This is a genomic window from Nonomuraea fastidiosa, from assembly GCF_042751225.1.
Taxonomy (GTDB): domain Bacteria; phylum Actinomycetota; class Actinomycetes; order Streptosporangiales; family Streptosporangiaceae; genus Nonomuraea; species Nonomuraea fastidiosa.
This window is the reverse complement of the sequence record NZ_CP170570.1, coordinates 2,628,549-2,686,219: the sequence shown is the minus strand read 5'-3', so window position 1 is coordinate 2,686,219 and position 57,671 is coordinate 2,628,549. Positions and strand designations below refer to the sequence as shown.

Sequence of the window (57,671 nt, the reverse complement as noted above, 5' to 3'; positions counted from 1 at the left end):
TCCAGCGCCGCCCGCAACGCGATCCCACCCGCCGTCGCCCGAGCGGCGGCGCTGCTAGGGGCGAGGAGACAGGACACCAGCACCGCCATCCCCACCGCCGCCGCCCGCGCCGCCGTTCCCGCAGGCCGTCCCCGCCGTTCAGGCCGTCGCCGCAAGGCCCGCCGTATCCGCAAGGCAGGCCGTCTTCGCCGGTCCGGCCGTGTCCATCGGTCCGGCCGTGTCCACAGGTCCTGCTGCCTACGCCGTACCGGCCGTCCGCGCCGTTCTTGCCGTCTCCGTTCCTGGTCCATGGCACATCCGCGCTCCCGATCCGAGCCGCGCCAGGGGCCGATGTGGCCGCCCTGCCCGCAGTTGTCTCCTCTGTGGCTTTTCTCGCTCTCTATGCCGACAAAACGCCATCGGGGTACGTACGCAATAGGGTGAAATTTCCACTGATAAAGGGCAGATCGCCGACCCTCCGAGCGACTTCATAGATCCTCGGTAAAGCCCGTCGTCCCCGCCTCCGCAGCACCTCGCAACTCCGGACAGGCCCCGCGAGACCGTCAACTTCAGCTTTATCCGATAAAACGGTCATTATCCGACGAAAAATCCGATGCCCGGCATGTTTCGTGTAGCCTAGGTTTCGGATTAATCGCCGGAAAGCGCGTGCGGGGGGATCCGCAGGTGCGTACGGCGACAACCCCCAGAAAGAGCGTGTTGGGGGGTGCGGGGGAGCGTGAGCGTTCAGGAACGGCTGCTGTACCAGGACCGGCAGCTGACCATCACCACGGCCGCGCCGCCGGGCCTGCCGCCCGTGCCGGCGGTCGCGCTGGTCGGCGAGATCGACGCGACCAACAGCCGCGCGGTGGCCGGCGCCCTGGAGAGCATCCGCCAGGGCACCTACATCGTGGTGGACACCGGAAAGCTGACCTTCGTCGACGTGTCGGGGCTGCGCGTGCTGGCGATGCCGACGGTGCCGCCGTCGGAGCGCTGGATCCGCCTCTACAACGTGACGCCCTACCAGCGCCGGCTGCTGCGGATGATGGGCTGGTTCTACCAGCCCAGGATCCACGTGCCTACGCAACAGCCCCAGGCACCCTGATCACCTACGCGACAGGGCTGACGGCCCCCGGCGGCCTGATCACCGCGGCCGAGGTGCCGAGCCCGCTCGGCCCGTGGAAGCGCGGCCGCGGCGCTTGATGGTGCCGCAGCAGCGAGGGCTCGTCGTAGCGGCGGCAGTTGTGGTGCCAGTTGAGTATCGCGGCCAGCCAGTTGCGCAGCTCCTCGAGGAAGCCGTCGAGGTCGCGCCGCGCCTCCTCGCCGAGGCCGAAGTCGTCGCAGACGATGGGCAGCTCGTTGGCCACGATGTGCTCGAACTGCCGCACCCGCGAGGCCATCAGGTCGTCCACGACGCCCAGCGCGGTCGGGTAGTCGCAGTCGAAGAAGTTCTGGACGACGAGGATCGCGTTGTGCACCTCGCCTTCGAACTCGATCTCCTTCTGGTACGAGAACACGTCGTTGACCAGCGTGCCCGCGTCCATCATGGCGTTGACCAGCGCCACCATCGGCCCGCTGGCATAGAACTCCTCGGGGATGTCCTCGGAGTGCCGCAGCCGGCTCAGGCTCATCGTGAGCTGCGAGCCGAACGTCGAGCGCCGCATCTCGACGTAGTCGACCGGGTCGGGAATGTGGTGGGCGATCTCGCCGGCCAGCTCCCACAGCCAGCTCTCGCACATCGCCTCCACCGCCTCCCGCAGCTTGCGCCTGTCCTCCCGCGGCATCGGCCCCGCCGTACGCGCCCAGATGTCGGCGAGCGACCGCTCCAGAGCGTTGGCGGGCGGCGGCGCGGGCGTGCCGTCGAGCGGCATGAACGCACCGAACCGCGCGACCGCGACCTTGGCGGCGGCCAGGTTGCGGGTGCGGCCGAAGACGACGGGGAAGTAGTCGTCGCCGTACGTGCCCCACGCCAGCCACGCCGAGGCCAGGTCCAGCTCCTCGGGTGTGGCGTCGGGGTGGATGCCGGCGGCGCACAGCGGCAGGTCGTAATCGACGAGCTTGGCCTCGTCCCAGACGGCGGGCCCGGCGACCCCGTGCGACGGCTCCAGGATGCCCATTTCGTGGCACCAGGTCACGAGGTTGCGCCGCGCCCGGTCGAGGTGGGGCGACAGGCGCAGCGGGAACGGCACGTACAGGTCGGGGATGCGCGACGGCCCGACCCGCTGGTACGGCACGTGCGTGAACGAGCGCACCCGCTTGGCACCCAGTAAATCGATCACCGACGACATGCCGAGCGGCCTGCTCGCCCCGGCCCGCTCGTTCATGTAGCGGCTTGAGCGCATGTGCCACTCGTGCCCGCCGGCCTGCCAGTCCTGCAGCCCCTTCACGTACGCCGCCACCCCGGCGGCGCTGAGCGGGTCGATGCCGTGCTCCACGAACAGCGGGCCCAGCTCGAAGACCGCGGTGTGCTCGAACTGCTGCAGCCGCGAGGTCAGCAGGTCGTTGACCGCGTTCGCGGCCTCCTGCGTGGAGCAGCCGAGGAACCTCTCCAGCACCAGCACCCCGTTGCTCAGCTCGCCCTCCTCGGCGACCTCGCGCTGGTAGGAGAACAGGTCGTTGCGCAGGTGCACGGCGTCGGAGAAGGCGTCCTTGAGCACCCGCAGCGGCAGGCTCTCCGCGATCTGAGCCGGCACCTCCGCGCCGACCGCGTGCTCCACGAGCCCGGCCGACCAGGGGGCGCCGCCGACCTTGCGCCGCATCTCGATGTACTCGACGGGGTTGGCGACCCGGCCGCGGTTGATGTTGGCCAGCTCCCACAGCGACTCGTTGAGCAGGTTGCGGGTGCTCCCGGCGAAGCGGGCCCGCCAGTCGAGCGACATGCTCGGCACCGTACGCGGCCACAGGTCGGCCAGGCCCGCCTCCACCGGGTTCTGCGGCTCGGGCACGCTCAGGTCCGCCCCCATCGGCATGAAGGCGGCCAGCCGCGCCAGGTACTCCTTGCCGCCCGCCAGGTCGCCGGTGCGCTTGAAGAACTCCAGGAAGTGGTCGTCGAAGAAGAACACCCACACGTACCAGTCGGTGATCAGGCCGAGCTCGGCCGCGTCGCAGTCGGGGTGGGTGTAGGCGCACATCAGCGGATAGTCGTGGGCGTCGAGGTCCGCCTCCTCCCAGACGCCCGAGCCTTCGAGCATGCCCATGTCGCGCGCCCACTGTTTGGAGTGCACGCGCGCCTCGTCCAGGTGCCGGTTGAGCCGGGCGGGATATGGCAGGTAGAAGTCCGGCAGTTCGAACGGCTGCGTCATGGTCGACTCCTTCGCGTCATCACGGGGCAGGGCGGCAAGCGGCCCCGCCCGCCAGGGGTGGCGGACGGGGCCGTGGAACGTTCTAACCGATGCGGCCGAGCTCGACGTCCTCCAGCACGCCCAGCGCGTCGGGCACCAGAACGGCGGCCGAGTAGTAGACGCTGACCAGGTAGGAGATGACGGCCTTCTCGTTGATCCCCATGAACCGCACCGACAGGCTGGGCTGGTATTCGTCGGGGATGCCGGTCTGGTGCAGGCCGACGACGCCCTGGTTCTCCTGGCCGGTGCGCATCAGCAGGAACGACGTGGTCCGCGCGTTGCTGATCGGGATCTTGTTGCACGGGAAGATCGGGACACCCCGCCAGGCCGGCACGCGGTGGCCGTTCACCTCGGTCGACTGCGGGTAGACGCCGCGCTTGCTGCACTCGCGGCCGAACGCGGCGATGGCCTGCGGGTGCGCGAGGAAGAACGAGGGCTCCTTCCACACCGTGGACAGCAGGTCGTCGAGGTCGTCAGGGGTGGGAGGGCCGGAGCGCGTGCGGATGCGCTGGCTGAAGTCGGCGTTGTGGAGCAGGCCGAAGTCGCGGTTGTTGATCAGCTCGTCCTCCTGGCGCTCGCGCAGGGCCTCGATGGTGAGGCGGAGCTGCTGATCGAGCTGGCTCATCGGCTGGTTGTAGAGGTCGGAGACGCGGCTGTGCACGCGCAGGACGGTCTGGGCGACGCTCAGCTCGTACTCGCGGGGGCTCGTCTCGTAGTCCACGAACGTGCCGGGCAGCTCGGCCTCGCCGACGTGGCCCGCCGACAGGTTGATCGCGGCCTCGCCGTAGTCGTTCTGGGCGCGCGAGCCGCTGGTGCGCCAGGTCTCGACGTGCTCGCGCAGGGCGGGTGAGCGCTCGGCGATCTGCTCGTAGTCCTGCCTGGAGAGCGTCAGGACGGTGGTCGTGGTCTTGGCGCGGGCGCTGAACTCGTACCTGCCGCCCTGGACGAGCGTCTGCTCGCCGAGGTAGTCGCCGTCGGCCAGCACGCCGAGGCTCTGCTCGTCGCCGTACGCGCCCCGCCCGATCTTCGCCACCCGCCCGTGCGCGATGAGCACCAGCCGGTCCACCTCGCCGCCCTCGGCGACGATCTCCTCGTCGGGTGCGATCTCGTGCTGGGTGAAGCGGTCGGCAAGCGCCTCAAGCACCTCCATGTCGTCGAAGCCGCGCAACATCGGCAGCTCCGTCAGCTCGGCCGGGATCACCCGCACGTCGGCGCCGGTGGTGCTGAAGGTGATCCGGCCATCACCCAGTGTGTACGTCAGTCGCCGGTTCACCCGGAACACGCCGCCGGAGCACTGGACCCACGGCAGCAGCCGCAGCAGCCAGCGCGTGGTGATCTCCTGCATCTGCGGCGGCGTCTTGGTCGTCGTCGCGAGCTGTCTGGCGGCGTCGGTACTGAGGCTGAGCTGCCCGTTGCCGTTGATGCCCCCGTTGCCGTTGGCGTTGGGCGCGGTCGAGTGGGTCGTTTCTGTCATCGTGCACCACCAATCTCTATGTGCGGACTAGCCGGGGTTGCGGGATGAACGGAGTTCGAGCGGAAGGGAGAACGTGAGCGTCTCCTCGGCCAGGGTCACCGGCTGGACGTCGGCGAACCCGCGGGCCGAGAGCCAGTCGAGTAATTCGCCGACCAGCGGCTCGGGCACGGACGCGCCGGAGCTGACGCCGACCGTGCGCACGCCGTCGAGCCAGCGCTCGTCGGCGTCGGCGGCCCGGTCGATCAGGTGGGCCGCGTCCGCGCCGGCGTTCAGCGCCACCTCGACGAGCCGCCGCGAGTTGGAGGAGTTGGCCGAGCCGACCACGACGACCAGCTCGCACTCGGGCGCGATCCTGGCGACCGCCTCCTGGCGGTTCTGGCTGGCGTAGCAGATGTCGTCGCTGGGCGGATCGACCAGGCCGGGGAAGCGGTCGCGCAGCCCGGCGACCGCCCGCATCGTCTCGTCCACGGCCAGCGTGGTCTGCGAGACCCAGCTCACCGGCTCCGAGCCGTCGAGCGCCAGCTCGTCCGGCCTGGCCGGGTCCATGACGTGGATGCGCCCCGGGGCCTCGCCCACCGTGCCCTCGACCTCTTCGTGCTCGGCGTGCCCGATGAGCACGATCTGGTGCCCGGCCTCGGCCATCCTGGCCGCCTCCTTGTGCACCTTGGTGACGAGCGGGCAGGTGGCGTCGATGGTGCGCAGGCCGCGCAGGCCCGCCGCCTCCTTCACCGCCGGGGCGACGCCGTGCGCGGAGAACACGACGAGCGCGCCCTCGGGCACCTCGTCCAGCTCCTCGACGAACACCGCGCCCCGCCTGGTCAGGTCGTCCACCACGAACGTGTTGTGCACGATCTGCTTGCGCACGTAGACCGGCGGTCCGAAGCGCCGCAGCGCCTCCTCGACGGTGACGATCGCGCGTTCGACGCCCGCGCAGTAGCCGCGCGGGGCCGCGAGCAGCACCCGTCCCATGTGGGGATCCCCTCACTTGCTGCGATGTGCGAGCTGGTCGGCCATCTCGGCGAGCACGCCGGCCGCCTCGGGCTTGATCTGCGCCTCGTCCAGCGCCGCCACGGCCTGGCGGACGCGGTCTTCGATCATGTTCTCGACCCTGGCCAGCGCGCCGGTGTCGATGAGGATGCGGCGCACCTCCTCGGCGCGCTCCTCGGTCAGCTCGGGGTTGCCGTGCCAGGTCCGCAGGTGGGCGAGCTGGGCGGGGGAGGCGTGCTGCACGGCGTGGGCGTACATCACGGTCTGCTTGCCCTCGCGCAGGTCGTCGAGCGCCGACTTGCCGGTCTCCTCGGCCGAGCCGAACGTGCCGAGCACGTCGTCGCGGAGCTGGAACGCCTCGCCGAGCGGCACCCCGAACCTGGAGTAGGCGTCGAGCAGGTCGGGCGGGGCGCCGGCCAGCGCGCCGCCGATCTGCAGCGGCCGCTCGACGGTGTATTTCGCGCTCTTGTAGCGGATCACGGTCAGCGCCTGCGCCTCGGTCGCACCCGCGCGGAGCTGGGCCAGCACGTCGAGGTACTGGCCGCTGATGACCTCGGTGCGCATGGCGTCGAACAGGTGGTGCGCGGCGCGCAGCCGGTCCGCCTCGACGCCGCACGACGACAGCAGCGCGTCGGACCAGGCCAGGCTCAGCGTGCCGAGCAGGATGCCGCCGGCCCTGCCGAACGCCTCCGCGCCCGGTCCCTTGTGCAGGGCCGACAGGCTGCGGTGCACGGTGGCCTGCCCGCGGCGCAGGTCGCTGCCGTCCATGATGTCGTCGTGGATCAGCAGGCCCGCGTGGCACAGCTCAAGCGCGGCGGCCGCGGTGATGATCTCTTCGCAGTCGTCGCCGCCCGCGCCGCGCCAGCCCCAGTAGCACAGCTGCGGCCGCACGCGTTTGCCGCCGCCGAGGATGAAGTCCGCCAGCAGTCCGTACGCCGCCTCGACGCCGGGGTCGGAGACCGGGTTGCCCCAGGCATCGAGGAACTCGCCGAGTCGCTTGTCGATGCGGGAACCAAGGGAGTGCTGCGGGAAGCTCACCGGCATACGCGCGGCCCTTCTGTCGTCCGTCACTACACCTAGTTACTCATCCGATACGGATTGTGTAAAGTATCTTTTGTGGCTCGGGTTTTCTTTTGCCACAGCAGTCACGCGGCCAGGGGATGTCATGAAGACGGTGCTGCCCCACGTGTCCACCCCCGACGACCTGCGGGCCCTGCCCTCCTGGCGGTTGCCGTCGCTGGCCCGCGAGATCCGTGACTTCCTCATCGAGAAGGTGAGCGCGCGGGGCGGCCATCTGGGCTCCAATCTCGGCGTCGTCGAGCTGACGATCGCGCTGCACCGGGTGTTCGACTCGCCGGACGATGCGATCATCTTCGACACCGGCCATCAGGCGTACGTCCACAAGATCCTCACCGGCCGCCGCGACGCCTTCGACGAGCTGCGCGTGCGCGGCGGGCTGAGCGGCTACCCGAGCAGGGCCGAGTCGCCGCACGACCACGTCGACGGCTCCCATTCCTCCACCGCGCTCGCCTACGCCGACGGCATGGCCAAGGCGCGCAGGCTGGCCGGCGACGGCGGCAGGCCGGTGGTCGCGGTGGTCGGCGACGGCGCGCTCACCGGCGGCGTGGCCTGGGAGGCGCTCAACAACCTCGGCGCCGACCGGAGCCTGCCGGTCGTCGTCGTGCTCAACGACAACGGCCGCTCCTACGCGCCCACCGTGGGCGGCTGCGCCGAGCATCTCTCCCGGCTGCGGGCCGAGCCCGGCGTCTCCGTGTTCGAGAGCCTCGGCCTGCGCTATCTCGGCCCGGTCGACGGCCACGACATCGCCGCCCTGGAGCAGGCGCTGCGCACGGCCCGCGAGCTGCGCGCGCCCGTCGTCGTCCACTGCGTCACCCGCAAGGGGCGCGGCTACGGCCCCGCCGTGCAGGACCTTGACGAGCACCTGCACTCCATCCCCGCCTCCGACCCGGCCACGGGACGGCCGCTGTCACCGGTGCGCGGCACGTGGACGCACGCCTTCTCCGACCACCTGTGCGCGCTGGGCGAGCGCCGCCGCGACCTGGTCGCGGTCACCGCGGCCATGCCGGGCCCCACGGGGCTCGCGGCGTTCGGGCGGCGCTTTCCCGGCCGCATGTTCGACGTCGGCGTGGCCGAGCAGCACGCCATGGCCTCGGCGGCCGGCATGGCGATGAGCGGGCTGCACCCGGTGGTCGCGATCTGCGCGGCGTTCCTCGGCCGGGCGGTCGATCAGGTGCTGATGGACATCGCGCTGCACCGGCTGCCGGTCACGATCGTGCTCGACAGGGCCGGGATCACCGGCCCCGACGGGCCGGGCCACCACGGCATGTGGGACCTCGCGACGCTGGCGATCGTGCCGGGGCTGCGGGTGGCCGCGCCGCGCGACACCGTACGCCTGGGCGAGCTGCTGGAGGAGGCGGTCGCCTGCGAGGGGCCCACCGCGCTGCGCTTCCCCAAGGCGCCGGTCGGCGCGGAGATCCCGCCGGTCGGCAGCGTCGGCGAGGTGGACGTGCTGGTCTCCGGAGGGCAGGACGTGATGCTGGTGGCGGTGGGCCCGATGGCCGGGCCGTGCCTGAGCGCGGCGGCCCTGCTCGCGGAGTCCGGCATCGGGGCGAGCGTGGTCGATCCGCGGTGGGTCATCCCGGTCTCCGATGACCTGCGCAAGGCGGTCGGCGGCAGCCGGCTGGTGGTGACCGTCGAGGACGGCGTCGCCGCCTCGGGGGTCGGCGCGCTGGTGCGCCAGGTGTGCGGGCCCGGCCAGGGCGTGCTCAACCTCGGGCTGCCGTGCGCGTTCATCGGCCAGGGCGGGCGCTCGGAGCTGCTGGCCGAGGCCGGGCTGACCGGCGAGGGCATCGCACGCGCCGCCGGCGACGCCCTGCACGCCCTCGACAGGATCTGATACGGCGGGTTCTGGGGGCGCCGGGCAGGGTCTGATGCGGCGCGTTCAGCGGGCGCCGGGCAGGGGCTCGTGGCCGGCCAGCTCGAAGGTCATGCCGTGGCTGCTCGACGTCGTGGTGATCGGCCGCCGGATCAGTTCGCTCGCGCGGTGCGCCACCTCCTGGAACTGGCGCTGCCGTTCCGGGGTGTCGGCGGCGGCCAGGCGTACGAAGCCCTTCTGTGCGAGCTCCTGAGCGAGCCACTGCGCCATGGTGGCGTAGAAGCGCGCCTCCTCGTCGGAGTCCAGCGGGGTGGGCCGCACGCTCTCCTGCGCCGGGCGGTGCAGGACGCGCGGCTCGAGGACGCTGTCGTCGGCGCGGGGCTCCAGGGGGTTGTCCATGCGCGCAGTCTAGGGCGGCCGCCCGGCGCGCGACGCTGTTTGGCGTTCTATGTGGGGGTATGCGGCCTTTGTTGCTCCGGCTTCGAGGAGACGAGCATGAAGGCAGTCACCTGGCACGGCAAGCGCGACGTACGGGTCGAGGAGGTGCCCGACCCGGCCATCAAGGAGCCCAACGACGCGATCATCAGGGTCACCAGCACCGGGATCTGCGGCTCTGACCTGCACCTGTACGAGGTGCTCGGCCCCTTCATGGCCGAGGGCGACGTCCTCGGGCACGAGCCCATGGGCGTGGTCGAGGAGGTCGGCTCCGCCATCACCACGCTCAAGCCCGGCGACCGCGTCGTCATCCCGTTCAACATCTCCTGCGGCCACTGCCACATGTGCGGCCTCGAGCTGTACGCGCAGTGCGAGACCACTCAGGTGCGCGACCAGGGCATGGGCGCCGCGCTGTACGGCTACACCAGGCTGTACGGCCAGGTGCCCGGCGGGCAGGCCGAGTACCTGCGGGTGCCCGAGGCCCAGTTCGGCCCCATCAAGGTCCCGGAGGGGCCGCCGGACGAGCGCTTCGTCTACCTGTCGGACGTGCTGCCCACCGCCTGGCAGGCCGTCGCGTGGGCCGACATCCCCGAGGGCGGCAGCGTCACCGTGTACGGCCTCGGCCCGATCGGCCAGATGTGCGCCCGCATCGCCCGCCACCTCGGCCACCGCGTGATCGGTGTGGACGGCGTCATCGCCCGCCTGGAGATGGCCCGCCGCCACGGCATCGAGGTCATCGACGCGAGCGAGGTCGCCGACGTGCCGGGCGAGGTCAGGGAGCGCACGTCGGGGCGCGGCACCGACTCCGTCATCGACGCGGTCGGCATGGAGGCGCACGGCTCGCCCGGCGCCAAGCTCGCCCAGACACTCACGGGGCTGCTGCCCGACGCGGTGGCCGCGCCGCTCATGGCCAACGCGGGCATCGACCGGCTGCACGCGCTCCACCAGGCCATCGACACCGTCAGGCGCGGCGGCGTCATCTCGATCATCGGCGTCTACGGTGGGATGACCGACCCGCTGCCGATGCTGCGCATGTTCGACAAGGGCATCACGCTGCGCATGGGGCAGGCGCACGTCAAGCGCTGGATCAGCCCGCTGATGCCGCTGCTCACCGGCGACGGCGACCCGCTGGGCGTGATGGACCTCGCCACCCACCGGCTCTCGCTCGACCAGGCGCCGCAGGCGTACGCGATGTTCCAGAAGAAGGCGAACGGCGCGGTGAAGATCCTGTTGCAGCCCTGAGCTCGGGTTTCGCCGCCCACGACCAGGGCAGCGGTGCTGCCATGAGAGTCGTAGTGGTGGGAGCCACGGGAAATGTGGGCACCAGCGTGGTGCGTGCCCTGAGCACGGACGACGACGTCACCTCCATCGTCGGGGTCGCCCGCCGGATGCCCGGCTGGCAGGCCGAACGCACCGAGTGGCGTCAGGCGGACGTGGCCACCGCCGACCTGACCAGGATCTTCGACGGCGCCGACGCGGTGGTGCACCTGGCCTGGCTGTTCCAGCCGACCAGGGACCCCGCCGTCACCTGGCGGGCGAACGTGCTGGGCAGCATGCGCGTCTTCCGCGCCGCCGCGGAGGCCGGGGTGCGGGCGCTGGTGCACGCCTCGTCGGTGGGCGCGTACTCGCCGGGGCCCAAGGACCGTCCCGTGGACGAGAGCTGGCCCACGCACGGCTGGCCGGGGGCGGCGTACGGGCGGGAGAAGGCGTACGTGGAGCGGGTGCTCGACGTCTTCGAGCACGATCACCCGGGCATCCGCGTGGTCCGCATGCGGCCCGGCTTCATCTTCCAGCGGGCGGCGGCCACCGAGCAGCGCCGGCTGTTCGCCGGACCTCTGGTGCCCAGGCGGCTGATCAGGGCGGGGCGGGTGCCGTTCGTGCCGGACATCCCCGGCTTGCGGCTACAGGTGCTGCACGCCGAAGACGCGGCGCAGGCGTACCGGCTGGCCGTGACCCAACCCGTGCGCGGGGCGTTCAACATCGCCGCCGAGCCCGTGCTCGACCCGCACGACCTGGCCGACATGCTGGGCACCCGCACGCTGAAGGTGTCGCCGCGGCTGGCCATGGCGGCGGTGACCGCGGGCTGGACCCTGCGGCTCTTCCCGGCCTCGCCGGGCCTGCTCGAGCTCGCGCTGCGCATCCCGCTGATGAAGACCGACCGGGCGCGCGACGTGCTCGGCTGGACGCCGCGGTACTCGTCGTACGAGGCGATGCAGGAGCTCTTCGAAGGGCTGCGCGAGGGCGCGGGCATGGACACCGGGCCGCTGGCCCCCGACAGTGGACCGGCGGGACGGGTGCGCGAGATGGCGTCCGGCATGGGCAAACGCCCCTGAGTCTCTGACTTTGTGTAAATTCCGGCGGTCTGGGAAATGAACGAACACAGGAGGTCCTGAAGCGCGGCCTGTGTCGGAATTGGCACGGAGGAGCGCATGCGCATGTCGTTCAGCCAGACCTTCACCTCCGAGGACATCAGCAGGCTGCGCCGCGAAGTCGCGAACACGCCATCGGCTGCGGGCTGCACGGCGTCCGGCTCGACGACTTCGTGCTCGCCGTCCACGAGAGCGTGGTCAACGCCGTGGAGCACGCGGGCGGCATCGGTCACCTGCGGCTGTGGACGGCCGACGGCGCGATCAGGGCCGAGATCAGCGATGGGGGCGCGGGCATCCCCGAGCCGTACGTGGACGGCGACAAACAGGCGTCCGGCAACGCGAGCACCGGACGCGGCCTGTACCTGATGCGCCGCCTGTGCGACACGGCCGACCTGCGCACCGGGCCTGAGGGCACCAGCGTGCTGCTCACCATGCGGTTACCGCCCGCCGCCGGACTCCCCGTACGCAGGGGCATGCGGCGGATCAGGGTCGCCGCCCCCGGGGACGGGCGCTCCGGCTGCTTCACCGCCTGATCGCGAACCCGTCCCGCGCGCGGCTGACCGGCACGGCCGCCGGGTAGGCTCGAAGGGACGGAGAGGATCACCACGTGAGCGGCGACATCCCAGCATCCGGCATCATCGCTCCCGTCCGGCGTCTCGGCCGGCGGGAGTTCGATTTCGAGCGCCAGGTCGCGATCATGGCCATCGTCAACAGGACGCCCAACTCCTTCCACGACCAGGGCCGCACCTTCGCGCTCGACCAGGCGGTCGCGGCGGCCACCAAGGCCGTGGACGAAGGGGCCGACTGGGTCGACATCGGCGGCTTCGCCTTCAGCGCCGCCCAGGCCCCGATCAGCGCGGCCGAGGAGATCGACCGGGTGGCGCCCGTCATCGCCGAGGTCAGGGCCGCCACCGACGCCGTGATCTCGGTCGACACCCACCGCCCAGAGGTCGCCGAGGCGGCCATCGCGGCCGGCGCCGACGTCATCAACGACACCAACGGCCTGCGCGAACCGGGCATCGCCGAGGTCGCGGCGGCCACCGGCGCCGCCGTGGTCGTCACCCACAGCCTGGGCGGGCCCGGCCGGCGGGTGCTCCGGCCCAGTTACGGCGACGTCGTCACCGAGGTGGCCGACTACCTGCGCGAACGGGTCGAGTACGCGCTCAAGGCCGGCATCGCGCCGGAGAAGATCATCATCGACCCCGGCCACGACCTCAACAAGAACACCTTCCACTCGCTGGAGCTGACCCGCCGCTTGGAGGAGATCACCGCCATCGGCTATCCGACGCTGGTGGCGCTGTCCAACAAGGACTTCATCGGCGAGACGCTCGACCGGCCCCAGGGCGAGCGCAAGGAGGGCACGATCGCCGCCAACGTGATCGCCATTCTCAAGGGCGCGCGCATCCTGCGGGTGCACGACGTCGCCGCGACCGTCGCTTCCGTACGCATGACCGAGGCCGTGCTGGGCTGGCGCGCTCCCCTGGCGCCCCGCCACAACCTTGCATGAGGAGGACCCGTACGTGACGCAGCGCAAGCCCATCGGGATGCCGTTCGAGAGCTGGATCGACCGGCAGATCCGCGAGGCGGAGGAGCGCGGCGAGTTCGACGACCTGCCCGGCAAGGGCAAGCCGCTGCCCGACCAGGGCAAGCCGCTCGACGAGAACTGGTGGGTCAAGCAGAAGATCGAGAGCGAGGGGCTGGCGATGCCGCTGCCCCCGTCGCTGCAGCTCCGCAAGGACGCTGAGACCGCGCTGGCCGAGGCGCGCGGCGCCCGCAGCGAGGCCGAGGCACGGCGCATCATCGAGGAGATCAACCAGCGGATCCGCGAGGCGATCAGGACGGGGCTTTCGGGGCCGCCGCTCAACATGATGCCGTTCGACGTGGAGGCGATCGCCGCCGACTGGCGCCGCACCCACCGCTGACGCGCGCTCCCACCGGCGTCCATACGTGCTGCGCCCGCCGCTGGTGCGCGCTCGCACCGCTGCCGGTACGCGCCGCCCCGCCGCTGCTGCGCGCTCACACCGCTGCCCGGTACGCGCCGCCCCGCCGGTGGCGCCCGATCCTGCCCCGCGGTTTGCGCTTTCGGCCAGGCGCAGGCCACTGCCCTGCCCGCGCCTTTCGCCGGGGGCAGGTGAGTGCGGGCGAGCAAGAGGGTCGAGCGCGTCCGCCTGGAAAGGGCGCGAGTGGGTGGAGGGCGGGGCGGCTACCTGCGGGCGTGAGGAAGCGGGGTCCGGTACGGCGTCCGGACCCCGCTTCGGGAGTCGAGGGACCCGGGTCAGGCGAGTCCCTCAGGCCGGCCGTCGCCCCGGGTCAGGCGGGGTTCTGGCCGGCCGGGCCTGTCAGTTGATGGGCGGGTAGGCGTTGGCGAGCAGCTCGCGGAACTGGGCCGAGAACCACTGGCCGGAGATCGGCGCGTTGGGCAGCGCACCGGTCAGGTTGTAGCCGTTGAGCTCGTTGCCCTCGTAGGTCGGGTCGCACATGCGGTCGAACCGCTTGCCCTCGTCGTTGTCGATCTCCTCGCTGGAGCCGTCGGACTCGCCCGGCGGCTTGATCCACACGTAGGCGTCGAAGCCGGGAGCGGGCGAGGCGGTCGGACGCTCACCCATGCCGGCGCCGCTCTGGTTGCACCAGTTGCCGGCGTGGATGCGGCGGTCGATTCGCGACTGGTCGACGAACTCGTCCACTTGGTTCGACGAGCTCGGGCCGGTGGGCCGGTCGGAGCCGCCCCAGCCGTTGCGCGAGGTGTCGATCAGCATGCCGAGCCCGGAGCGGAAGCCCTTGGAGATCAGGGCGCTGCGCAGGTCGGAGGCGAAGGACTGCTCGTCCACGTAGTAGTTCCAGTCCACCCACTTGGACTGGCGGACCGACTGGCCGTTCACCGTGGTGTTGATGGTGAAGTGCGGCTCGACCGTGGCCGAGTAGTTGGCGGTGTTGACGATGAAGCCGTCCACGCTGTCCACGCCGTCGGCGGTGCCGGCCACGGTCTCGTAGAACAGGTTCACGGCGGGCTGGAAGTTCGAGTCCCAGCCGAGCCAGGCGTGGTGGGCGGCGTCGAGGTAGGTGTAGACGTTGGGGATCGCATGGAGCTGGTCGAGCGCGTACCGGATGCCGTCACGGTAGCCGCCGGTGCCGTTGGCCTCGCGGCAGTCGGCGAACCTGTCGAGGTTGGTGACGAGGTTCGGCAGCGAGTCGGGCTCGATGATGGTGACGATGCGCAGGTTGGAGTAGGCGGAGTCGCTGAGGATCTCGGCGATCGGGTCGATGTACTCCGACTTGTAGCGGTTGAAGCCGTTCTCCGAGATGCGCAGCTCACCGTTGGAGGCCAGCGCCGAGCAGTCGCGGTTGGGCAGGTTGTAGATGACGATCTGGATGGTCAGCGGCGCGGAGCCGTTGGCGGCGTCCTGCCTGACGGCCTCGTCCAGGTGTGCGCGCAGGCCCATGGCGCCGCCCGCGCCCTCGATGGCGGCGATACGGTCGAGCCACACGGCGGTGGAGATGTTCGCGACGGCGCTGCCGCCGGGCTCGTTCGCGGCCTTACTGCTCCAGTCGGGGTTGACGTAGCCGGTGGCGTCCTCGTACGGGTTCTCGACGTGGGTGGGCGTGGAGACGCCGTCGTCGTCGGCCTCGGTGGCGGTGACCGTGCGCGGGGTCAGGCCGTCGGCGGCCACGGTGAAGGTGCGGGAGCCGTTCACCGAGTCGGAGTCCTGCGCGGCGGCCAGGGTGACCGTCTGCGGGGTGTTCCAGTTCGACGCGGTGAACGTGAGCGAGCCGCCGGAGCTGACGGTGAGGTCGGAGTCGCCGCTGCCGGCCGTCGTGGTGACGGTCACGTCGGAGGACGGCTCGGCGGCGAGGCGCGCGGTGAACGTGCCGGTCGAGCCCTCGGGGACGGTCACCGAGGTCGGCGTCACGATGATCGCCTGCTCCACCGTGGCGTCGTCGTCCACCTCGGTCGCGGTGAACGTGGCGCCGGTGACGCCGTTGCCCGCGACGCTGAAGGTGGCGGTGCCCGCCTCGTCGTCGTCGTCCTGTGCGGCGGCCAGCGTGATGGTCTGCGGGGTGTCCCAGTTGCTCGGCGTGAAGGAGAGCGTGGCGCCGGTCTCGACCGTCAGGTCCGTGTCGCCGCTGGTGCGGGCGGTGGTGAGGGTGATGGCCGAGGAGGGCTCCTCCGACAGGCGGGCGGTGATCGAGGCCGTGCCGCCCTCCTCGACGGCCACGGAGCTGGCCGACAGGATCACCGACGGCTCGGCGGGGGTCTGCGTGTCACCGCAGGGGGTGCCGTTCACGGTGAAGGACGTGGGCTCGGGGTTGCTGCCGGTCCACGTGCCGTTGAAGCCGATCGAGACGGAGGCGCCGGTGGCCAGGTCGCCGTTGTACGGCATGTTCGTGGCGGTGACGCGGGTGCCCGACTGGCTCCAGTTCGCACCCCAGCCGCTCGGGGTGTACTGCTGGCCCGTGGTCGGGAAGTCGAAGGCCAGCGACCACGAAGAGAGCGGATCGCCGGTGTTCTTGAGCGTGATGTTCGCGGTGAAACCGCCCTGGTTCTGGCCGCTCGTCCACGAGTTGGCTGTGTAGGTGACGTCGCAGGCGACGGCGGCGTTCGCCGCGGTACTCTGGCCGGCGACGAGTCCTAAGGCCGCGATGCTCGCGGCTGTCATGGTCACGGCCCATTTGCGGAGGCCGCGGTGGAGTCTCACTTGCGATCATCTCCAGTGGCTAGGTGGCTGGGAGCGCTCCCATGGTCTGCCGCACTCGCCACGGTGTACAGAGGCCGCCCCTCCGGAAGCCCTCAGCCGCCCCACATGCTCGTCTAATGCCCCGGAACGCGGATGAAACTTTCATCCCGGGCAGCCAGGTGAGAGGAAACGCGGGGGTTACCGCGATGCCATTCCGTTGACATACGGGCAGCGTCACCCACAATCCCGTTTGGGAGCGCTCCCACAATTCCTACTCCCCTGGAGATCCCGTGAAGCACAGACCTCCGAACCTCTTGACCCGCTTATCGAGACGGCTCGCCGTGGCCACCACCCTGATCCTCGCGGCAGGGTTGACCACAACCGTCACGGCGACCCCCGCCCAGGCGGCCGTGGCGTGCGACGTGACGTACGCGGCCAACGAGTGGACCAGCGGCCAGAACCAGGGCGGCTTCACCGCCAACATCACGCTCAAGAACACCGGCGACCCCATCAGCTCCTGGACCCTGGCCTTCGACTTCCCGACCACGGGCCAGCAGTACACCCCGAGCGGCTGGGGTGCGAACTGGAGCCAGTCGGGCACCCGCGTCACCGCCACCAACATGCCGTACAACGGCAACCTGGCCACCGGCGCCTCCGTCTCGATCGGCTTCAACGGCACCTGGACGGGCAGCAACCCGAGCCCGACCACGTTCAGCGTGAACGGCGTCACCTGCGGTGAGACCGGCTCCGCGCCCACCGTCACGCTGACCTCGCCCACCGCGGGCCAGACGTTCACCGCCCCGGCCACCGTGCCGATCGCGGCGACCGCCTCCGACTCCGACGGCACCATCAGCAAGGTCGAGTTCTACCAGGGCACCACCCTGCTCGGCACCGACACCTCCGCCCCCTACACCTACGACTGGACGAACGTCGCGGCCGGCAGCTACTCCATCACCGCCCGCGCCACCGACAACAGCGGCCTGGTCACCACCTCCGCGCCCGTCGGCATCACGGTCTCGCCGAACACCGGCCCGGCGCTCGTCGTCAGCCCGACGACGGTCTCCGTGCCCGAGGAGGGCGAGGCCACCTTCAGCGTCCGGCTCTCGCAGGAGCCCTCCTCGGACGTGACTGTCAGCGTCGCCCGCGTCAGCGGTGACACCGACCTCACGGTCTCGCCCGAGTCCGCGACGTTCACCCCGAGCGACTACGACGAGGCGCAGACCTTCACGATCAGCGCGGCCGACGACGAGGACACGACCGCCGGCTCGGCCGTCTTCCGCGTCAGCGCGGACGGATACACCGCCGTGGACGTGACCGCCAACGAGGCGGACGACGACGTCGGCGGCGACAACGAGTACGTGCAGCGCTTCGTCGAGCTGTACAACGAGATCCACGACCCGGCCAACGGCTACTTCTCGCCCGAGGGCGTGCCGTACCACTCGATCGAGACGTTCATGGTCGAGGCGCCGGACCACGGTCACGAGACCACGTCCGAGGCCTACAGCTACTACCTGTGGCTGGAGGCCACCTACGGCCGGGTGACCGGCGACTGGTCGAAGTTCAACGCCGCGTGGGCGTCGATGGAGCAGTACATCATCCCGTCCACCGCCGACCAGCCGACGAACTCGTTCTACGACCCGTCGAAGCCGGCGACGTACGCCGCCGAGCACACCGACATCAGCGAGTACCCGACGCAGCTCGACAGCAGCGTGTCGGTCGGCTCCGACCCGATCGCGAACGAGCTGCAGAGCGCGTACGGCACCCGCGACATCTACGGCATGCACTGGCTGCTGGACGTCGACAACACCTACGGCTTCGGCCGCTGCGGCGACGGCACCACCAAGCCCGCCTACATCAACACCTACCAGCGCGGGGCCGAGGAGTCGGTCTTCGAGACGATCCCGCAGCCGTCCTGCGACACGTTCGCGCACGGCGGTCCGAACGGCTACCTGGACCTGTTCACCAAGGACGCCTCGTACGCCAAGCAGTGGAAGTACACCAACGCTCCCGACGCCGACGCCCGCGCGGTCCAGGCCGCCTACTGGGCGCTGACCTGGGCCAAGGAGCAGAACAAGGAGTCGGAGATCTCCGACACCGTGGCGAAGGCCGCCAAGATGGGCGACTACCTCCGCTACGCGATGTACGACAAGTACTTCAAGCAGCCCGGCTGCACGAGCCCCTCGTGCCCGGCCGGCACCGGCAAGAACGCCTCGCACTACCTGCTGAGCTGGTACTACGCGTGGGGCGGCGCGACCGACTCGAGCGCCGGCTGGGCCTGGCGCATCGGTTCGAGCCACAGCCACTCGGGTTACCAGAACCCGTTCGCCGCCTGGGCGCTGTCGAACGTGAACGAGCTCAAGCCGAAGAGCGCCACCGGCGCCAGCGACTGGAGCACCAGCCTCACCCGGCAGCTCCAGTTCTACACGTGGCTGCAGTCGGCCGAGGGCGCGATCGCCGGCGGCGCGACCAACAGCTGGGAGGGCCACTACGGCACGCCGCCGTCGAACCTGCCGAAGTTCCACGGCATGACCTACGACTGGCAGCCGGTCTACCACGACCCGCCGTCGAACCAGTGGTTCGGCTTCCAGGCGTGGACGATGGACCGCGTGGCGCAGCTCTACTACGCCACTGGCAACGCCGACGCCAAGGCGCTGCTCGACAAGTGGGTGGAGTGGGCGCTCGACCACACCACGATCAACTCCGACGGCAGCTACGAGATCCCCTCCACGCTGGAGTGGACCGGCGCTCCCGCCGGTGACTTCGACTCCGACACCGGCATGCCGCCGGCCAACCCGAACCTGCACGTGACCGTCAAGGACTACACGCAGGACGTCGGCGTGGCCGGCGCGTACGCCAAGGTGCTGATGTACTACGCGGCCAAGGCGAACCACGCCGAGGCCAGGGACACCGCCAAGGCGCTGCTCGACGGCGTCTGGGCCAACCGCGACGACAAGGGCGTCTCGGTGCCGGAGACCAAGGCCGACTACCAGCGCGTGGACGACCCGATCTACGTCCCGGAGGGCTGGAGCGGCACGATGCCGAACGGCGACCCGATCAACTCGGACTCCACGTTCCTGTCGATCAGGTCGTTCTACGAGGACGACCCCGACTGGGAGAAGGTCAAGGACTACCTCGACGGCACCGGCCCCGCCCCGGTCTTCAACTACCACCGGTTCTGGGCGCAGGTGGACGTCGCCGTCGCCCTCGCCGAGTACGGGCGGTTGTTCCCGTGAGAAAAGCGGTGATGATCGCCGCGGCGTCGCTGGTCCTGCCCCTGCTCGGGGCAGGGCCGGCGGCCCACGCCGCGAAGGACGCGCACGCCGCCGCAGCGCAGGCCGCGCCCGCCTTCGCCTACGGCGAGGCGCTGCAGAAGTCGCTGTGGTTCTACGAGGCCCAGCAGTCGGGCAGGCTGCCCGACTGGAACCGCGTCTCCTGGCGCGGCGACTCGGGCCTCGACGACGGCAAGGACGTCGGACTCGACCTGACGGGCGGCTGGTACGACGCGGGCGACCACGTCAAGTTCGGCTTCCCGATGGCCTTCTCCGCCACCATGCTGGCCTGGGGCGCGGTCGAGTACCGCGACGCCTACGTCTCCTCCGGCCAGCTCACCCACCTGCTCAACAACCTCAAGTGGGTCAACGACTACTTCATCAAGGCCCACCCGTCGCCGAACGTGCTCTACGGGCAGGTCGGCAACGGCGGCACCGACCACGCCTGGTGGGGCCCCGCCGAGGCGATGGCGATGAACCGGCCCGCGTACAAGATCGACGCCTCGTGCGGCGGGTCGGACCTGGCGGGCGAGACGGCGGCGGCCATGGCGGCCTCGTCGATCGTCTTCCGCCCGACGAACCCGTCCTACGCCGATACGCTGGTCACGCACGCCGAACAGCTGTACAACTTCGCCGACACCGTCCGGCAGAAGTACACCGACTGCATCACCGACGCCTCCGGCTACTACAACTCCTGGAGCGGCTACAACGACGAGCTGGTGTGGGGCGCGATCTGGCTCTACCGGGCCACGAACGACGAGTCCTACCTGGCCAAGGCCGAAGCCGGGTACGCGAACCTCGGCACCGAGCCGCAGACCGACATCAAGTCGTACAAGTGGACGATCGCCTGGGACGACAAGTCGTACGGCGCGTACGTGCTGCTGCACAAGCTCACCGGCAAGCAGCAGTACCTGGACGACGCCAACCGCTGGCTCGACTGGTGGACGGTCGGCGTGAACGGCTCCAAGGTGGCGTACTCGCCGGGCGGGCAGGCCGTGCTCGACCGGTGGGGCTCGCTGCGCTACGCGGCCAACACCGCGTTCGCCGCGCTGGTGCACAGCGACTCGATCACCGACGCCACGCGTAAGGCCCGCTACCACGACTTCGCGGTACAGCAGATCAACTACGCGCTCGGCGACAACCCGCGCAACTCCTCGTACGTGATCGGCTTCGGCGACAACCCGCCGAAGAACCCGCACCACCGGACCGCGCACGGCTCGTGGACGGACCAGATCACCAACCCCGAGGAGACCCGCCACACGCTGTACGGCGCGCTCGTCGGCGGCCCGCCCGACCCCAACGACGCCTACACCGACGAGCGTGACGACTACGTGATGAACGAGGTCGCCACCGACTACAACGCCGGCTTCACCAGCGCGGTGGCCCGGCTCTACCAGGAGTACGGCGGCGAACCCGCGGCGAACTTCCCCGTCGAGGAGACCCCGGACGGTCCCGAGATCTTCGTGGAAGCGGGCGTGAACGCCTCCGGCTCGACGTTCACCGAGATCAAGGCCATCGTGCGCAACCAGTCGGCCTGGCCGGCGCGGGTGCTGTCCGACGGCAAGTTCCGCTACTACTTCACGCTCGACGGCGACACCACCGCCTCGCAGATCAGCGTCTCCTCCGCCTATACGCAGTGCGAGGCGCCGACGCTGCACCAGGCGAGCGGGCGGACGTACTACGCGGAGATCGACTGCTCGGGGCAGGCCATCGCGCCCGCCGGTCAGTCGCAGCACCGCAGGGAGGTGCAGTTCCGGATCGCCAGCGCGGGGACGTGGGACCCGTCCAACGACTGGTCGTACCAGGACATCCCGACCACGCCGGGCACCACGCCGGTGCGTACGGACCGCATCACCCTCTACAGCGGCGACACCAAGATCTGGGGTGAGCCGCCGGGTCAGGAGGAAGAGGACACGACGCCGCCCAGCAAGCCGGGCACGCCCGAGGTCTCCTCGATCACGGGCTCATCGGCCCGGCTCACCTGGACGGCCTCGACCGACGACGTGGGCGTCGCGGGATACGACGTCTACCTGGGGTCCACCGTGGCAGGCACCGCCACCACCACGTCCTTCGACCTGACCGGGCTCACCCCTGCCACGTCCTACACCGTCCACGTGGTGGCGCGGGACGCGGCAGGCAACACTTCGGAGCCGTCCGAGACCGCGGAGTTCACCACCGAGGACTCCGCCGACCAGACGCCGCCCAGCAGGCCGGGCAAGCCGACGGTGTCCGGGATCACCGCCACCGGCGCCCTCGTGAGCTGGGAGGCGTCCACGGACGACGTGGGCGTGGCCGGTTACGACGTCTACCTGGGGTCCACCAAGGCAGGCACGGCCACGACCACGTCGTTCGACCTCACCGGGCTCAGCCCTGACACCGAGTACACGGTGAGCGTGGTGGCGCGCGACGCGGCCGGCAACAGCTCGCAGGCATCGGAGAGCACGTCGTTCACCACGTCCGGCTCGTCGCCGTCCGGCGGGTGCTCTGCGGCGTACACGCTGGTCAACTCGTGGGGCGGCGGCTACCAGGCCGAGGTGACCGTCACCAACGACGGCAGCTCCACGATCAGCGGCTGGACCGTCTCCTGGAGCACGCAGAGCACGATCACGCAGCTCTGGGGCGGCCGGCACACCGCCTCCGGCGGCACGGTGACCGTCTCCAACGAGGCGTGGAACGGCGGGCTCGCGCCCGGCGCGTCCGCGACGTTCGGGTTCATCGCGAACGGCACGTCCACGACCCCCGAGATCACCTGCACCACCGCGTGAAGACCCCGCCCCCGCCGCAGTAGCGGCGGGGGCGGTTCCACTGAACCCGTCGGCCCACAGGTGCGTATGAGGAGGTGAGGCGAACCCTTAAATCCCTGCCCGAACACCATCCCCGCCCGGATGGGACGGACGCGGCCGAACCTCCACTCGGCCGCGTCCGTGTTTCACCGCCCCTTTTCACCGGCTTCCCTGTCGCCGCTCAGAAGCGCTGTCGGACGGGCCACCGTGCGGAGGGCGGGCCACCGTGCGGAGGGCGGGCCGGGCGTGCGGAGGGCGGGCCGGGCGTGCGGAGGGCGGATGGGGCCGCGCGGTCGTCGGGGCGGGTCGCCGCTGGGGCGGGTCCGGCGGGATGGAGGCGCCGTCCGGGGCGGCCCGCGCACCCCTGCCTCGCAAGAGCGTTACTTGGCCGCCGACGAGGCCAGGGCGAAGCGTTCGCGGGCGGCATCGATCGCGCTGTCGTCCTGGAAGTCCTCGAACGCCTGCTGATGGTAGCGCTCGGGGATCAGCCGCTTGACCCGCTCAGGATAGCCGGGGCCGGGCTCGGGCACCTTGATCTGCGGCGGGATGCCGATCTTCACGGCGATCGGCCCCGAGGCGCGGACGGACGAGGCCCACTCGGGGCTCTCGCCGGTGACGGCGCACATGTGGCGGGCGTAGACCCAACGCACCTCGACCAGCGAGGTCGCGTTCGGCGGCTCGGTGCCGAAGGGTTCGACGGCGCACACGACGCCGGACTCGAAGTTGTGTCCATGGGCGTGGTGCTCGCCGGGCGACGCCTGTTCGAGTATCAGTGTCACCTGCGCGGCGAGCTCCTCGTTCAGCGTGGAAGACGGCTGCCTGCTCGCGAAGAACATCACCCCGGCCAGGGTGATCCCGGCCAGGGTGATGGTCGCCGCGATGAGCCCGCGACGCGAAGTGATCACGAGCTGGTGCAGGTCAGGCTCGGTGCGGGGTTCGGGATGGAGCCGGTGGCGTTGAACCCGAACGTGGTGGAGGCACCGGGCGCGAGCTGCCCGTTGTGCGTGGCGTTCGTGACCGACACGTTGGGCGCTTGGGCCGAGAGCACGCCGTTCCATGGCGAGCCTTCGAAGCCCTGGCCACCGGTGTAGGTCCACTTGACGGTCCAGCCGTTGATGGCGCTGGTGCCGGTGTTCTTGACCGTCACCTCACCCTGGAAGTGGCCGGCCCAGCCGGTGTCGGTGGCCTTCCAGGTGGCGGTGCAGTCGCCGTTGGGCTCCGGATCCGGCTCGGTCGGTTCGGGGTCGGGCGACGGGCCGGGGTTGCTGCCGTCGGGGCCGACGCCCGTGACCTCACCGTTGCCGCCGTCGAAGACGACGTCGGAGCAGCTGTAGAAGTTCTCGGCGCTGTCCGAACGGATCCAGTGCGTGAAGATGATGTGCCGGCCGCTCTTGCCGGACGGGAGCTGGGCGTTCCAGTAGTAGTAGTTCAGGCCGCCCGCTCCGCCGGACTTGGGCGGGTCGGTGACGCTGCCGAAGAGCTCCAGGTCGGACCACTTCAGCGGGCTGGTGGGGTCCCAGCCGTTCTTGGTGATGTAGTAGTCGAACCTGCCGGGGTGCTCGGCCCAGTTGCTGTGCCGCATCTGGATGGTGGCGCCCGAGGTCAGGTGGGTCGTCGGCCAGTCGGTACGGGCGGCGTTGTAGGCGGTGAAGTCGTACGGGCCGCCGGTGCCGCCGCTGCAGATCTGGCCGTCGGGGATGAAGCCGGAGGTCCGGCCGGCGCCGTCGGAGCGCAGTACGGCGAACCAGTTGTACAGGGGAGTGGTGCCGCTCTGGGCGACGGCATCGGCACACGCGGGGTTGTACGGCTGGATCTGCCCGTTCTCCCGCAGGCCGTCCTGCCAGCACAGGAACGTACGGCTGCCGGGGAACATCGTCACGCCGTGCGCCTGCGCCTGTGTGGGCACCATTAACACTGAGGTGATGAGGACGAGGACGGCGGTGATTCCCGCCGACTTGAACAACTTCATGTGGAGATTCCCTTGCGCTGACGACAGAGGAAACCTGCCCACGACCTGCCCGCCCGGCCAGCGCATTGAATCACGACTTTTCGGGATTCGACAATCTTCCGTGAAACTTTCATCCGATCTTGGTCCCACTTTGCGCTGGTGACCGCCCGCCCGGCCCATGAAGCACGTAAGGAATGCTTGCCGGACGTTTCCGTCGCCGGAAGGCTGACGATTGGGAGCGCTCCCACTACACTCCCCTGTCAGAGAGGCGGGAGCAAGACGCCATGAGGAACGCGCACATCCTTTTGCTCATCGGGGCGTTGTTCACGCTGGGCCTGGTCGCGTCGCCTGCCTATGCCGCACCGGTGATCTGCGAGAAGTACGGTTCCGCGAGCATCCAGGGCGGCCGCTACATCGTGCAGAACAACGTCTGGGGCGCGAGCACCGCGCAGTGCATCGACGTCAACCAGAACGGCGGCTTCAGCATCACCCAGTCCGACCACGACAACTCCACCAGCGGCGCACCGGCCGGATACCCGTCCATCTACGCCGGCTGCCACTACGGCAACTGCACCACCGGCAGCAACCTGCCCATGCAGGCGAGCGCTTCCGGCTTCGCCGCGCTCAGGAGCAGCGTCAGCATGTCGTATCCGGGCTCCGGCACCTACAACGCCTCCTACGACCTGTGGTTCGACCCCACGCCGCGCACCGATGGCCAGAACACCGGCGCCGAGCTGATGATCTGGCTCAACCGGCAGGGCTCGATCCAGCCCATCGGCTCGCGGGTCGGCACCGCGAACCTGGCCGGCGCGACCTGGGAGGTGTGGTTCGGCAACACCGGCTGGAACGTCATCTCCTACGTGCGCACCTCGCCGGCCACCTCGCTCGACTTCACCATCGACACCTTCTACTCGGACGTGGTCAGCCGTGGCTACGGCCAGCGGTCGTGGTACCTGACCAGCGTCCAGGCCGGCTTCGAGCCCTGGATCGGCGGTGCCGGGCTGAGCGTGAACTCGTTCTCGTTCACCACCGGAGGAGGCGGTGACGGCGGAGACGGCGGCAACGGCGGCGGGAACTGCGCGGTCACCGCGACCATCCAAGGCGAGTGGAACTCCGGCTACGTCGTCCAGCCCGTCACCGTGACCAACCGCGGCACCTCGACGCTGAACGGCTGGACGGTCACCTTCCCGCTGCCGCCGGGACATCAGATCACCGGCATGTGGAACGCCGAGTACACGGTCAGCGGCGACACCGTGACGGTCAGGAGCCTGCCGCACAACGGCGGCCTCGCGCCGAACGCCGGCGCCACGTTCGGCTTCCAGGCGTCGCGGCCGGACGGGAACTCGCAGGTGCCGAACGGTTACACCTGCGCCTGAGGCTCGCGCGGGCACGCTTTGCGAGGGGCCCGGCCCGCGCGAACGAGGGGTACGGCTGGTGCTGCCGTACCCCTCACCCTTGCTCCAGCCGAGAAGCCTTCCGGGCCGGGAGCCTTCCCGAGACGGACCGCCGGGATCAGTCGCGTTCCAGCGCGGCCTCGATGTCGTCCAGCCTGGCTTGTAGCTCGCTCAGGCAGGCCGGCCGCAGGCGGCCTTCGCGCAGCCGGTCGGAGAGCTTCTGCCGCAGCTCGCCCGTCCTGGGGCCCTGCGCGGACGGCCCGTGCGCCGGCCCTTGGGCGGGGGCGACCACGGCGGCCAGCACCTGCTTGAGGTCGAGCACCACGTCGTCGTCCGTCGCGCCGCAGGGCGTCCTGGCCTCCAGCGTGGTCGTGAACTCGGCCGCGGCCTGCTCCAGCGTCCGCGCCGATGCGGGCGAACGCTCGATCAGCCGGGCCGAGGGAGACGGCGGCACCGCCACCGGGTCGGGCGGCGCCTCACGCTGCGGCGCCGACTGCTGAAACCACAGCAGCGCCGACAGCGCGAGCGCCGCCGAGCCCGCCACCGTCAGTCCGCGCCGCACGTTGCGGCCGAGCGAGGCGGTGCCGAGCGCGCTGGTCAGCGCGGCGACGATCTGCGCCGCCGTCGGGCGATCCTCCGGCCGGTGCGCCAGGCAGCGCTGGCAGAGCGTGGCGATGGCGTTCGGCACGCCGGTCACGCGGGGCGGCGGCTCGGTCCTGCGCGCCGCCTCGATCTCCTCCCATGTCGTCTCCGGGTACGGGGTGCGCCCGGTCAGCATGAGGTGCAGCAGCACGCCGAAGGCGTACACGTCCACGGCGGGATGCGTGGGCACGCCGAGCAGCCGCTCGGGGGCGACGTAGGGCGGGGTGCCGCGGTCGTCGTCGGGGTCGCCGGCCCAGGCCGCGATGCCGAAGTCGAGCAGCTTGGGCCCTGTGGGGGTGAGCAGCACGTTCTCGGCCGTGACGTCCCTGTGCACCAGGCCACGGGCGTGCCCGGCCATCAGCACCCTGGCCAGCCGCAGCCCGATGGCGGCCGCCTCCTGCCACGGCAGCGGGCCCTGCTCGATGCGCTCGGCCAGCGGGGTGCCGTCGAGCAGCGGCATCACCACGTACGCGGCCACGCTGCCGCTCGCGGTGACGGTCTCGCCGTAGTCGTAGATCTCGATCGAGTCGGGGTGGATGAAGCGGGCGGCGGCGCGGGCCTCGCTGCGTACGCTGACCCGTTCGAACGGATCGTGCAGCGAGGCCGTGAGCACCTTGACCGCGACCATCCGGTGCAGAGACTGGTCGAAGGCGCGCCAGATGACCGACATGCCCCCGCGGGCCAGCGGATCCAGCAACAGATACCGCCGGGCCAGGACGTCCCCAGGCTCAAGCCGACTCACGGACGACCAGTTCCGTGGGGAGTACCGGGTCGACGCCCGTCGCCCCGGTCAGGAGCAGCCGGGTGGCGACCGTGGCGAGCTCCTCGACGGGCTGGCGGATGGTGGTCAGGGCCGGGACGGTGTGCCGGGCCACCGGCGCGTCGTCGAACCCGATCACCGCGACGTCGGCCGGCACCTTGCGTCCGGCTCTGCGCAGCGCCTGGATGGCGCCCGCCGCCATGAGGTCGGAGGCCACGAACACGGCGTCGAGCCCGGGTGCGTGGCGCAGCAACCACTGCATGGCGTGGGTGCCTGAAGCTGCGGTGAAGTCACCGTACGCGACGGGGACGTCGGGCGCCCCGGCCGCCTGGAGGGTGCGGACGAGGCCCTCCAGCCGGTCGCGGGCGCCGGGTAAGGAGGGCGGGCCGCCGATGGCGGCGACGTTGCGGCGGCCGGTGAGCAGGAAGTGCTCGGCCGCCTGGCGGCCGCCGTCGAGGTTGTCGACGTCGGCGAACGGAAGCTTGAGGTCGTGGGGCGGCCGGCCGATGTTGCGGACCGGGATGCCCGATGTCGATAACTTGATGGCCAGGGGATGGCGCTCTCTGGCGCCGATGATGAGCACGGAGCCGGATAACGCGGGCAGCGTGGACGAGGTCGGGGTGACGGTGGTCACCATGAGATGGGTGCCGTGTTCGCTGATCACGGCGCCTGCGGCGGACAGGAGCCGGGCGTAGTAGGGCTCGGAGAAAAGCCGGGGCAGGTGGTCGCAGATCACCGCCGTGACGCCGTCGGTGCTGGTCTTGGCGGCGCTTCCCCGGGGTGCGCGTTGTCGGACGTATCCCATACGGGACACGGCGTCGTAGACTTGGCGGCGGGTCGAGGTACTGACCCGCACCGAGCCCGTGAGGACTCTTGATGCGGTCGCGGGGGAAACCCCTGCAGCGGCCGCCACCTGTGCCAGTGTGGGCTGCTCGGTCATGGAGCACCTCGCGGAAAGATCCTGGGAGCGCTCCCACGTTACCAATGTTTCGCCGTTGTTAATAGGGCCTTTGCTGAGAGTGCGTCCGCGTGTGCGGACGCACTCCGAATTTGCTCAGCTAGAGGCGGTGGTAACTCGTAGAGGTTTCCGCGAGGTCAACTGATCACGACGGTATTTCCGTGCCCGATTTGTCTTATCCGACAATGAGGAAACCGCTCCTATCGGGTGATCATTAGAAGTCCGAGTCCGCCTCGTCGAGCTGCTCGATGCCGTCGTCTCCGTTGGTGGCGTCGTCCGGCGAGGTCTGGCGGACCGGCGCGCAGCCCGAGCCGCAGCCGCCGAAGCGGGCGGTGTTCACCGGGTGGAAGTCGGTGGGCGGCACGCCCTTCAGCGCGGCCATCATCGTGTCCTTCCAGATCGGCCCGGGGATCGAGGAGCCGAAGACGGAGGGGTAGTACTTCCCGCCGATGGTGATGTTGTTCAGCTTGTGGTCCTGCGCGCCGCGCGGGTCGCCGATGCTGACCGCGCCCGCGAGGTCGGGGGTGAACCCGGCGAACCAGGCGGTGGCCTGGTTGTCCGTCGTACCCGTCTTGCCGGCGGCGGGCCGGCCGATGCCGCCCACGCCCCGCATGGTGCCCTTGGTGAACACGCCCGACAGGATGTTCGCCGCCGCGTCGGCGACCTCGGGGTCCAGCACCTGCTTGCACTGCGGCCGGTAGGTGGTCACCTTGCCGTTGCGGTCGGTGATCTTGGTGATCGCCATCGGCTTGCAGTACTTGCCGCGCGCGCCCAGCGAGGCGTACGCGTTGGCCACCGTCACCGGGTCCATCTCGTTGGTGCCGAGCGTGAAGGTCTCGTACTCGGTCAGCGGCAGCCCGTCGGAGCGGTGGATGCCGAGCGACTTGGCGGTCTGGATCGTCTCACACAGGCCCACCTTCTGTTCCAGCATGACGAAGAAGGTGTTCACCGACTGCCAGGTGCCGGTGGCCAGCGTCTTGAAACCGCCGCCGCCCTCGTCGTTGGTGACGGTGTGGGTGGGGTCGCCGATGTTCTCCTTCTTGCAGTTCTTGAACGACGAGTAGTACGGCGCGCGGTAACCGCTGCCCACGGTGAACCCGTCGTTGATCTTCCAGCCCTGCTTCAGGGCGGTGACCAGCGTGAACGTCTTGAACGTCGACCCCGCCTGGAAGCCGGTGCCGCCGCCGTGCTGCGCGTCGGCGACGACGTTGTACGACATCTCCTTCTTGCGCTTGTTGTTGCCGTACTTGCGGCTGGCCGCCATCGCCTTGATCTGACCGGTGCCCGGCTGCACCAGGGCCTCGGCGGCGACCGGGTCGTCGGAGGCGTAGACGTGCTTCCTGATCGCCCGCTCGGCGGCGGCCTGCATCTTCGGGTCGATCGTGGTCTGGATGGTCAGGCCGCCCCGGTTGAGGAACTGCGCCCGCGCCTTGGCCGTCTTGCCGAAGGCCGGGTTGCTGAGCACCTCGTTGCGCACGTACATGCAGAAGTACGGGTACTTGCTGGAGGCGCAGCCGCCGGGCAGCGGGGTGCCCTTGTAGCCGAGCGGCTTGGCCTTGGCCTCCGCGGCCTCCTCGGGGGTGATCTTCTTCAGCTCGGCCATCCGGTCGAGCACCACGTTGCGCCGGGCGAGCAGGCGCTTGCGCTGCGCCTTGCCGAGGTTGGGGTCGGTCGCGTTCGGGTCCTGCACGGCGCCGGCAAGGGTCGCGGCCTGCGCGAGGTTCAGCTCGGAGGCGCGGACGCCGAAGAAGCGCTTGGCGGCGGCTTCGATGCCGTTGGCGTGGGCGCCGAAGTAGGCGATGTTGAGGTACTTCTCCAGGATCTCGTCCTTGGTGTACTTCTGCTCGACCGCCATCGCGTAGCGCAGCTCCTTGAGCTTGCGCGCGTAGCTGGCCTCAAGGGCGGCGTTGCGCTCCTTGTCGGTGGTGGCCGAGTTGAGCAGCACCTGCTTGACGTACTGCTGGGTGATGGACGAGCCGCCCTGGGCGATGCCGCCGGAGGAGAGGTTCTTGGCCAGGGCGCGCAGGGTGCCCTCGATGTCGATGGCGCCGTGCTCGTAGAAGCGGAAGTCCTCGATGGAGATGATGGCCGTCTTCATGATCGGCGCGACCTCGTCGAGCGTGACCGACTCGCGGTACTGCTCCCAGAACTGCGCGATCACGTTGCCCTTGGCGTCGACGACCGTGGTCTTCTCCGCGAGCGGGGGCTCTTTGAGCTCTTCGGGTTTGATCCCGAGTTCCTCGGATGCCGAGACGAATATCGCTCCAGTGCCGCCGACCGCGGGCAACGCGACGGCGGCGGCCAGCACGCCGGCCGCCGCGGCGGCCGCCGTCAGGCGCGCGACACTCGACAGACGGGAACCCATGGTGGTAAACCCCTCCCACTTGTGGCAATAGGGTGCATCCTAAACCCGGGCATCACATGCTCCGCGTAAAAGCTTGGACGCCCCTTGGGCCCCGAAAGTTGTGCGGGATCGGCGTTTTTTACGGGGATCCTGGGTATAACCGCTGTTTGCCCAGCTTGAGGCTGCTGCGGTCCGAGTGATCTCCTGTGGCGGCTGAGATTCCCCCAAGCCGCGGGCAAGGATGCGTGTCGGCCACCGTGTCCCCCGGCCCGGACTGGCAACGTCTACCAGGCCATTTCTTCCTGCGCCTTGGTGGAGGGGCTTATGCGTCACGTCGGGGAAGGTGAGCACGTCGACCGGCTGCTCGCCGCCGCCAGGACCTGCTGGGGAGACGGCCCGGGCGGTGACGGATACGTCGCGGTCGAGGCGTACGACGAGGACCTGCGGGCTGTGGCGAGGACGCTGCTGGTGGCGCGGGCGCTCTGCGCGCTGCTGGGGACGCGGCTGGTCGCCCGCACCCGCCCCGAATGGGCCCGGCTGGCCGTGGCCTTCGGCGCCACCGACACCACACCCGACCAGCCGCCCGCCGCCGTGGTCACCACGGTGGCCGACCGCTCGGTGCCCAGGGAGATCCCCGTCGTCCACGTGCACGGCAAGGGCTCGCTCCAGGCGTACGCGCTCTTCCCCGACCACGGGGCCTGCTCGATCGACGAGGAGCTGCCCGCCAGGGTCGGCGCGTTCTTCGAGCGGCACGTCTGGCCACGGCGCCACGAGATCAGGCCGGGCGCCGAGCGGGCCACCCGGCGGGCGCGGCGCAGCTACCAGGTCCGTACGGAGACCGAGCGCCGCCAGCTCCGCCACTACGGCTGCGCCAGGCTCGGCCTCGACCCCGACCGCCCCACGATCACCGTCCACGCCCACGCGCCGGGCCGCGACGACCGGATGTTCGGCGCGCTCACTCAGTTCGCCTCCTGCGACGAGTCCGCCAACTGGCTCTTCCACGACCCCGTCACCGGCCACTCCCGCGTCCGCCGGGTGGACGGCCGGCTGTCTGCGAACCTGCTGTGGAGCATGACCGACGCGGCGGTCACATTCGGCGAGAGCGACCTGCCCGCGTTCGGCATCCCCGTCATCCAGGCCGGCTGGTCGGAGGGCCGCGCGTGCGGCGCCGTCCACGCTCCGGCCACCCCGTCGGAGCTGCGCGCACTGCTCGCCGAGGCCATCGCCAGGCACGCCAAGGGCGAGAGCATCCTCGGGCCGGAGCAGCGCGAGCGCGCCAGGCTCTGGCTCTGGCTGCGCCGCTGCGGCGCGGACGTGCCTAGCCAGCTCCTGCCCCACTGGGAGCAGGGCGACGACTACGCACGCGTGCTCGCCGTCAACCTGCGGCACGTCGAGCCCGACGGAGACCCCCTCTTCGGCGCCGTGGCCCGGCTGTGGGAGCGGCGCGACCCCATGCTCACCCGCTTCGACTTCCACGATCAGGACATCACGTGCACCCCCTGGAGGAACACCCGATGAGCAGCACAGGATCGGTCACCGACGTCGACCCGGTGATCCTTCCCGCCATCCCGCCCGTCCACCTGAACAGCGGCAAGGTCGCCGCGCTCCAGGTGACCGACCGGCTGCGCCGAGGCACGCAGATCGTGGGCAGGTTCGAGACGTCGGGGCTGGCCGGGTTCAAGGTGTCGGCGCAGGGACGGCCGCTGCGGGTGCACGTCTCCCTGTCCACCGACGAGCGGTCGGTCAGCGGCTGGCACGAGGGACGGGCCGAGCCGGTCGGGCCCGTGCCGCGCTTCGTCCAGATCAGGTCCCAGGGCCGGATGCGGCAGTGCGTGCTGCTGCGCGGCCGCAGGGCGCACGCCAAGGTCGCCTTCGACCTCACGCCCGAGGAGATCCCCGACGACGGCCTCATCTGCATCGAGGTGCTGGACATCATCGAGGGCGACGGCGTGCACCCGGACGTGCGCGACGCCGTCTCCGGGCGGGTCGCCGCGGACGGCGCGGCCGGCGTGCGGCTGGACAAGGTCGTCTTCGAGGAGCCGCCCCCGGTGGACTACGACCCCGACACGCTCGACGGGTCACGCTGCGAGCTGTACGGGCTGATCAGCGCGGGCGGGCTGGCGAACGCCCACCGGCAGGGCAGGCGGGCGCTGCGATCGGGCATGTTCGTCGTGAACCCCGTGCTCAAGGACCGGTTCGGCTCCAAGGAGAAGATCATCCTGCGGCTCGGCACCCGTGCGGAGGCGGTCAGCATGATCCCCGCGACCTGGCGACGGGTCAACAGCGAGCTGCGCTGGCTGCGACACGCCACCAGGAAGCTGCTGCACTCGGCCGCGCCCAGGGTGGAGCGGGTGCTCAGCATCAGGGACGGCGACCTGGGGGCGCCGGACCAGAGCGAGCAGGGGAACGTGACCGAGCTGGTGCTGCCGGGCCCGTCCGGGTCGCCACTGCTGGTGCTGCTCGGGCCGTCCCCCGACTGCGTGCCGACGCTGGAATCGGGCACGCAGTCCGACTGACGCACGCGCGTCTCAAGGCCGGGATATGCTCATTCCGCCGCATTTGGCGGGCCTGGCGCGGCGGGCGAATCATGCCCGTTCCGTCACCTGCGGCCCCTCGAATCGGCGATCACCTGTGAGAACGCCGCTCTGTGGGCAGTGTCTATCTGTGAGCAGGAGCGGATTGCTGATCGAGACGACCCGGCACCTCCACTGCACGGTCGTCCGTGCCGCCGGCGTGCTCGACCATGCCGGCCGCGAGCGCTTCAGCTCCTGCGTCGACATCGTGTGGAACTGGTCGGTCGGCCCCGTTCTCGTGTTCGACCTGGCCGACCTCGACTTCTACGACGCCTCGATCATCGGCGTGCTCGGCATGGTCATGCAGCGCATGGAGGAGGAAGGGGGCAGCGGCCGGATCATCCTCGTCCGGCCCAGCGCCCACCTGCTCACCGTGCTGCGGCTGACCGGCCTGCTGCCGCACGTGGAGCTGCGCGACAGCGTGGCCGAAACGCTGACCGAGCTGGCCCTGCACCCATCAGAGCACCCGCCCGGGCACCCGTCAGAGCACCCGTCCGGGCACCCGGCGGAGCATTCGTCTGAGCACCCGTCCGGGCAGCGGACGGTGCCCGATGAGCGGCCCGGTGCCGCCGGGCGCGCCACCGGGTGAGGTTTCACAGCCCGTACGTCTCCAGCAGCCGCAGCCAGATCTCGCTCACCGTCGGGAACGACGGCACCGCGTGCCAGAGCCGGTCGAGCGGCACCTCGGCCGTCACCGCGATCGTGGCCGCGTGCAGCAGCTCAGCCGCGCCGGGACCCGCGAACGTGACGCCGAGCAGCACCTTCCTGTCCTCGTCCACCACGGCCTTGGCCTTGCCGCGGTAGCCGTCGCCCAGCAGGTACGCCCCGGTGACCGCGCCCATGTCGTACTCGACCGCCCGCACCCGGAAGCCGTCGGCGCGGGCCTGCTCCTCCGTGCGGCCCACCGCGCAGACCTGCGGGTCGGTGAAGACGACCTGGGGCGAGCCGTAGCCGTAGGCCAGGTCGCGCATCGCGGGCAGCTCGTCGCCGCGCGCCCTGGCGGCGATCACGTCGCCGCAGATCCGCGCCTGGTACTTGCCCATGTGCGTGAGCAGCGCCCGGCCGTTGACGTCACCCACGGCGTACAGCCAGCCCTCGGGCACGCCGGTGGCCCGCATGCTGTCGTCCACCTCGACGGGGGTGTCGTCCGGCAGGCCGACCGTGTCGAGGCCGAGCCCGCGGGTGGCGACGTTGCGGCCCGTGGCGACCAGCAGCTCGTCGGCCTCGATCGGCGGGCCGTCGCTCAGGTGCACGGTGACCTTGCCGCCGGGCTCCGGCCGCTCGACGCGTTCCATGCTCGTGTTGAAGCGCACGTCGATGCCGGACTCCGCGAACGACTGCGCGACCAGCTCGCCGGCGAACGGCTCCATGCGGCCGAGCAGGCGGTCCCCGCGTACCACGATCGTCGTCTGGCGGGCGCCCAGCCCGTGCATGGCCTGCGCCATCTCGCAGGCGACCACGCCGCCGCCCAGCACCACCAGCCGCTCCGGGATCGAGGATGCCGCCGTCACCTCGTGGCTCGTCCACGGCTTCGCCTCGGCCAGGCCCGGCACGGGCGGCACGGCGGCGGTGCTGCCGGTGGCGAGCACGACGGCCTGGCGGGCGGTCAGCACGCGCTCGTCGCCGTCCTCCGTGGTGACCCGCACCCGCTTGGGGCCGTCGAGCCTGCCGCGGCCCCGTACGAACTCGGCAGGAACGCTCTCGATCCAGCGCACCTGCCCGCCGTCGTCGTAGCCGGACACCGCCTCGTCCCGCCTGGCCAGCACCTTCCGCACGTCGATCTCGCCCAGCGTCATCCCCGGCACCCTGGCCACATCCGCCGCGAGATCGACCGGCCGCAGCAGCGTCTTACTGGGGACACACGCCCAGTAGGAGCACTCGCCGCCGGCCAGGCGCTCCTCGACGATGGCGGCGGTCAGCCCGCCGCGCACGGCGCGGTCCACCACGTTCTCTCCTGCGGGCCCGGCGCCGATCACGATCACATCGAACTCGTCCGCCACCGCTGCCTCCCCAAGCACTCGCCCGGTCTTTTAGCCGATGCTTTCACGCCCCGCCGCCGGACGCAGCGACCGGTCCACGGTACGAGGCTCGGCGGGGGTGGGGTGGCGAGGCGTTTGCGGTGGTCGGCGGGGGCTTGTGAGGTGCGCGCGGCGGTCAGCGAGGGCCGGGGCGCTTGGGACGGTGGTCGGCGGGGGCTTTAGGGGTGTGCGGCGGTCAGCGAGGGCCGGGGCGCTTGGGACGGTGTTCAGCGGGGGCGGCGGGGAGCCGGCTGCACGGTGCGGAGGCGGGGGAGATGGCGGCGGGCGGGGCCTGCCGGGCGGTACGCGGCCACGCCGGCCGCCGCGAGGGCCTCCGCCATGGTGGCGAACACCGGGATCGCCGCGTCCGCCTGCTCGCCCATCAGCGCGATGAGGCGGCGCAGCGGCGGGCGGGCCCCGGCGACGGCCAGGTGCCCGCCCTTGGCCCGCAGCGCGCGGTGGGTGAGCGCGAGCCGTTCGATGCCGCTGAGATCGCAGAACCACAGGTCGCCCGCCGCGACCAGCACGTGCGTGAGCGGCGATTTGGGCACGGGGTCGAGAAACGAGGCCAGCACGGGCCGGGTGGTACGGTCCAGCTCGCCGGTCAGGGTGATCACCAGGGTCGTGTGATCGATGGGAACGAGCCGGACGGACAGTTGCATCATCGCGAGCCCCCCTCTCAGAACATGGGGCGCGTGAGCCGGTGCCCATCTTCCTTCCCCGGCGGGCACGGCGATAGGCACTTCGCGTCAAAGAGTTCCGATGAGCGGGTTCGGCAGCGTGGTCCAGCGGTCGCCCGCGCCCTCCATGCGGGCCAGCAGGTGGGCCTTGGCCGGGAGCCGTTCACCGAACAGCGCGGCGCGGTCGGCGGCCGGCAGCGACCCGGCCGCGTCACGGGCGGCCGTGGCCACGACCTGCCACAGCTTCGCCTCTGCGGCCCTGTCGCCCTGCCCGAAGGCGGAGATCAGGCTGCCGAACGTGGTGCCGATCAGCGAGCCGAACAGCTTCGCGTGCAGGACGGCCGGGTCGTCGCTGAGCAGCCGCGCGCTCACCGGCGGGGTCTCGACGCCGTGGCGGGCGAGCCTCGCGGGGCTGATTCTGACGTCGGCGAGATCGCGGTAGATCAGCCGGTACGGCCGGCCGCCGCCGTCCAGCGCCACCAGCAGGTTCTGGCCGTGCGCCTCCATGGCGATCCCGCAGGCCAGCATGCCCAGGGCCGACTCCCAGGCCAGTCGTGCGAACGCGGTCAGCCACGCCACCGGCTCCCGCGCGACGGCGCAGAGCGCGGGCGCGGCGGGGCCGGGGAACTCGTGGCCGGGCGATGCGGGTCCCTCGGGGGCGGTGAGGGGCCGGGCGGCGAGGGGCCGGGCGGCGAGCGGGCGGACGGCGAGGGCGAGGGCGGCGAGCGGGAGGACGGTGCCTGGGCCGGTCCCGGGTTCGGGCTCGGGCGTGGGATCGCGGAGCATGATCGACACATCGGCGCTCGGCCGTCCGTCGATCGGACCGGCCGCGCCCGCCAGGTAGCGGGCGATGCGCAGCCCGCCGCCGCAGCGCGCGGCCACTGTGGTGAGCAGGCCGGACAGGGGCACGCAGTCGCGTACGGAGCCGGGGGAGATGTCCCTGACGTCCGAGGTCATGCGGGTGGAGAAGGCCGTCTTGAGATGCGGCCCGCCGTCGAGCGGGGCGAGCGTGCGTACGGCCATGAGCGGGCGCGCGGGGATCACCCCGGTCGCGTGCGGCCGCAGCCCCAGCCCGGCGAGGACATGCGCGCTCTGCCACGGATGCACGGGCAGCAGCAGCCGGTCGCCGTCCCTGAGGGAGTCCGGCCACGGACCGGTGACGAGGCAGTCGCGGGCGGGCACCGCCAGCAGGTCGAGGCGGACGATGGGGCGGTGCTCGGGCATGTACGCGAGCTGCTCGGCCACCGACACGCCGGGGCGGTTGCGGCAGCCCGGATGGTAGGGATGGCCGTCGATCACGGCCTGCTCGTGCTCCTCGGGCGTCGCGGCGGGCCGGGCCGGGGCTCCGGCTCTGGAGAGCGCGAGCGAGGCGACGCTGTTGTCCAGATCTGCGATCAGGGCGGCGGTGCCGGGCAGGGCGAGCGCGTCGAGCAGCGCGGCCGGGTGGGTGTGCGGGTGTCCGTCGAGGTGCAGTACGGGCTCGTCGCGCACGTCGTACGGCCGCCGCTCGGGCCCGGTGAGCTTGCGTCCGTCGGTGAGCACCACGCACCCGGGCCCGGCCGCCGACAGGCCCGGCAGCGGCTCGTACAGCAGTCCCCGCCACAGCCGTCCCATGACGGCGGCCCGCGCGCCGGGCAGTGCGGCGGTGTAGCGGCCGGACAGCTTAGGCCGTACGCGGGCCAGCTCCTCGGCGAACTCCGCTTCCACCGGCCTCATCACGGCGCCCATGATCTCCGCCTTCCCCGTCTCCAACCCGTCGGCTACCCCGTGGGCACCAACGGGGACAAAAGGGTAGGAGTACGGTCGCCATGGCGACTACCGACGATCCGTCCCTATCCGCCGACCCGCCACATGACCTCGCGGGCCCGGGCGATGCCCCCGTGCGCACACGGGACGACCCCACCGAACCGCGACCCGAGCCCGCCGGACGCGCGACTGAGCCCGCAGGGTCGCCGGACGCGCTTGCCGGACGGCCGGTTGGGCCTGCCGGGCCGCAGGAGGGGCGGGCCACGTCGCCGACCGGACCTCCCACACCGCTGACCGGGCCTCCCAGACCGCCGGTTGGGCCTGCCAAGGCGCCGGGTGAGCCGACAGGGGCGCTGGAGCGGGTGGGTGACGAGGCCGAGGCGATGGCGATCACGGCGTTGCTGCGTTGCCTCATCCGGGAGGTGGCCGAGCCCGCCGGAGCGGGGGCGTACCGGTTGCCGGCCACCGGGCGCGTGCTGCGGGTCGAGGGCGGGCGGCGGCCGAGCGCGCCGATGCTGCGTGACGCCGGCGGGTGGCGGGCGCTCGGGCTGGCCGAGCTGGTCGAGGTGGCCGCCGGCGAGCTGCGGGCGAGCACCGGGGCGGTCAACGACGTGCTGCCCGCCGAGATCCTGCACAGCCGCGACGTCACCGCCGCGCTGCTCGCCGCCAGGAGTGACACGACGCCGCCCGCCGACCTGTACCTGCGCTCCGAGCAGGCCCTGATGGCGGGCCACCCCTACCACCCGGCACCCAAGGCGAGGGGCGGCGGAGGGGCGCAGGCGTGGCTGCCGTACTCGCCGGAGGCGCGGGCGAGCTTCCCGCTGACACTGCTGGGCGTCCCCGAGAGCGAGCTGATCGAGGTGGGGGACACGAGCGCGTTCGACCGGCTCGGCGGGACACGGGAGGCCGGTCTGGTGCCGCTGCCCGCGCATCCCTGGCAGGTGGAGCTGCTCGGCGGCCTGCCGGAGCTGCCCGAGCTGGGCCGTACCATCCGGCGGGCGGTGGCCACGGCCTCGATCCGCACCGTCTACCTGCCGGAGGCGGACCTGTTCTGCAAGTTCAGCCTGGACGTGCGGATCACGAACGACGTACGCCGCCTGTGGCTGCACGACCTGCGTCACCTCCCGGTGGTCGCGGCCCTGCTTGAGGCGGCCTTCGACGACATGCCCGCACATCTGCCCAGGCCGTCGCTGCTGCGCGACCGCGGCTACCGCAGCGTGGAGCTGGGCGGAGACGGCGGCGAGGCGCTGGCGGTGATCGTCCGCGACGGGCTGCGCGAGCACGTACGCCCGGGGCTGACGGCGCTGCTGGCGGCCGGGATCGCGGAGGGCTTTCCCGGCAGCCCGCTGGACGGCCTGGACGCCGACGGGGCGCTGCTGTGGTGGCAGCGCTACCTGGAGCACGTGGTGCCGCCGGTGCTGCACGCGTACCTGCGGCACGGGGTGGTGCTCGAATGCCACCTGCAGAACGTGCTGGTCGCGGTGGACGCGGCCGGGCTGCCCGGGCAGGCGCTGTTCCGCGACTACGAGGGCGTCAAGCTGGTCGCCGACCGGCACGCAGGCGGCGGAGGCCCGCTGCTGGGCGAGCGGCGGGCGTGGGAGCGGCTGGTCTACTGCCTGGTGACCAACAACCTGTGCGAGATCGCGGGTGCGCTGGCCGACCGGCATCCGGGGGTGCGGGCGGAGCTGTGGTCGCGGGCCAGGGCGGTGTTCGCGGCGGCGGCCAAGGACTACGGCGATCCGCAGGAGCTGCGCGAGCTGCTCGCCGCCGCGTACGTGCCGGCCAAGGCCAACCTGCTGCTGCGCTGGCTGGACGACGACGGCGCGGCCATGCGCTGGGTGAACGTCCCCAATCCTTTGCGACTCTTTACGCCATAAGCTATCGTCGCCACACAATCCTTTACGGCGTAACGAGTTAGCGGAGGGGCGCCATGTCCAGGGCGACGCTGCACGACGGCAGGACGATCGAGGTGGAGGTGCGCGGATCGGGACCGGCCGTGCTGCTGCCCGTCGATCCACACCCTGTGGAGGGCGAGCAGGCAGAGGAGATGCGCACATGGGGCAACGACCCGGCACTCGGGCGCAACCTCATCGACGGCCTCGCCGACGCCTTCCAGGTGGTGGCCTTCGACTACCAGGGCCACGTGATGGAGCACCCCAAGCCGGACACCCTCACCCCCGACAACATCGCCCGCGACTTCCTGGCCGTGGCCGACGCGGCGGGGGCCGAGCGGTTCGCGTACTACGGGTACTCGTGGCTGGCGCTCAGCGGGCTCCAGCTCGCCGTGCGCACCGACCGGATCTCCGCGCTGGCCATGGGCGGGTTCCCGCCGTACGCGGGGCCGTATGCGGAGATGCTCAAGGTCACGACGGCGACGTACGAGCTGGCCACCGCCCCCGAGCCCGCCGCTGAGACCGAGCAGGACGACGACCCCTGGTCCTCGGCCGCCGGGCTGCCGAACGAGGAGCAGGCCCGGCAGTTCGTCACCCTCTACGAGAACCTGCGGGACTTCGACGACACGAAGGTCCGGCTCACGTGCCCGCGCCTGTGCTTCGCGGGCTCGGCCGACCAGATCCGGTACGACCAGAAGTGGGGCGGCGTGACCGTGGACATCGGCGGCCCGCTGATCCGGCACCGCGCCGAGCTGGCCGAGCGGGGCTGGGACGTCGAGGTGCTCGACGGGCACGATCACATGACCACGATGCAGCCCGCCGCCGTGCTCCCGGTCCTGCGCCCCTGGCTGTCCAAGGTGCTCGCGGTCTGACGACGCTCAAGGCAGCAGGCGCATGCGGCCGATGATGGCGGTCGTGGAGTGATCGGGCAGGTAGCCGAGCACCCGCACCTCGCCGCCCAGCGCCCGCACGAGCGGCGCCTCCGGCAGCATCTCGGCGGTGTAGTCGCCGCCCTTCACGTACAGCTCGGGACGGATCATCCGCAGCAGCCGCTCCGGGGTGTCCTCGTCGAACTCGGTCACGTAGTCCACGAACGTGAGCGCGGCCAGCACCGACATGCGGTCCTCGCACGGGTTGACCGGCCGTCCCGGACCCTTGAGCCTGGCCACGCCGGCGTCGCTGTTCACCGCCACCACCAGCACGTCGCCGAGCCGGCTCGCCTGCTCCAGATACGACACGTGCCCCCGGTGCAGCACGTCGAAGCAGCCGTTGGTGAACACCACCCGCTCGCCCCTGCGCCGGTGCTCGTCCAGCAGCTCGGCCAGCCGCTCGGCGGGCTGCACGCTGCCCTCCTGGCCCTCCTGGCGGCGCAGCGCGCGCAGCAGCTCGTACCGGGTGCAGACGGCGGTGCCCTGGCGGCGTACGACGACCCCGGCCGCCGCCTGCCCGGCCCGCGCGGCCTCTTCGGGGGGCGCGCCGCCGGCCAGCCAGAGCGCGAACGCCGCCGTGAACGTGTCGCCCGCGCCCGTCGCCATGTGCTGCGGCGCGGGCTGGGCGTAGGTCCGGTACGGCGGCCGCCCGGCCCGGTGCAGCAGCGTGCCCTCGCCGTCCAGGGTGGTGACGATCATGCGGGCGCCGGTCAGGTCAAGGAGCTGCTGCGATCTGGCCATCAGGTACGCGGGCCGGTCGCCGGTCTCGTCCTCGTCGTCGAGCAGCCGGACGACCTCGGCGAAGTTCGGCAGCACCGCGTACGGGCCGCACTCCCGCCACGGGGCCACCGCGTGCGCGTCCACGATGAGCAGCGGCAGCCCCGCCAGGGCCTTGCGGACGGCGGGGGTGCAGACGCCGCCCCCGTAGTCGCAGGCCACGACCACGTCGGCGGCCGGCAGTACGTCGCCGAGCCGGCGCAGCAGCTCGCGCTCGGCCGACTCGGGCAGCTCGGCGTGGTCCTCCTCGTCGTAGCGCGCGGTGAGCTGGCCACTGGTGATCAGCCGCCGCTTGTGCGCGGTCCGCCGGCCGGGCACGGTCACCAGGTCCACGCCGACGCCGTGCAGGCGCAGCGCCTCGACGAGCTTCGCGCCGCACTCGTCGTCGCCCACGACGCCGACGAGCCGCACACCGGCCCCGAGCGCGACGAGGTTGGCGGCGGTGTTGGCGGCACCACCGGGGGCGTCCTCGGTGGATTCCAGGCTCATGACGGGCACTGGCGCTTCCTGGGCGAGGCGCTTGGCAGAGCCGTGGAGCCACGAGTCGAGCATCACGTCACCGACGACCACGGCGCTGACGATCTTGTCTGTGCCCATGAGTGGCGAGTACCAGCAAAAGCGCTGTTCAAACCCGGCATAAGGGAAGTTAGGCGCGATAGGGGGCGGGTAGCCAGGCCGCTATGCAGGGCCCTGGAGACCTCGATGTGCTCGTACCGGCCGACCCGGAGGGCGGGAACGCGGGCGCGTCGCCCGGCCTCGCGATGGACGCCGGGCCGGTCGACGGAGTGCGGCGGATCGCGGTGCTGCGGGCCAACGCGCTCGGCGACTACCTCATGGCGGTGCCCGCGCTGGAGGCGCTCAAGCGCGCCTACCCGGACGCGGAGCTGACCCTGCTCGCCACGCCGTGGCACGCGACGTTCCTCGACGGGCGGCCAGGACCGGTGGACGACGTGGTGGCGCTGCCGCCGATCACCGGCGTGTCCACGTACGAGAACGGGCGCACCGCCCCCGACGCGCTCTACGACGAGCTGCGCGACCGGCGCTTCGACCTGGCGGTGCAGATCCACGGCGGCGGGCGCTACTCCAACCCGTTCATCAGGCGGCTCGGGGCCAGGGTGACCGCGGGGCTGCGCGCGCCGGGGGCCGAGAGCCTCGACCGGTGGCTGCCGTACACCCACTACCATCACGACACGCTGCGCTTCCTCCAGGTCGCGGCGCTCGTGGGCGGGGTGGGCGGCGGGCTCGAGCCGCGCATCGAGGTGACCGCCGCCGACCGCGCCGAGCTGGCCCGCACGCTCGGCCTGCCGCCCACCGGGCTGGTCGCCGTGCATCCCGGCGCGACCGACCCGCGGCGGCGCTGGCCGGTCGAGCGCTTCGCCGAGGTCGCCGACCGTACCGGCAGGCCCGTTGTGGTGACCGGCACCCGCGCCGAGGAGGACCTGGTGGCGGGCGTCGTCGCGGCCATGCGGGGGCCCGCGATCCCCGTCGTCGGCGTGCTCGGCATCGGCGGCCTCGCCGCCCTGTACGAGCGCTGCGACCTGCTGATCTCGAACGACACCGGCCCACGCCACCTGGCGGCGGCCGTCGGCACCCCTACGGTGGCCGTCTACTGGTGCGGCAACCTCATCAACGCGGGCCCGCTCAGCAGGGCCGCGCACCGGCCGCTGATCTCGTGGACCACGGCCTGCCCGACCTGCGGCGCCGACGGCGTCGACCCCGCGGCCGAGCGCTGCCCGCACGAGGAGTCATGGGTGCGCGACGTGACGGTGGACATGGTGGCGGAGCAGGCGTACGACCTGCTCCACGGAACTTCGGGGGAGAGCGGATGACGGATCACGTGGTGCTCGACGAGCTGCGCAAAGCCATCGACGAGGCGTTCCAGGGGCGCGAGCGGGTCGCGATGAGAGAGGTGTACGCGCAGGCGTCCCGGCACGTCGGCCTGCCCGCCGACCTGCTCGGACACCTCAACGAGCTGACGGAAGGCGACTACGACAGGCGGGAGCTGACCGAGGCCATCAACGAGGTGATCACCCGCAGGGGCGAGCAGGACACGCTCGGCCTGCTGGAGGTGCCCAGGCAGCGAGCCGCGGAGGACAAGCCCGTACGGGACCACCTCGGCTCCATGACGGACGACGACGACCCGGACATCATGCGCTAGGTCGCATAGCGGCGCGGCCGCACGGCGTCTGCAAGGGTGATAGTCGATTCCCTTGGAGGTGACCGTGGACGCCGCGGACGAGCCACTGTTCCGCGAGTTCGTCGCCGATCGTTCGCCTGCCCTCATGCGGCTCGGGTTTCTGCTGACCGGCGGGGACCAGCACGCGGCCGAAGACCTGGTGCAGACGGCGCTGGCGAAGCTGGCGGGCAGATGGCGGCAGGTGGCGGCGCCGGAGGCGTACGTCAGGCAGATCATGTACCGCCAGCAGGTGAGCTGGTGGCGGGCGCGCGTGCGCAGGCCCGAGGTGGTGCAGCCGATCCTGCCCGAACGCGCGGCCCGCGACGCCCACCATCAGAGCGAGCTACGCCTGATGTTGCGCTCGGCCCTGGCCAGGCTCACCGCCCGGCAGCGGGCGGTGCTGGTGCTGCGCTATTTCGAGGACCTGCCGGAGCAGGAGGTGGCGCGGGTGCTGGGCTGCTCCGTCGGCAACGTACGCAGCACCGCGCACCGGTCGCTGGCACGGCTGCGCGAGATCGCCCCCGAGCTGGCCCAGGAGATGAAGGAGGTGGCCAGGTGACCAGGCTGCTGCGCGACACGTTCAATGAGTGGGCCGACGAGGTCAGGGTGCCGCACGACCTCGCCGACCGGGCGCTGCGCGGCAGGCGCTCCCTCTGGCTGCCGCTGGGCGCCGCGCTGCTCGTCGGCGCGATGATCGCGGCCGTCGCCGTGTTCGTCACCATGCGGCAGGAGCCCGACGTCCAGCCCGCACAGGGCGTGGAGCTCCCCGTCCGGCCCTCGCCCGCGCCCACGGACGTGCGCACCGACACCGGGAACGTCCCGCCGGCCAAGCTGATCGCCGCGGGGAACCTGGCCGTGTCGGCGTACTACGTGACCACCAGGGAGAAGACCGAGGACGGCATGGTGCGGGAGCGGCGGACCTGGTCGGTGTACGACCCGGCGAGCGGCGGTTACGCGCGGACCCCGTACGCGTGGGTGGACGTCGCCCCCGGGCTCCAGGTCGCGGCCGTCATCGAGGGCGACCTGATGGGCAACCGGGTGGGCGTGCTCGACCTGAACACCCGGAGCATCATCGACTGGTACGAGCTGGACCACGACGTGGCCTCGGTCGCCTGGTCGCCGGACGGTACCAAGATCCTCGCCACCGCGTACTCGTCGTATCCGGACGTCTTCGAGCCCGTGAAGGACCAGCCCGGCCAGCTCATGCCCCAGAAACAGCCCAGCCCGCGCACCGGTTACTACGTGATCGACGTGCCGGCGGGCGTGTACGAGTACCGCGAGCTGGCGCCGCTGCCGACTTCCGGTCAGTCCACCATCTCCCGGCCGCGGACCACGGACCGCACCTACCTCTCGCAGCCCGAGGCGAACGCCCGCCAGGACCTCGACTGGAGCCTCGACGGCAAGCTGATCTGGGGCCCCACGATCAGCAGGTCCGACCGCGTCTGGTACACGATCGACGGCCGCACGGCGGACGCGCCGAAAGGGCAGCGCTATGTCCGCCACTCGCGCCATTCGGCGCTCTCGCCGGACGGCCGCCTGCTACTCGGCCCCGACGGGCTGCCCACGAGGATCACCGACATCGAGACGGGCAAGGTGGCCGCCGGCAGCGGGTGCTGCGGCTGCTCGCCTGGGCGGACGACCAGCACGTCATCGCGCTCGGCTGCGCGGGCAAGTGCGAGAACGAGTTCAACAACGGGCTGGTGCTGGTCAGCGTGGACGGCTCCGAGATGACCCAGCTCGCCGCCAACACCGACAACGAGGAGAGCCGCTCTTGGGACTGGGTCCTCACTCCCAGATAGATTTTTGACCGATCGGTCTCGATACTGCTAGCGTCACGTCCGTGGCAAGGACCAAGGAGTTCGACCCGGACGTGGCGCTGCAGCGCGCCCTGGAGCTGTTCTGGGAGCGCGGCTACGAGTCGACCTCGATGAACGACCTCGTCGAGCGGCTCGGCGTGGCCAAGGCGAGCATCTACGCCACGTTCGGCGGCAAGCGCGAGCTCTACGTCAAGGCGCTCGACCGCTACCTGCGCCGGCGCGATGTGATCGGCCCGCTCGCGCAGCCGGGGCCCGCGGTGCCCGCCGTACGCGCCTTCCTCGACTCGTACGTGGCCACCTGCCTGGCCGACGAGCTGCGGCGGGGCTGCATGGTGGTCAACTCGGCCGTCGAGTTCGCCTCCCGCGACCCCGGCGTGCTCGCGAAGGTGGCGGCGAGCTGGACGGAGCTGGAGACCGCGCTGGCCGGCGCGCTCACCCGGGCCCGCGCCCAGGGCGAGATCCCCGAGAGCAAGGACCCGCAGGCCCTGGCCAGGTTCCTGCTCGTGCTGCTGCAGGGGCTTCAGGTGCTCGCGAGGGCCGACCCTGACCCGCGCAGGCTGCGCGACGCGGTCGATCAGGCCATGGTGGCGGTGCAAATATGAGAACGATTGGTATTGAATGATGGTGCGACGGTTCGAGGGGAAGGTCGCGCTCGTCACGGGCGCGAGCGGAGTCGTGGGGCGGGCATCGGCCCTCGCGTACGCCAGGGAGGGCGCGGCCGTCCTGGCCGCGGGCCGCGACGAGGCCCGGCTCGCCGAGCTGGTGAAGGAGATCGAGGGGAGCGGCGGCCGGGCGAGCGCGTACGCCGTGGACATCACCTCCTCGGCCTCGGTCGCCGGCATGGTCGAGGCCGCCGCCACCCGCTACGGCCGCCTCGACGTCGCGCTCAACGCGGCCGGCGTCTTCGGCGCGGTCGCGCCGCTCGCCGACTACGACGAGGACACCTGGGACGACGTCATCGCGGTCAACCTCAAGGGCGTGTTCCTGTCGATGAAGCACGAGATCGCCTACATGCGGGCCCACGGCGGCGGCGTCATCGTGAACGTCGCCTCCAACCTCGGCGCGCACTACCGGCGGCCGGGCGCGAGCGCGTACGTCGCGTCCAAGGCCGCGGTCAGTCATCTGACCAGGACCGCCGCCCGCGACCACATCGCCGACGGCGTCCGCATCAACGCGCTCAGCCCCGGCCCGATCGACTCGCCCATGTCCCTGCGGCCCGGCGAGACCCGCGAGGACCGCGACGCCCGCATGAAGGCGGCGCTGCCGATCGGCCGGGTCGCCACGCCTGAGGAGATCGCCGCCGCCGCGCTGTGGCTGTCGTCGGAGGAGTCGAGCTTCGTGGTCGGCACCGACCACGTCGTGGACGGCGGCGCCGCCGCCTGACCCGTTCAGTCCGCCGGTGGCAGGCCGAGCGCCTGGGCCGGCGGGATTCGCCGGGGAGCAGAAGACGGCGCCTGCACAGGAGACGGCCCGCGCCCGGGAGGTAGCAGGCGCGGGCCGTGGTTCCTGGAGGGTCAGCGGCTGATGCGGACGGCGTCGGCGATGACGAGGCCGGTGCCGCCGGTCCAGCGGCTCACGGCGACCACGTTGTACGTGCCCGCGTTCAAGGAGAAGGTTCCGATGGAGCGCCAGGATCCGCCGCCTGATCGTTGATCGACGTACACGGTCTGGTTGCCGCTCGATGTCGCCACTATGTAGGGCGCCGAGCTGTTATAGCCGGGGTCGGCCGGATACCAGACCTCGATCTGGTACGTGCCGGCGCTGGGGATGGTCGCGGAGTACCAGGCCGGGTCGCTGGCGGCGACCGGCTCGGCGAAGCGGTAGTTGGTCCCGTAGCGCTGGCTGGAGTAGGCGGAGGTGCCCCAGTTCTCGCTGGCGGTGAACTGGCCGGCGGTGGCGTTGTCGACCGTGGTCTGCCAGGTCGGGGTGCCGCCACCGGTCACGTAGTTCATGTACGTGGTCCAGTTCCAGTTCGAGCCGGGGTCGGTGTGGGTCGCGCCGGGCACCTCGCTGTGGCCGATGATGCCGGTCCGGTTCTTCGGAATGCCGTACTTGTCGCACAGGTAGCGGACCAGCGCGGCGGACGACCGGTACATGGCGTCGGTGAACCACGAGGCGTCGTTGACCCAGCCCTCGTGCTCGATGCCGATCGAGCGGTTGTTGTAGCTGGAGTTGCCCGCGTGCCAGGCGACGTCCTTGTCACGGACCATCTGGGTGATGGCGCCGTCGGAGGACCTGACCACGTAGTGGGCGGAGACCTGCGCGGAGGGGTTCTGGAACCAGGAGATGGTGCCCGCGTAGGAGCCCTGCGTCACGTGGATGACGACGCGGTCGATGTTGTAGCTGGTCTCGCGGTTGGAGACGCGGTAGTTGCTGGAGCTGGCGGCGACCCAGGCGGCGGGCGGGTAGTCGGGGCTGGCGATGCCGACGGGGCCGTCGGCGGCCTGGCCGGACTTGTCGCTCGCACGCGCGTTCAGGTCGCGGGCCTTGGCGTACTCCCCGCGGTCGGCGGTGACCTCCTGAGGCGCGACGCGCACGCCGCGGATGTCGATGCCGAGGCCGAGCTGCTCGTAGACGGCGTCGGCGTACAGGCGGGCCAGCTCGGGCGAACTGGCGTTGCCGTACTTGGCGACGGCCTTGTACCAGCGGCCCGGGTCCTTCCTCGCGGTCTCGTCGAGGCCGAGCGCGTCGGCGTGGGCGCGCAGGACGGCCGCGCCGCCGAGGATGTTGGACGCGTCGTCGGTCTTGAGCTTGTCGGCGGGGATGCCGGTGAGCTTCTCCGCCTGTTCGAGCGAGTGGTTGGTGGGGTTGCTGACCAGGTGCATGACGCCGTAGCCGCCGCTGGCGCTCGGCTCGCCGTCGTGCCCGTCGAGGTGGGTCTCGGCGTAGGCGAGCGCGACCAGCAGGTCACGCGGTACGTCGTGCGTCTGCGCCGCCTTGGCGAAGGCGGTGGCCAGCGGGGATTCGGCGGCGGTCTGGGACCAGGCCGGCCTGCGCCGACGAGGATGAGGGTGAGGATCGCGGTGGCGAGGGCTGCTAATCGCGTGCGGGCGAGAGTCATGGAGGGCTCCTCGTTCACAGACGTGACGCCAGCACGCTACGGCAATCTCCTGACTAATGTCGATAATTGACATTACTTCTGAGTTAAGTGAAAATTCTCTCCCTCTAGCGTGGCCTTGACATAGCGATCTTTCTGAAAACTATTGCGCTCGCCGTCAATTGCGCTGAAACTTCCCTTCGTGACCGCGCTTCCGCGTATCGTCCTGGCGGCGCTCACCGCCGCGCTCCTCAGCCTCGTGAACCCCGTCTCCGCCGCGGCAGCGGCCTGCACCCCCGACCCCGCGACCCCCAAGCGCCAGCTCCGCGCCATGTGGATCTCCTCCGTGGCCAACATCGACTGGCCGAGCCGCACCGGGCTCAGCGTCTCGGCACAGCAGGCGGAGTTCCGCGCCTGGCTCGACCTCGCCGTCTCCAAGCGCATGAACGCCGTGATCGTGCAGGTCAGGCCGACGGCCGACGCATTCTGGCCGTCGCCGTACGAGCCATGGTCCCAGTGGCTGACCGGCACCCAGGGCCGCGACCCCGGCTACGACCCGCTGGCCTTCATGGTCGCCGAGGCCCACGCCAGGAACCTGGAGTTCCACGCCTGGTTCAACCCGTACCGGATCGCCAACCACGCCGACCCGTCCAGGCTGGTCTCCACGCATCCCGCGCGGCAGCACCCGGACTGGCGCTTCGCCTACGGCGGCAAGCTCTACTACAACCCCGGCATCCCGGAGGTCCGCGACTTCATCGAAGACGCGATCATGGACGCCGTCAGCAGGTACGACGTGGACGGCGTGCACCTCGACGACTACTTCTACCCCTATCCGGTCAGCGGCGAGAGCATCCCCGACGCCGACACCTACGCCCGCTACGGCGGCTCGTTCGGCGACATCGGCGACTGGCGGCGCGACAACGTCAACCGCCTGGTCCGCGAGCTCGACCAGCGCATCCACGCCGCCAAGCCGCACGTCGCGTTCGGCATCAGCCCGTTCGGCATCTGGCGCAACGCCTCCACCGACCCGCTCGGCTCGCGCACCTCGGGCCTGCAGTCGTACGACGCGATCTACGCCGACAGCCGCACCTGGGTCAAGCAGGGCTGGGTCGACTACCTCGCGCCGCAGATCTACTGGCACATCGGCTTCGGCACCGCCGCGTACGAGGTGCTCACCGCCTGGTGGTCCGACGTGGTCAGGGGCACCGGCGTGCAGCTCGTCGTCGGCCAGGCCGCCTACCGCGCGGGCGCGTCCGGGCAGGACCCCGCCTGGCAGGACCCGGCCGAGCTGAGCGACCACCTCACCGACAACCGCAATCACCCCGAGATCACCGGTGACGTCTTCTTCAGCGCCAAGGACGTCAAGGCCGACAGGATCGGCGCGTTCACCAGGGTCGTCCGCGACCACTACGGCAGGCCGGCGCTGGTGCCGGCGCGCGGCTCCGCCGCCGCGCCCGCCGCGCCGTCGATCACCTCGGCCACCCGCTCCGGCGGCGGCGTGCAGCTCGCATGGAACGGCTCCGGCACCGCGTACGCGGTCTACCGGGTGGACGGGACCGCGGACGAGTGCTCGTTCGCCGACGCCAGGAACCTCATCGGCACGACCAGGCAGAAGACGTTCACCGACCCCGCGCCGACGTCCTCGCCCACCTACTACGTGACCGCGCTCAACCGCACCCACCAGGAGAGCGCGCCCAGCCAGGGCCGCGCGCCGGAAGGCGACGGCGACAGCGGGTTCAGCGTCGTGGTGGACAACGCCGACTCCGGGTTCACGGCGAGCTCGTCCTGGGGCACGTCCGCGTACTCGGGGCAGCGCCACGGAGCCGACTACCGCTTCGCCGAGCCGGTCGCGGCCAGCGACCCCGCGTGGTTCCGCGCCGCGATCCCGAGCGCGGGCACCTACCGGGTCGAGGTGTGGTATCCGGCCGACGCGGGCTACAACAGCGCGACGCCGTACATCGTGGCCGCATCGGGCGGGAACCGGACGGTCACCGTCGACCAGCGCAGCGGCGGCGGCGCCTGGCGCTCCTTGGGGACCTTCTCCCTCAACGCCGGCACCTACAACGTCGTCGGGGTGAGCCGCTGGACATCGGCCTCCGGTTACGTCATCGCCGACGCCGTCCGGATCACCCGGGTCTGACCGGCTACTGGAACAGGGGTGGGCAGGCACGGCGGGTGATCGTACGATGATGCGGTGGACGGTGCCCGCCCGCGACCGATCGACGCCCTCGCGGTCCTGGTCGCGGCCGGCTTGACCCTCGCGACCGGCCACCGGGGCGCGGTCCTGGCGATCCTGCTCGCGGCGGCGGTGCCGGTGCTGTGGCTGCGCCGCGCGCCGCTCGTCGTGGCCTGGATCTGCGCGGGCACGGCGGTCGCGCTGCCCGTCCTGTCGGTGCTCTTGCCCTCGGCCGTGCCGCCTCCCGTGGCCGACGCCCCGATCTGGCCGCCCGCCTGCCGTTCGCCGCCTACGGCGTGATGGCCTTCGCGTCGGCCGCCCGCACGCCCGCCCGCTGGCTCCCGCTGGCCGTGCTGGCGCTCGGCGTGTTCGCGCTGCCCGACCGGCTTCCGCTGGCCGGCCGCACCGAGGCCGCGCTCGCCCTGTCCGTCATGTACGGCCGCTACGTCCGCGTCAGGGAGCGCCTGCGCGCCGAGCTGGCCGAGCGGGAGCAGCGCATCGAGCGCGAACGGCTGGCCGGCGAGCTGCACGACGTCGTCATCCACCGGGTCAGCCGCATGGTGCTCCAGGCCGGCGTGCTCGCGATGAGCACCGGTGACGAGCGGGCCAGGGCGGCGGCTGAGGAGATCAGGGCGGCCGGTACGGAGACGCTGGACGAGCTGCGCCACATGGTCGCGCTGTTACGGCGCGGCACCGGCGAGGGCTTCGACCTCGGGCTGCCGCTGCCCGACCTGCGGCCCCTGGTCATCGACGCGGCCAGGGACGGGCTGCCGGTCGAGCTGTCGGTGGACGGCGAGCCCGCGCCGGTGCCCGGCCAGGTGGGGCGCACGGCGTACGTGGTGGTGGAGACCGCGCTGGCGCACGCGCGCAAGCACGCGCCGGGAGCGGGCGCGCGGGTGCTCGTACGGTGGCTGCCCGGCACGGTACGCGTGTGCGTCCGGCACACCTGCGGCCGCCCCGACGCCGGCCCGCCGCACTTCACCGCCACCTCCGCCATGGACCTGCTCGATCTGCGGCGGCAGGTGGAGCTGGCGGGCGGCACGCTGGAGTGCGGCCCGCTGCCGGACGGCGGACAGCGCATCGAGGCGAACTTTCCCATCTGACCGCGGCCACCGTCCAGGCGAGCGCCTCGCACGGGGGCGGGCCTTGCGTCAGTCGCCGTAGATGACCGACAGGAAGCGCACCAGCACCGCCTCCCTCGACGCCGGGGGCAGCGCGTCGAGCACGGCGTTCACCATGGCCATCTCCGGCTGTCCCGAGCCCGGCCGCAGGTCCACGCCGACAGAGGCGCTCAGCTCGGCGAACGTCGCGTCGTCGATCGCCTCCAGATCGAGCCCGGCGACCAGCTCGACCAGCCCCTCCGGCAGTACCGCAGGGCCGCGCTCGCGGGCGGCGTGCGCCGACTCGGCGATCACCTTCAGCATGGCGTCCACCCCGGCCAGCGTGACGCCGGTGACCGTGACGTGCAGGTTCGCGGGGATGCCCGCGTACGAAAGCTGCGGCTGCAGGAACCAGCCGCGCGCCCGCGCCTCGTCGGCCAGCACGAACACGTCCACGTCCGCGCCGGTGAAGGCCACCAGCGACGACTCCGGCTCGCCCAGCACCCGCAGCCCGGGGATCCCGGACAGGCCGTCGCGCAGCCTGCGGGTCGCCTCCCACGTGGCCCGGCCCAGCTCCAGGTAGCCCTCGCGGCCCAGCGCCTGCAGCGTGGCCCACGCGCCGCCGAGCGGCCCGGCCGAGCGCGAGCTCTGCACGGTCGCGTTGATGATCGTGTACCCGGGCCAGTCCGCCGACGCGAAGTACGCCTTGCGGCGCATCGCCGGATCGGCGAACAGCAGCACCGACGCGCCCTTGGGGGCGTAGCCGAACTTGTGCAGGTCGCAGGAGAGCGACGTGACGCCCGGCACCGACAGGTCGAACGGCGGCACCGGCGCGCCCGCCTCGCGTAACCAGGGCAGCAGCCATCCGCCCACGCACGCGTCCACGTGGCACGGGATCCCCGCACGCGCGGCCAGCGCCGCGACCTCCTCGACCGGGTCGATCACGCCCTGCGGGTAGGACGGCGCGGAGACGACGACCAGGATCGTGCGCTCGTCGATCGCGGCCGCCACATCGCCGGGCCGCACCTTGTACGTCTCCAGGTCCACCGGCACCGGCTTCACCTCGACGCCCAGGTAGTGGGCGGCCTTGTGGAAGGCGGGGTGCGCGGTGACCGGCAGCACCAGGTTCGGCCGCTCGCCCGGGGCGAGGCGCCGCGCGGCCCCGTCTGCGGTGGCGCTGTCTGCGGTTGCCCCGTCTGCGGTTGCCCCGTCTGCGGTTGCCCCGTCTGCGGTGGCGCTGTCTGCGGTGGCGCGGTCTTTTGCGGCGGCGAAGTCGCGGGCGGCTTTGACGGCCAGCATGATCGACTCGGTGCCGCCGCTGGTGAAGATCCCGTGACCACCGCCGAGCAGGTCGCTGACCGCGCCGACGACCTGCCGCTCCATCGCGACCACGCTGGGGAACGCGGTCGGGTCGAGGCAGTTGACCTCCAGCATCTCCAGGTAGGCCCGGGTGGCGGCGTCGTGCACGGCGGCCCGCCCGGTGTCGTAGACGTAGGCGGTCACCTGGCCGCCGCGTACCGGCAGGTCGTGCTCCTTGAGCCGGGCGATCTCCGCCAGCAGGTCCTCGGTCGATCGTCCGGCCGGGGGCAGGTTCACGCGGCCTCCTTTCTCGTGAGGGCGAGCCTGCCGTACCGGAGGATGAACGGCAGGCTGATCAGCATGAGCAGGGCGGGCAGCGCGGTGAACCCGAGCAGCAGCCCGGTCAGCGCGCCCGCCGGTTGCGCGACCGGCGACTCCGTCGCGGCGGAGACGAACCCGGAGGCGGCGAGGACCAGCGCGTACAGGCCGGGGCCGAGCGCCAGGCCCGCCGTCTCGCCGGCCGTCCACAGCCCGGTGAACGCCCCCGCCTGCGTCTGCCCGGTACGCGCCGCGTCGGCGTGCACGGTGTCCGGCAGCAGCGACAGCGGCAGCAGTTGCAGCGCCGCGTAGCAGACGCCGGCCAGCGCGGTCAGCGCCAGCGTGGGGACCAGGCCGCCCGCCGCGATGGCCCAGATCAACGCCACCGCGATCGCGCAGAAGCCGGCGGACGCGGCGAAGTAGCAGCGCACCGGCCCGTGGGCGCGCGCCAGCCTGGCCCAGATGGGCACGGCGAGCATGCTCGGCCCGACGAGGCAGACGAACATCACCGAGGTCAGCCCGTCGTCGCCCAGCCGGTACGCCGCCACGTACGGCGCGCCCGCCAGCATCACCGCCACCGCCAGCGCCTGCGTCACGAACGCGGCCAGCAGCACGAAGAACGGCCGGTTGCCCCTGGCCAGCCGGAAGGCCGCCATGGGGCCGAGCTGGCGCTGCCCCGGCAGCGACGGCACCCACCGGGTGGCCAGCGTCGCGGCGACCAGCGCCGCGCCCATGATCGCGCCGATCGTCACGCCCATCACCGCGTAGCCGGGCCTGCCGCCGCCCGCCACGTCCACCAGGGCAGGGGCCAGGCCGCCCGCGACCAGGATGCCGACCGTCAGGCAGACCACCCGCCAGGACATGATCCTGGTCCGCTCGCCCTGGTCGGGCGACATCTCGGCGGGCAGGGCGACGTACGGGACCTGGAAGCAGGCGAACGCGGTGGCCGCGAGCAGGAACGCCGCCCCCGACCAGACCGCCCCCGGCACGTCGCCCGGCACGCTGAACATCAGCGCGAACGCCACCGGCAGCGCCACCGCACCGGCCATCAGCAGCCGCGTCCTGCGGCCGGTCCGCACGGCCTCGCGGTCGCTCGCGGCGCCGACCAGCGGGTTCAGCAGCACGTCCCAGATCTTGGGCGCGACCAGCACGGCCCCGGCCACCGCCGCGGGCACGCCCAGCATGTCGGTCAGGTAGTAGAGCAGCAGCAGCCCGGGGACGGCGGAGAACACGCCGGTGCCGACCGAGCCGATGCCGTAGCCGAGCAACCGGCCGCGCCCGAGCGCGACGGCACCGCGGGCGGTCACCGGGGGTCGCCGGGCAGGCCGAGCGTGCGGTGCACGACGTGGTGCAGGTGGGTGCGGAAGCGGCGCAGCGCCGCCCGGTCACCCGCCGCCCTGCGGCGGCCCTCCGCGTCGAGCACGCCGCCCTTGGCGAAGCCGTGCACGGCCCAGATGACGGTCCAGACGGTGTACTCCACGTCGGCCTCATGGGAGATCAGCCCCGACTCGACGGCGGGCCGCAGCGCCGCGCTCACCGCTTCCATGAGCGGCTTGACGTATTGGCGTTCGAGCTGGGTGATGTCGCCCGCGTCGGAGAGCCAGCGGTGCATCCACAGGGCCGGCACCTCGGGGTGGTCGACGCAGAAGTCGAGGTAGTCGTCGGCGAGCCGGTGCAGCGCGGCCACCGGGTCGCCGCCCGGCAGGCGTTCGAGCGCGCGTTCCAGCGCCGCCTTCTCCGCCTGGTGGGCTCGCTCCATGACCGCGAGATACAGCTCCCGCTTGCCGCCCACGTGGTAGTTGACGGTGGCGATGTTCAGCCCGGCGGCCTCGGCGATCTGGCGGGTGGAGGTGCCGTCGTAGCCGAGCGCCGCGAAGAGCTGGGTCGCGACCTTGAGTATGAGGTCGGCCTGGGTGCTCTCAGCGGGAGTCATAGGGCGACGCTAATTGTGCCCCGGCCTCCCGGTCAATCACTTGATGGAGAGCTTTACGAGGTGATGAGGCTCTTTACCGGTGCTAGGGGCTTCACCCGCGTTGTGGGGCTTCACTTGGGTTCTGAGGTACTGCACTCGCGCGCTGAGGGGGCTGCACTCGCGCGCTGAGGGGGCATCACTCGCGTTCTCAGGGGGCATTACTCGCGTTCTGAGAGCTTCACCCGCGCCCGAAGCGCACCGGGCCGTCCGGCTCCCAGCGGGTGAGCACCGTACGGTGGCCGGTCTGCACGCCGGTGCCAGGGTCGAGGGCGAACGCGCCGTACAGGGTGGTGGTGCGCAGCCCGGCGGCGGCCTGCCAGAGGTCCTCGCGCGCGGTGCCGCCCGCGAGGCCCGCGCAGTGCACGGCGATGATCGCGGCGGCCGCGGCCTGGACGGCGGGGTAGTCGGGCGGCGCGCCGTACGCGGCGATGAACTCCCGCTCGGCGCACCCGATCGCCGGCTCGGCCCGCTGCCCGGGAACCACTGGCCGACGCCGTAGACGCCGCGCGGATCCGGTACGGCGCCGCCGAACGCCCGCACACCTGCCGCCACCGCGCACACCGCGCCGGGCACCTCGATCCGCGTCACCGCGGCGACGTCCTCCTCGAACGAGCCCGCGCTGAACAGGTGCCACGACGGCTCGCGCGGCTGCCGCGCGGTCACCGCCAGCCCCGCCACCCGCGCCTGAAGCTGCGCGCCGAGCGCCACCTCGCGGGCGAAGCGGCCCTTGCCCTGGACGATCCACAGCGGCCGGAAGTCGCCGCTGCGCACCAGGTGCCGGACGAACGGTTCGGCGTACCGGTACGCGGGGGTGAGCACCGGGACCACGTGCCCGGGGAAGGCCGGGCCGCCAGAGCCGCCGTGGTTCCACAGCAGCAGCCCCTCGTCCACGGCCACCTGCCCGGCCCGGCGTACCAGGCCCACCGAGTACGGCCCGAGCAGCAGGTCGCACCGGCCCGCCAGGTCGCGCAGCACCCGCTCCAGCGTGTCCGGGTCGCTGCGGTCGTCCTCGACCAGCAGCTCGGCGCCGTCCGCGAGCGAGCGCCAGGCGGCGAGCCCGCGCGCGGCCTGCTCACCGAACCGGGCGAACCGGCCGGACAGCGAGAGCGGCGCCCCGATACTCAGCACGCCGTCCTCCTGCCCGCGACCGGGCGGCTCAGACCCGCTCACCTGGGCTTCCAGTACTTCTCCAGCGCCCGCTCCAGGTCGGTCACGACCGGCTTCCAGGTCGGCGGAAGCGAGTAGCGGCTGACCCGCCGCCCGTCGTAGGCCAGCGTGTACTTGATGAAGTCGGCCCCCTGCGGCGGCGGCTCCGGCGCGCCCAGCCGCAGCGCGCGCAGGTGGGTTCGCAGCCTGCGCAGCTCCCCGGCGGTCAGGCACGCGCCCATCGCCCGCCCTCTGCGCCGGTCGAAGCGCGCGCATCCGTCGGCGTGCACGGTCACGCGGTCGAGCAGGCCCGCGAAACCCCCCTCCTTGCGCAGCTCCACCAGCACCCGCTTGCCCGTCGCCCGGTCCGCCGCCGTCGCCTGGGCGGGCGGCATGGACGTGCTGGGGAGCAGGAGGAGCAGGGGCAGGAGCGCGATTCGCCACAACGTCATGCCCTCTTCCACGTATCCCGCCCTCAAACGGCTCACGGCCGACCGGGGGGACATGCGACGGGCCTGGGTCGGCTCACGGCCGGTCGGGGTGGGAGGGTGTGCGGGCGTGAGCCGGCTGACGGCCGGGCGGGGAGGTGATGCGGCGGTCCTGGGTGGGCTTGCGGCCGGTCGGGGTGGGAGGGTGTGCGGGCGTGAGCCGGCTGACGGCCGGGCGGGGAGGTGATGCGGCCGGTCGGGGTGCGGGCGTGAGCCGGCTGATGCGGGCGGGCCGAGTGAAAGCGGGCCCTGGCGATGGCCGTGCACCGGGGCCTCGCCTCCCGGACAGCCGGTCGGGTGTCAGCGCACCCGTCCCGGCGACCGGGGTCGAGACGTTCCGGCGCCGCCAGGGCCCGTTCCCCTCTCCTCCGCGACGCCGTCGCCCGCTTCACGGCGGGCGCGGCGCCTCCGCACCCTGCGCGGGCGCAGGTGGAAGGGCGGGACGACGAAGCCGGTCCGGTCGCGGGGGCGGCCGGTTACGGCTCCGTCCGGCAGCGTAGTGGTCTTCCTGCCGTACCAGGACGTAACTACCAGAATCCGGGCGATTCGGCAGCGAGTTTCGGTCTCATCGGCAGCGGGCGCCGTTCAGGTGGAAGACCTCGGGCGCCGGGTTCGGCCCCGACGGGTTGGTGCCGTTGAAGCCGAACGTCACCACGTCGCCCGGCTTGATCCGGCCGTTCCAGTCCGTGCTCTTGGCCGTCACCACCGAGCCGGACTGCGAGATCGCCGCGCCCCAGGCGTGCCCGACCCGCTGCCCGGCCAGGAACGACCAGCGCAGCTCCCAGCCGTCCACCGCCTTCTTCCCGCGATTCTCGACCACGACCTGGGTGGTGAACCCGCCGGGCCACGCGCCGTGCGCCGAGTAGCGCACCCGGCAGTCCGACCGCTCGCCCCTGTCGGCCAGGAACGCCGAGACCCAGGCGAGCGGCGAGTTCCAGTTGATGGTCAGCTCGTTGGTCGACCACGACTCGATGTCGTCGATGTAGCAGAACTGCGGCTTGCAGCCCTTCAGCAGGCGCTGCGCGATCGGGTCCTGGATGGAGGAGTTGGGACCGCCCGCGAGCGTGCCGCGCGGCGGGTTGGGCAGGTCGGGGTTGAGCTGGCGGGCGTACCAGCGGCTGTGCTGGTTCTTCGAGGCCACCTCGCCGTAGCCGGTCACGTACGACTGGTTGAGCGCGTTGCGGCCGAGGATGTAGTCCATGCCCTCGCGCACCGCGGCCCGGTACTTCTCCTCGCCCGTCAGGTCGTACGCGGTGGCCAGCACGACCAGGTTGTTCA

General features: G+C 71.6%; 48 protein-coding genes (2 of these 48 cut by a window edge). 25 read left to right on the top strand and 23 right to left on the bottom strand.

The genetic code is table 11. The features are described from left to right. Positions 1–89: the 5' portion of a C40 family peptidase gene (locus ACFMQL_RS12115; protein ID WP_364063861.1), read on the bottom strand. Its footprint begins 391 nt before the window's first position; the window shows 89 of its 480 coding nt (coding positions 1–89); the start codon lies at positions 87–89; the stop codon falls past the left edge of the window. 626 nt (positions 90–715) lie between these two features. Here ACFMQL_RS12115 and ACFMQL_RS12110 point away from each other — a divergent pair. Further along, the gene (locus ACFMQL_RS12110) at positions 716–1,081 is read left to right on the top strand and encodes an STAS domain-containing protein (protein WP_364063858.1); all 366 of its coding nucleotides are present in this window, start codon (positions 716–718) and stop codon (positions 1,079–1,081) included. A 4-nt stretch (positions 1,082–1,085) separates the two neighbouring features. Here the strand turns inward: ACFMQL_RS12110 and ACFMQL_RS12105 are convergent, their stop codons facing one another. The 4 genes from ACFMQL_RS12105 to ACFMQL_RS12090 form a co-directional block, all read right to left on the bottom strand. Then, positions 1,086–3,278: a germacradienol/geosmin synthase gene (locus tag ACFMQL_RS12105; protein WP_378785710.1), complete on the bottom strand. Its 2,193-nt coding sequence runs from the start codon at positions 3,276–3,278 to the stop codon at positions 1,086–1,088. Positions 3,279–3,360: 82 nt separating this feature from the next. Further along, entirely contained in the window at positions 3,361–4,791 is a 1,431-nt protein-coding gene (locus tag ACFMQL_RS12100) for a family 2B encapsulin nanocompartment shell protein (protein ID WP_364063853.1), read from the bottom strand. A 27-nt stretch (positions 4,792–4,818) separates the two neighbouring features. Beyond that, entirely contained in the window at positions 4,819–5,751 is a 933-nt protein-coding gene (locus ACFMQL_RS12095; protein WP_364064744.1) for a 4-hydroxy-3-methylbut-2-enyl diphosphate reductase, read from the bottom strand. Positions 5,752–5,772: 21 nt separating this feature from the next. Beyond that, a complete protein-coding gene (locus tag ACFMQL_RS12090; RefSeq protein ID WP_364063851.1) occupies positions 5,773–6,849 on the bottom strand; it encodes a polyprenyl synthetase family protein in 1,077 nt (358 codons plus the stop codon). A 94-nt stretch (positions 6,850–6,943) separates the two neighbouring features. Here ACFMQL_RS12090 and ACFMQL_RS12085 point away from each other — a divergent pair, with 94 nt between their 5' ends. Continuing rightward, positions 6,944–8,695, top strand: coding sequence for a 1-deoxy-D-xylulose-5-phosphate synthase (locus ACFMQL_RS12085; RefSeq protein WP_378785709.1), 1,752 nt, complete (start codon positions 6,944–6,946; stop codon positions 8,693–8,695). Positions 8,696–8,740: 45 nt separating this feature from the next. Here the strand turns inward: ACFMQL_RS12085 and ACFMQL_RS12080 are convergent, their stop codons facing one another. Beyond that, positions 8,741–9,073 (bottom strand): hypothetical protein, encoded by a 333-nt coding sequence (locus ACFMQL_RS12080; protein WP_378785708.1) that lies wholly within the window; start codon positions 9,071–9,073, stop codon positions 8,741–8,743. Positions 9,074–9,169: 96 nt separating this feature from the next. On the opposite strand from ACFMQL_RS12080, the gene ACFMQL_RS12075 reads away from it, so the two are divergent. The 5 genes from ACFMQL_RS12075 to ACFMQL_RS12055 all read left to right on the top strand — a co-directional run bounded on the left by ACFMQL_RS12075 (position 9,170) and on the right by ACFMQL_RS12055 (position 13,400). Continuing rightward, positions 9,170–10,351, top strand: a complete 1,182-nt coding sequence (locus ACFMQL_RS12075; RefSeq protein WP_378785706.1) for a zinc-dependent alcohol dehydrogenase — start codon at positions 9,170–9,172, stop codon at positions 10,349–10,351. A gap of 41 nt (positions 10,352–10,392) precedes the next feature. Beyond that, on the top strand, positions 10,393–11,442 hold the full coding sequence (locus tag ACFMQL_RS12070) for an NAD-dependent epimerase/dehydratase family protein (RefSeq protein WP_364063840.1): 1,050 nt from the start codon (positions 10,393–10,395) through the stop codon (positions 11,440–11,442). Between the two features lie 29 nt (positions 11,443–11,471). Continuing rightward, entirely contained in the window at positions 11,472–12,011 is a 540-nt protein-coding gene (locus ACFMQL_RS12065) for an ATP-binding protein (RefSeq protein WP_378790153.1), read from the top strand. A gap of 74 nt (positions 12,012–12,085) precedes the next feature. After that, complete coding sequence (gene folP / locus ACFMQL_RS12060; protein ID WP_378785703.1) at positions 12,086–12,985, top strand: dihydropteroate synthase; 900 nt, start codon at positions 12,086–12,088, stop codon at positions 12,983–12,985. Between the two features lie 13 nt (positions 12,986–12,998). Further along, positions 12,999–13,400 carry a DUF1992 domain-containing protein gene (locus ACFMQL_RS12055; RefSeq protein ID WP_364063833.1) on the top strand — a complete coding sequence of 134 codons (402 nt, stop codon included), beginning with the start codon at positions 12,999–13,001 and terminating at the stop codon, positions 13,398–13,400. 417 nt (positions 13,401–13,817) lie between these two features. Here ACFMQL_RS12055 and ACFMQL_RS12050 read toward each other — a convergent pair whose 3' ends face one another. Beyond that, the gene (locus ACFMQL_RS12050; protein ID WP_378785701.1) at positions 13,818–16,133 is read right to left on the bottom strand and encodes a glycoside hydrolase family 6 protein; all 2,316 of its coding nucleotides are present in this window, start codon (positions 16,131–16,133) and stop codon (positions 13,818–13,820) included. A gap of 359 nt (positions 16,134–16,492) precedes the next feature. Between ACFMQL_RS12050 and ACFMQL_RS12045 the strand changes: the two genes are divergently transcribed. Further along, positions 16,493–19,384 carry a glycoside hydrolase family 48 protein gene (locus ACFMQL_RS12045; RefSeq protein ID WP_364063827.1) on the top strand — a complete coding sequence of 964 codons (2,892 nt, stop codon included), beginning with the start codon at positions 16,493–16,495 and terminating at the stop codon, positions 19,382–19,384. An 11-nt stretch (positions 19,385–19,395) separates the two neighbouring features. Beyond that, positions 19,396–22,185, top strand: coding sequence for a glycoside hydrolase family 9 protein (locus ACFMQL_RS12040; protein ID WP_378790152.1), 2,790 nt, complete (start codon positions 19,396–19,398; stop codon positions 22,183–22,185). 398 nt (positions 22,186–22,583) lie between these two features. On the opposite strand, the gene ACFMQL_RS12035 is transcribed toward ACFMQL_RS12040, so the two are convergent. Together ACFMQL_RS12035 and ACFMQL_RS12030 are read right to left on the bottom strand one after the other, a co-directional pair. Then, positions 22,584–23,108 carry a hypothetical protein gene (locus ACFMQL_RS12035; RefSeq protein WP_364063824.1) on the bottom strand — a complete coding sequence of 175 codons (525 nt, stop codon included), beginning with the start codon at positions 23,106–23,108 and terminating at the stop codon, positions 22,584–22,586. Then, positions 23,105–24,172, bottom strand: coding sequence for a lytic polysaccharide monooxygenase (locus ACFMQL_RS12030; protein WP_364063821.1), 1,068 nt, complete (start codon positions 24,170–24,172; stop codon positions 23,105–23,107). Before ACFMQL_RS12030 ends, ACFMQL_RS12035 begins: the two co-directional genes overlap by 4 nt. Before the next feature lie 263 nt (positions 24,173–24,435). Here ACFMQL_RS12030 and ACFMQL_RS12025 point away from each other — a divergent pair, with 263 nt between their 5' ends. Beyond that, positions 24,436–25,527 carry a cellulose binding domain-containing protein gene (locus ACFMQL_RS12025; RefSeq protein WP_378785699.1) on the top strand — a complete coding sequence of 364 codons (1,092 nt, stop codon included), beginning with the start codon at positions 24,436–24,438 and terminating at the stop codon, positions 25,525–25,527. 136 nt (positions 25,528–25,663) lie between these two features. On the opposite strand, the gene ACFMQL_RS12020 is transcribed toward ACFMQL_RS12025, so the two are convergent. The 3 genes from ACFMQL_RS12020 to ACFMQL_RS12010 form a co-directional block, all read right to left on the bottom strand. Continuing rightward, a complete protein-coding gene (locus ACFMQL_RS12020) occupies positions 25,664–26,929 on the bottom strand; it encodes a serine/threonine-protein kinase (protein WP_378785698.1) in 1,266 nt (421 codons plus the stop codon). Next, positions 26,916–27,887, bottom strand: a complete 972-nt coding sequence (locus tag ACFMQL_RS12015) for a LacI family DNA-binding transcriptional regulator (RefSeq protein ID WP_364063812.1) — start codon at positions 27,885–27,887, stop codon at positions 26,916–26,918. Before ACFMQL_RS12015 ends, ACFMQL_RS12020 begins: the two co-directional genes overlap by 14 nt. A gap of 232 nt (positions 27,888–28,119) precedes the next feature. Further along, on the bottom strand, positions 28,120–30,270 hold the full coding sequence (locus ACFMQL_RS12010; protein WP_364063809.1) for a transglycosylase domain-containing protein: 2,151 nt from the start codon (positions 30,268–30,270) through the stop codon (positions 28,120–28,122). A 303-nt stretch (positions 30,271–30,573) separates the two neighbouring features. Here ACFMQL_RS12010 and ACFMQL_RS12005 point away from each other — a divergent pair, with 303 nt between their 5' ends. The 3 genes from ACFMQL_RS12005 to ACFMQL_RS11995 all read left to right on the top strand — a co-directional run bounded on the left by ACFMQL_RS12005 (position 30,574) and on the right by ACFMQL_RS11995 (position 33,411). Further along, complete coding sequence (locus ACFMQL_RS12005) at positions 30,574–31,767, top strand: hypothetical protein (protein WP_378785696.1); 1,194 nt, start codon at positions 30,574–30,576, stop codon at positions 31,765–31,767. Continuing rightward, a complete protein-coding gene (locus ACFMQL_RS12000) occupies positions 31,764–32,765 on the top strand; it encodes a hypothetical protein (protein WP_378785695.1) in 1,002 nt (333 codons plus the stop codon). The genes ACFMQL_RS12005 and ACFMQL_RS12000 overlap by 4 nt, the downstream gene beginning before the upstream one ends. Positions 32,766–32,913: 148 nt before the next feature. Continuing rightward, complete coding sequence (locus tag ACFMQL_RS11995; RefSeq protein ID WP_364063800.1) at positions 32,914–33,411, top strand: STAS domain-containing protein; 498 nt, start codon at positions 32,914–32,916, stop codon at positions 33,409–33,411. A 4-nt stretch (positions 33,412–33,415) separates the two neighbouring features. Here the strand turns inward: ACFMQL_RS11995 and ACFMQL_RS11990 are convergent, their stop codons facing one another. The 3 genes from ACFMQL_RS11990 to ACFMQL_RS11980 all read right to left on the bottom strand — a co-directional run bounded on the left by ACFMQL_RS11990 (position 33,416) and on the right by ACFMQL_RS11980 (position 37,248). Further along, the gene (locus tag ACFMQL_RS11990) at positions 33,416–34,822 is read right to left on the bottom strand and encodes a dihydrolipoyl dehydrogenase family protein (protein ID WP_378785693.1); all 1,407 of its coding nucleotides are present in this window, start codon (positions 34,820–34,822) and stop codon (positions 33,416–33,418) included. A 245-nt stretch (positions 34,823–35,067) separates the two neighbouring features. Continuing rightward, complete coding sequence (locus tag ACFMQL_RS11985) at positions 35,068–35,505, bottom strand: STAS domain-containing protein (protein WP_364063794.1); 438 nt, start codon at positions 35,503–35,505, stop codon at positions 35,068–35,070. Positions 35,506–35,589: 84 nt separating this feature from the next. Continuing rightward, positions 35,590–37,248, bottom strand: a complete 1,659-nt coding sequence (locus ACFMQL_RS11980; protein ID WP_378785691.1) for an IucA/IucC family C-terminal-domain containing protein — start codon at positions 37,246–37,248, stop codon at positions 35,590–35,592. A gap of 380 nt (positions 37,249–37,628) precedes the next feature. Here ACFMQL_RS11980 and ACFMQL_RS11975 point away from each other — a divergent pair, with 380 nt between their 5' ends. Together ACFMQL_RS11975 and ACFMQL_RS11970 are read left to right on the top strand one after the other, a co-directional pair. Further along, on the top strand, positions 37,629–39,143 hold the full coding sequence (locus tag ACFMQL_RS11975; RefSeq protein ID WP_364063788.1) for an IucA/IucC family C-terminal-domain containing protein: 1,515 nt from the start codon (positions 37,629–37,631) through the stop codon (positions 39,141–39,143). Between the two features lie 53 nt (positions 39,144–39,196). Continuing rightward, positions 39,197–40,030 (top strand): alpha/beta fold hydrolase, encoded by an 834-nt coding sequence (locus ACFMQL_RS11970; RefSeq protein WP_378785689.1) that lies wholly within the window; start codon positions 39,197–39,199, stop codon positions 40,028–40,030. Between the two features lie 6 nt (positions 40,031–40,036). Here the strand turns inward: ACFMQL_RS11970 and rfaE2 are convergent, their stop codons facing one another. Further along, complete coding sequence (gene rfaE2 / locus ACFMQL_RS11965; RefSeq protein WP_378785687.1) at positions 40,037–41,461, bottom strand: D-glycero-beta-D-manno-heptose 1-phosphate adenylyltransferase; 1,425 nt, start codon at positions 41,459–41,461, stop codon at positions 40,037–40,039. An 83-nt stretch (positions 41,462–41,544) separates the two neighbouring features. On the opposite strand from rfaE2, the gene ACFMQL_RS11960 reads away from it, so the two are divergent. From ACFMQL_RS11960 to ACFMQL_RS11935, 6 genes are all read left to right on the top strand, one after another. Beyond that, positions 41,545–42,693 carry a glycosyltransferase family 9 protein gene (locus tag ACFMQL_RS11960; protein ID WP_364063781.1) on the top strand — a complete coding sequence of 383 codons (1,149 nt, stop codon included), beginning with the start codon at positions 41,545–41,547 and terminating at the stop codon, positions 42,691–42,693. After that, positions 42,690–43,022 (top strand): hypothetical protein, encoded by a 333-nt coding sequence (locus tag ACFMQL_RS11955; RefSeq protein WP_364063778.1) that lies wholly within the window; start codon positions 42,690–42,692, stop codon positions 43,020–43,022. The genes ACFMQL_RS11960 and ACFMQL_RS11955 overlap by 4 nt, the downstream gene beginning before the upstream one ends. A 64-nt stretch (positions 43,023–43,086) precedes the next feature. Continuing rightward, positions 43,087–43,599, top strand: coding sequence for a SigE family RNA polymerase sigma factor (locus ACFMQL_RS11950; protein ID WP_364063776.1), 513 nt, complete (start codon positions 43,087–43,089; stop codon positions 43,597–43,599). After that, the gene (locus ACFMQL_RS11945; RefSeq protein ID WP_378785685.1) at positions 43,596–44,771 is read left to right on the top strand and encodes a hypothetical protein; all 1,176 of its coding nucleotides are present in this window, start codon (positions 43,596–43,598) and stop codon (positions 44,769–44,771) included. Before ACFMQL_RS11950 ends, ACFMQL_RS11945 begins: the two co-directional genes overlap by 4 nt. 109 nt (positions 44,772–44,880) lie before the next feature. Beyond that, entirely contained in the window at positions 44,881–45,459 is a 579-nt protein-coding gene (locus ACFMQL_RS11940) for a TetR/AcrR family transcriptional regulator (RefSeq protein WP_378785683.1), read from the top strand. Positions 45,460–45,475: 16 nt separating this feature from the next. After that, entirely contained in the window at positions 45,476–46,240 is a 765-nt protein-coding gene (locus ACFMQL_RS11935) for an SDR family oxidoreductase (protein WP_364063767.1), read from the top strand. A gap of 131 nt (positions 46,241–46,371) precedes the next feature. Here the strand turns inward: ACFMQL_RS11935 and ACFMQL_RS11930 are convergent, their stop codons facing one another. Beyond that, a complete protein-coding gene (locus ACFMQL_RS11930; protein WP_378785680.1) occupies positions 46,372–47,991 on the bottom strand; it encodes an N-acetylmuramoyl-L-alanine amidase in 1,620 nt (539 codons plus the stop codon). A gap of 105 nt (positions 47,992–48,096) precedes the next feature. Between ACFMQL_RS11930 and ACFMQL_RS11925 the strand changes: the two genes are divergently transcribed. The 3 genes from ACFMQL_RS11925 to ACFMQL_RS11915 are packed head-to-tail and all read left to right on the top strand — an operon-like array spanning position 48,097 to position 51,173. Continuing rightward, the gene (locus ACFMQL_RS11925; RefSeq protein ID WP_364063761.1) at positions 48,097–50,034 is read left to right on the top strand and encodes a family 10 glycosylhydrolase; all 1,938 of its coding nucleotides are present in this window, start codon (positions 48,097–48,099) and stop codon (positions 50,032–50,034) included. Positions 50,035–50,088: 54 nt separating this feature from the next. Then, the gene (locus ACFMQL_RS11920; protein WP_378785678.1) at positions 50,089–50,370 is read left to right on the top strand and encodes a hypothetical protein; all 282 of its coding nucleotides are present in this window, start codon (positions 50,089–50,091) and stop codon (positions 50,368–50,370) included. Beyond that, a complete protein-coding gene (locus ACFMQL_RS11915; RefSeq protein ID WP_378785677.1) occupies positions 50,370–51,173 on the top strand; it encodes a sensor histidine kinase in 804 nt (267 codons plus the stop codon). The genes ACFMQL_RS11920 and ACFMQL_RS11915 overlap by 1 nt, the downstream gene beginning before the upstream one ends. 48 nt (positions 51,174–51,221) lie before the next feature. Here ACFMQL_RS11915 and ACFMQL_RS11910 read toward each other — a convergent pair whose 3' ends face one another. From ACFMQL_RS11910 to ACFMQL_RS11895, 4 genes are all read right to left on the bottom strand, one after another. Then, positions 51,222–52,766, bottom strand: a complete 1,545-nt coding sequence (locus ACFMQL_RS11910) for a pyridoxal phosphate-dependent decarboxylase family protein (RefSeq protein ID WP_378785675.1) — start codon at positions 52,764–52,766, stop codon at positions 51,222–51,224. Next, complete coding sequence (locus tag ACFMQL_RS11905) at positions 52,763–54,094, bottom strand: MFS transporter (protein WP_378785674.1); 1,332 nt, start codon at positions 54,092–54,094, stop codon at positions 52,763–52,765. The genes ACFMQL_RS11910 and ACFMQL_RS11905 overlap by 4 nt, the downstream gene beginning before the upstream one ends. Further along, positions 54,091–54,720, bottom strand: coding sequence for a TetR/AcrR family transcriptional regulator (locus ACFMQL_RS11900; RefSeq protein ID WP_378785672.1), 630 nt, complete (start codon positions 54,718–54,720; stop codon positions 54,091–54,093). The genes ACFMQL_RS11905 and ACFMQL_RS11900 overlap by 4 nt, the downstream gene beginning before the upstream one ends. Positions 54,721–54,937: 217 nt before the next feature. After that, positions 54,938–55,243 (bottom strand): hypothetical protein, encoded by a 306-nt coding sequence (locus ACFMQL_RS11895; protein WP_378785671.1) that lies wholly within the window; start codon positions 55,241–55,243, stop codon positions 54,938–54,940. 143 nt (positions 55,244–55,386) lie between these two features. Between ACFMQL_RS11895 and ACFMQL_RS11890 the strand changes: the two genes are divergently transcribed. Continuing rightward, positions 55,387–56,004, top strand: coding sequence for a hypothetical protein (locus ACFMQL_RS11890; protein WP_378785669.1), 618 nt, complete (start codon positions 55,387–55,389; stop codon positions 56,002–56,004). Here the strand turns inward: ACFMQL_RS11890 and ACFMQL_RS11885 are convergent. Next, the gene (locus tag ACFMQL_RS11885) at positions 55,926–56,357 is read right to left on the bottom strand and encodes a hypothetical protein (protein ID WP_364063746.1); all 432 of its coding nucleotides are present in this window, start codon (positions 56,355–56,357) and stop codon (positions 55,926–55,928) included. The two genes, ACFMQL_RS11890 and ACFMQL_RS11885, sit on opposite strands and share 79 nt — an antisense overlap. Before the next feature lie 601 nt (positions 56,358–56,958). After that, on the bottom strand, positions 56,959–57,671 hold the 3' portion of the coding sequence (locus ACFMQL_RS11880) for a glycoside hydrolase family 9 protein (protein ID WP_378785667.1). Its footprint extends 1,819 nt past the window's final position; the window shows 713 of its 2,532 coding nt (coding positions 1,820–2,532); the start codon falls outside the window, past its right edge — the gene reads right to left on this strand; the stop codon is at positions 56,959–56,961.

Coding starts and splice junctions, on each gene's coding strand:
- ACFMQL_RS12105 (WP_378785710.1), bottom strand. CDS start 3,278: ATGACGCAGCCGTTCGAACTGCCGGACTTCTACCTGCCATATCCCGCC.
- ACFMQL_RS12100 (WP_364063853.1), bottom strand. CDS start 4,791: ATGACAGAAACGACCCACTCGACCGCGCCCAACGCCAACGGCAACGGG.
- ACFMQL_RS12085 (WP_378785709.1), top strand. CDS start 6,944: ATGAAGACGGTGCTGCCCCACGTGTCCACCCCCGACGACCTGCGGGCC.
- ACFMQL_RS12080 (WP_378785708.1), bottom strand. CDS start 9,073: ATGGACAACCCCCTGGAGCCCCGCGCCGACGACAGCGTCCTCGAGCCG.
- ACFMQL_RS12075 (WP_378785706.1), top strand. CDS start 9,170: ATGAAGGCAGTCACCTGGCACGGCAAGCGCGACGTACGGGTCGAGGAG.
- ACFMQL_RS12070 (WP_364063840.1), top strand. CDS start 10,393: ATGAGAGTCGTAGTGGTGGGAGCCACGGGAAATGTGGGCACCAGCGTG.
- ACFMQL_RS12050 (WP_378785701.1), bottom strand. CDS start 16,133: ATGACAGCCGCGAGCATCGCGGCCTTAGGACTCGTCGCCGGCCAGAGT.
- ACFMQL_RS12040 (WP_378790152.1), top strand. CDS start 19,396: ATGATCGCCGCGGCGTCGCTGGTCCTGCCCCTGCTCGGGGCAGGGCCG.
- ACFMQL_RS12030 (WP_364063821.1), bottom strand. CDS start 24,172: ATGAAGTTGTTCAAGTCGGCGGGAATCACCGCCGTCCTCGTCCTCATC.
- ACFMQL_RS12025 (WP_378785699.1), top strand. CDS start 24,436: ATGAGGAACGCGCACATCCTTTTGCTCATCGGGGCGTTGTTCACGCTG.
- ACFMQL_RS12015 (WP_364063812.1), bottom strand. CDS start 27,887: ATGACCGAGCAGCCCACACTGGCACAGGTGGCGGCCGCTGCAGGGGTT.
- ACFMQL_RS12010 (WP_364063809.1), bottom strand. CDS start 30,270: ATGGGTTCCCGTCTGTCGAGTGTCGCGCGCCTGACGGCGGCCGCCGCG.
- ACFMQL_RS12005 (WP_378785696.1), top strand. CDS start 30,574: ATGCGTCACGTCGGGGAAGGTGAGCACGTCGACCGGCTGCTCGCCGCC.
- ACFMQL_RS12000 (WP_378785695.1), top strand. CDS start 31,764: ATGAGCAGCACAGGATCGGTCACCGACGTCGACCCGGTGATCCTTCCC.
- ACFMQL_RS11985 (WP_364063794.1), bottom strand. CDS start 35,505: ATGATGCAACTGTCCGTCCGGCTCGTTCCCATCGATCACACGACCCTG.
- ACFMQL_RS11980 (WP_378785691.1), bottom strand. CDS start 37,248: ATGGGCGCCGTGATGAGGCCGGTGGAAGCGGAGTTCGCCGAGGAGCTG.
- ACFMQL_RS11970 (WP_378785689.1), top strand. CDS start 39,197: ATGTCCAGGGCGACGCTGCACGACGGCAGGACGATCGAGGTGGAGGTG.
- rfaE2 (WP_378785687.1), bottom strand. CDS start 41,461: ATGGGCACAGACAAGATCGTCAGCGCCGTGGTCGTCGGTGACGTGATG.
- ACFMQL_RS11960 (WP_364063781.1), top strand. CDS start 41,545: ATGCAGGGCCCTGGAGACCTCGATGTGCTCGTACCGGCCGACCCGGAG.
- ACFMQL_RS11955 (WP_364063778.1), top strand. CDS start 42,690: ATGACGGATCACGTGGTGCTCGACGAGCTGCGCAAAGCCATCGACGAG.
- ACFMQL_RS11935 (WP_364063767.1), top strand. CDS start 45,476: ATGATGGTGCGACGGTTCGAGGGGAAGGTCGCGCTCGTCACGGGCGCG.
- ACFMQL_RS11930 (WP_378785680.1), bottom strand. CDS start 47,991: ATGTCAATTATCGACATTAGTCAGGAGATTGCCGTAGCGTGCTGGCGT.
- ACFMQL_RS11915 (WP_378785677.1), top strand. CDS start 50,370: ATGGCCTTCGCGTCGGCCGCCCGCACGCCCGCCCGCTGGCTCCCGCTG.
- ACFMQL_RS11900 (WP_378785672.1), bottom strand. CDS start 54,720: ATGACTCCCGCTGAGAGCACCCAGGCCGACCTCATACTCAAGGTCGCG.
- ACFMQL_RS11885 (WP_364063746.1), bottom strand. CDS start 56,357: ATGACGTTGTGGCGAATCGCGCTCCTGCCCCTGCTCCTCCTGCTCCCC.